Here is a 44596-nt window from a genome sequence, read left to right on the forward strand (position 1 = left end):
ACTTTCCCGCTGCCGCTCGACTTGCATGTGTTAGGCCTGCCGCCAGCGTTCAATCTGAGCCATGATCAAACTCTTCAATTTAAGTTTGGTTGCCAATTAAGGCGGCTCAATGAATTGCTGAATTAACTGCTGCAACTTAAAAGTTGCTTTGGTCACTTCATCAGACATTGAAAATCAAAAATTGTTTTTGATGCTCGATGCTGTGAGTGCCCACACAGATTGCTTGATTCAAATTGTTAAAGAGCGACGCAGCTTTTGGCTGCTGCGGGAGTGGCATTCCACTCAACCGCCGTCTCGAGTCAAGCCTTATTTGCAAAGGCTTTTCGAGGCTACCGACTTGGCTTTCTGCGTTGCCGCTTGCCGTGTCGATGGAGGCGCATTATAGGGATCTGGATCACGCTTGCAAGCGACAATTCGCATTAAATTCGAATAAATCGTTCAACCGCTCAACAATCAATCAAAAAGTCGCTTAATCCAGCAATTTCCTCGCCCGTAGTCAACGCCATCTATCTTCAATCATACAGGGCAAGAGCTGGATCCACAGCAGGATGAAATGGCTGCCACCATCGCCATATCCATGGTGATCGCGCTCACGCCTTCGGGTAACATAGCGCCCCTTTGCGATTCACACACTCTTGGGCTTTGGAGAGTTTAATGCCTTTTGCACTTGGCCAGCGTTGGATTAGTGATACAGAGACGGATCTGGGTTTGGGGACTGTCGTTGCTGTTGAAGGACGCATGGTTACCCTGTTGTTTCCGGCTACCGGTGAAAACCGCATGTATGCCAAAGAAGAGGCGCCGGTCACCCGGGTCAGCTTCAATGTGGGCGATCAGATCGCCAGTCACGAAGACTGGACCATGATTGTCGATGAAGTGCAGGAGAAAGATGGCCTGCTTATATATGTAGGTGTTCGCACCGACAATGATGAGCCGGTTGCCCTCAAGGAAGTGTTTCTCAACAACTTCATCAAGTTCAACAAGCCACAGGATCGCCTGTTCGCCGGCCAGATCGACCGGATGTCCCGCTTTACCCTGCGCTACGAAGCGCTGGTCAACCAGCACAAACGTCGTCGCAATCCGACCCGCGGTCTGGCCGGTGGCCGGGTCAGCCTGATCCCGCACCAACTCTATATCGCCCATGAAGTAGGTCACCGTTATGCCCCGCGCGTACTGCTGGCCGACGAGGTGGGCCTCGGCAAGACCATTGAAGCGGGCATGATCATTCATCAGCAACTGCTCTCCGGCCGCGCCCATCGCGTGTTGATCCTGCTGCCCGAAACGCTCCAGCACCAGTGGCTGGTCGAAATGCTGCGCCGTTTCAACCTGCACTTCTCCCTGTTTGACGAGGAGCGCTGCATCGAGGCCTTTGCCGATGCGGAAAACCCCTTCGAAACCGAACAGCTGGTGATCTGCAGCCTCGATTTCCTGCGCAAGAAGCGCCGCCGCTTCGAACAGTTGCTGGAAGCCGAATGGGATCTGCTGGTCGTCGACGAGGCACATCACCTGGAGTGGAGCGAAGAGGCGCCGAGCCGTGCCTATGAAATGGTGGAAGCGCTGGCCGAACAGGTGCCGGGTGTGCTGCTGCTGACCGCGACCCCGGATCAGCTGGGCCACCAGAGCCACTTTGCCCGTCTGCGCCTGCTCGACCCCGAGCGCTTCTACGACTACGAGGCCTTCCTCGCCGAGGAGCAAGCCTATGGCCAAGTCGCCAGTGCCGCCCAGGAGTTACTGGATGGTGAGGCCCTGAGCGAAGCCGCCAAACAGACCCTAGCAGGCCAGCTGGATGGGCTGGATCTCACTGATGCGGCCGCCCGTCAGCAGGCAGTTGCCAAGCTGCTGGATCAGCACGGCACCGGCCGCGTGCTGTTTCGCAACAGTCGCGCCAACATTCAGGGCTTCCCCGAGCGTCATCTCAACGTCTACCCCATGCCGTTGCCGGAGCAGTACAAGACCGCCATCAAGGTGATGGGCATGATGGGTGGCAACGGCGGCGATCTGCAGACCCGTGCCCTGCGCTACCTCTACCCCGAGAAGATCTTCCAGCAGTTTGAAGGCGACAACGCCAGCTGGACCCAGTTTGACCCGCGCGTCGACTGGCTGCTTGAGTTGCTGATCTCTGCCCGTCAGCAGAAGATACTGGTGATCTGCTCCGAAGCGGCCACCGCCATCGCGCTGGAAGAGGCCGTGCGTACCCGCGAGGGGATCCGCGCAGCCGTCTTCCACGAGGGGATGTCGATCCTCGAGCGGGACAAGGCGTCCGCCTATTTCGCTCAAGCTGAGGGGGGCGCCCAGGTGCTGCTCTGCTCCGAGATCGGCTCCGAGGGTCGCAACTTCCAGTTTGCCAGCCATCTAGTGCTGTTCGACCTGCCCCTCAACCCGGATCTACTGGAGCAGCGAATCGGCCGTCTCGATCGCATCGGCCAGCAGAACACCGTCGAGATCCACGTTCCCTATCTGGAGGGCACTTCCCAGCGCGCCCTGCAACTCTGGTATCACGATGGCCTCGATGCGTTCGAGCAGACCTGCCCGACCGCCCGCCCGGTGTTTGAAGCGGTGCGTGACGAGCTGTTCGAGCTGCTGGCCGCCAACACCGGTGAGCAGGCGACCCTCGAAGCACTGCTGACCCGCACCCGCGAGTTGCACGAGCCCCTCAAGGCCAAACTGGAACAGGGCCGCGATCGTCTGCTTGAGATCCACTCCAGCGGTGGCGAAGCCGCCCAGCAGCTGGTCGAGAAGCTGGCCGCCGAAGATGACGACACCGGCATGATCTCCTTCGCCCTCAAGATGTTCGACGAGATCGGCGTCAATCAGGATGATCGCGGTGAGAACGCACTGGTGCTGATGCCGGGCGACCACATGCTGGTGCCGAGCTTCCCGGGACTGCCGCAAGACGGCATGACCATCACCTTTGATCGCACCACCGCCCTGTCGCGGGACGACATGTCGTTCCTCTCCTGGGATCACCCCATGATGCGCGGCGGTATCGACCTGATCCTCGGCTCCGAGATCGGTGCCACCTCGGTAGCTCTGCTCAAAAACAAGGCGCTGCCGGTCGGCTCCATCCTGTTGGAGCTGATTTTCGTCGCCGAGTCTGCGGCCCATCCCCAGCTCTACCGCTTCATGCCACCGACGCCGATCCGGCTGCTGATGGACAAGAACGGCAACAACCTAGGTGAGAAGGTGGCCTTCGATGCCTTCAACCGCCAGCTGACGCCAGTCAACCGCCACCTGGGCAGCAAGCTGGTCACCGCTTCCCAGCCAGTGATCCACGGTCTGATTGGCCAGGGCCAGGCGATTGCCGAAGGACTGAAGGCGAATATTGTCGACCAGGCCCGTACTCAGATGGCGCAAACTCTGCAGCATGATCTCGATCGTCTGGAGGCGCTCAAGGCAGTCAACCCGAACGTGCGCGACAGCGAACTGGATTATCTGCGCAATCTGCAGGCAGAATTGCACCACCTGATCGACCAGACCCAACTCAAGCTGGATGCCATCCGCTTTATCGTGGTTACCCATAACTGATAAAACTGTGAAAGCATCGTCTGGTTGATAACGACCAGACCCAACGCGAGTTGGCTGCCATGCACTTTTATCGTGGTAATCCATAACTGATGGGGGCTTGCCCCCGCTTTGACCAAAGATGCGAGACGCTATGTTTGTATACTCACCGCCCCTGGAACCCTGGCTCGATATCCTGTTCAAGGACAAGGACATCATGGTGGTCAACAAGCCCACTGGCCTGCTGAGCGTCCCCGGGCGCGGCCCCGAGAATGAAGACAGCGTGCTCCATCGGGTGAAGCAACAGCACCCCAAGGCGGCGGCAGCCCATCGTCTCGACATGGCGACCACAGGCGTGCTGGTGATCCCCCTCAATCCCAACTCTCACCGGGAGCTGAGCCGGCAATTCCGCGAGCGGGAAACCGAGAAGCACTATCTGGCCTGGGTGTGGGGCGAGCCGGAACTGGATGCGGGTGAAGTGGATCTGCCGCTCTGCGTCGACTGGCCCAACCGCCCGAAGCAGAAGGTGGACTTTGAGGAGGGGCGTCACGCCCTGACCTTGTGGCAGAAGCTGAAGGTGGAAAATGGCAACAGCCTGATCAAGCTGACCCCCATTACCGGTCGCTCCCATCAGCTACGGGTTCATATGCTGGAGCTGGGGCACCCCATTCTGGGGGATAACCTCTACGCCAATCCGGAGGCACTGGCGGCGGCACCGCACCTCTATCTGCATGCAGCAAGCCTGACCATCAGCCACCCGCGCAGCGGCGAGCGGATGACCTTCGAGGCACCAGCCCCTTTTCCGGTCTGAGCCAAGAGAGACATCGCGATATCGCAGACATAAAAAAGCCCCCATCGACGAGATGGGGGCTTTTTCGTTAGGGTCAGACGCGAATATCGATTTTACTTCCCAGAGAAGCGTTGGCCGATGTCGGTGCAACCGGTGCTGATTGAGCTGCTGTTTGCAGCAGTTTCAATGCAGATTCACCTTCTTGGGTCTGCTGTTTCTTGGCCAGGCTGGCCGTCATCAATGCAGAACCAAATGACGCAGATGCAGAACTAGATATATCCATGGTGTACCTCCTGCCCTAAGACTATCGGCCATCTTAGGCCAGACATGAGCACTTTGGCTAAATTAAATACGCCTTGTCGGGCTGACGCCGCTCCAGCCACTCCTCTTCCATCTCCAGCAGGGTCTGATAGACCTTCTCCGCCTGCTCGGGACGGCTGAACAGATAACCCTGACCATAGAGATGGATGTCGGTCAAAGTGCGCAGCACGTCGAGCTGGGCCTGGGTTTCGATCCCTTCGCACACCAGACTCTTGCCCAGCATGGAGCCCATCCGGCAGATGTTGGCGACCAGCTCGGACGCTTCGATGGAGGTATCGATCCCCTGAATGAAGGAGCGATCGATCTTCACCTTGCTGACCGGCAGTTTCTGCAGATAACTGAGGGACGAGTAGCCCGTCCCAAAGTCATCCAGCGCCAGCTGTACCCCTTGCTGGTTGAGATCCTGCATCAGCTGCAGGGAGTTTTTCACCTCGCGCATGGTGGTGTCTTCCGTCACTTCCAGCACCAGACTGGCAGCCGGGATATGGTGGTCCATCAGTGCCTTGGCCACCAGTTTCAACAGGTTGCGCTGATACATGCCGGGAGAGATGTTCACGCACATCTGCAAATCCACCAGGCCCAGCTGCTGCCATTGATAGAGCTGCTCACAGGCGGTGTTCAGCACCCAGCTACCCAGCTTTTCGGCCAGCTGAAACTCTTCGGCGACCTGGATCACCTCGTTGGGCGGGATGAAACCAAGCTCAGGGTGACGCCAGCGCAGCAGGGCCTCGACCGCCTCGCAACGGCCGCTTTCCAGGTTGACGATGGGCTGATAGTAGAGCTCGAGCGCATTGTGCTCCAGCGCCATGATCATGTCGCTGGCCAGATGCTTGCGACGCGCCGTCTCATTGAGCAGCGAGCTGTCGTAGATGACGTATGGCACATGGGTCTTGCGGCTGTGGAACAGTGCCTGCTCGGCCCGGCTGAGCAGTTCCTGGGCCTGTTTGCTGTCCATCGGGAAGAAGGCGATGCCGATGCCCACCTCCAGCCGGAATGGATAGTTGTCGATGATGATGTCCTGCTTGAGCGCGTGCAGCAGACGGGCTACCAGCTCCCTCACCTGACGCAGATCACTGCTCTCGCGCTGGATCATGGCGAACTGGTCACCGCCAAGCCTGGCCACCCACTCACCGTTTTCACACAGGCCGCGCATCCGTTTCGCCAGCTCCTGCAACAGGAAGTCACCGGTGTTGTAACCGAACTTGCTGTTGATGTCGCGAAAGTCATTGATGTCCACCAGCACCAGACCAAACGGCGTCTCCTTGCTGGCGTAGGATTCCATCTTCTCAAGCAGGGCCAGACGATTGGAGAGCCCGGTCAGGGGATCTATCCGTGCCACTCTGAAATGGCGGCGCGCCTCGCGGATCAGCAGACCGCTCAGCAGCATCACCGACAACACCAGCCCGGATACCATGAACAGCAGGGCATTGCGCAACTGGCCGAAGCGCTTGTCATTGCCCGAATAGACATTGATGTTCTTCTGCATCACGGAGGCGAGGGAATAGGAGAGTGGTTCCTGCAGAGGCGACAGTCGCATCATGATCTGCTGATAATCCGGCGTTCCCGACTTCAGGTTGGTGATGTTGGGCTCCATCTCGCGGATATTGCTTTCGATCAACTGCACAAGCCGCAGAGTCTTCTGCTTGTCCTTCATGCTCTGACGCAGCTGGCCGCTGAGCAGGATGGGGGTGCGGCTCCAGAGGATGTCGTAGCGCAACATCAGGGTATCGTGATCGATGCCGCCATAATGGTAAATCTCGACGGAGTTGAGGAAGCGCCCCAACTCCAGTTGCAACTGCATCAGGGCCCAGGAGACGTCATAGGTATACTTTTCCATCACCCGGGTCGCATTCTGTATTTGTGCAAGGCAATACAGAGTGCTCCCGGTGAACAGCAGGATGGATAGATAAAGAACGATGAGTAAAGGCCACGCCTTGGTCTTTGCTTTCACTCGTGCTCCCAGAAGCAACTACATCAATGCTGAATATCAATGGCATTCAATTGCCAAATCATCATGTCGGTAAACTCCGAGCGTTTCAGCTCGGGATATTGATCCAGCGGTAGGATAAACCAAAGCGGTCCCTTATTCCGTACCCGCATGGTGACCCCATCATCTTGCCAGGCCAGAATAGGGTCGTATTGCTTGACCTTATCCCAGTTGATCCTGATCTGAAAACTGTTCAATGCGGTCAGGGTGATCGCCTTGCCATCCGCACCGACAGCGGCCAGCACATCGGCCAGCTTGGGGCCCACATATTTGTGCGGTTTGTCGACCCAGGGGTTGGCGGTCACTATCTCGTGCTGCGGCAATGCCTTGAGCATCGCCAGATCGAAGGAGACCACCCCTTCGGTCGCTTCCGCCGGTTGTACATTGCCGGTCACCTTCAGGATGACGGGACCTTGCGGCGTTTCCAGCGCCATTGCCGGCATGGCCAGAGAAAACAGTAATGAAATCAAACCCAGTACACGCATGTTCACCTCGGATAAAGTCACTGACAATAGACTCAGTCTAGTCGCCACAAAAAAAAACGGCCCGCAAAAGCGAGCCGTTTGGTAACACTGGCCGAATTACATCATGCCCATGCCACCCATGCCACCCATGTCAGGCATGGCAGGGGTATCTTTCTTCGGCAGCTCGGAGACCATGCACTCGGTGGTGATCATCAGACCGGCAACGGAAGAGGCAAACTGCAGGGCAGAACGAGTCACCTTGGTCGGATCCAGGATGCCCATGGCCAGCATGTCGCCGTACTGTTCGGTGTAGGCGTTGTAGCCATAGTTGCCTTCGCCGTTCTTCACCGCGTTGGCGATGACGGAGGCCTCTTCACCGGCGTTGATGACGATTTGACGCAGCGGAGCTTCCATGGCGCGCAGGGCAACCTTGATACCCACGTTCTGGTCTTCGTTGTCGCCACGCAGACCGGTCAGTTTGGCAGCAACACGCACCAGCGCCACACCACCACCGGCAACCACGCCTTCTTCCACTGCAGCGCGAGTCGCGTGCAGGGCATCGTCGACGCGTGCTTTCTTCTCTTTCATCTCGACTTCAGTGGCAGCACCCACCTTGATCACCGCAACGCCGCCAGCCAGTTTGGCTACGCGCTCTTGCAGCTTCTCACGGTCGTAGTCGGAAGAGGTCTCTTCGATCTGCTGACGGATCTGGGCTACACGGCTCTCGATCAGGCCTGCATCACCCACGCCATCGATGATGGTGGTGTTCTCTTTGGTGATGACGATGCGCTTGGCACGGCCCAGGTCTTCCAGGGTCGCTTTTTCCAGCTCCATGCCCACTTCTTCGGAGATCACGGTACCGCCAGTCAGGATGGCGATATCCTGCAGCATGGCCTTGCGACGGTCACCGAAGCCCGGCGCCTTGACGGCAGCCACTTTCACGATGCCACGCATGGTGTTGACCACCAGAGTCGCCAGCGCTTCACCTTCAACGTCTTCGGCGACGATGATCAGCGGCTTGCCAGCCTTGGCCACGCCTTCCAGCACCGGCAGCATTTCGCGGATGTTGGAGATTTTCTTGTCGACCAGCAGGATGAAGGGGTCGTCCAGCTCGACGGCACCGGTTTCCGGCTTGTTGACGAAGTACGGGGAGAGGTAGCCACGGTCGAACTGCATACCTTCAACCACTGCCAGCTCGTCTTCCAGACCCTGACCGTCTTCTACAGTGATGACGCCGTCACGGCCCACTTTGTCCATGGCTTCGGCAATCAGCTTGCCGACTTTCTCGTCGGAGTTGGCGGAGATGGTGCCAACCTGAGCGATGGCGTTGTTGTCTGCGCAGGGCTGAGACAGCGCTTGCAGTTCGGCAACGGCGGCCACCACGGCCTTGTCGATACCGCGCTTCAGATCCATCGGGTTCATGCCGGCGGCAACGGCCTTCAGGCCTTCGTTGACGATGGCCTGGGCCAGTACGGTCGCGGTGGTGGTACCATCACCGGCAGCGTCGTTGGCCTTGGAAGCAACTTCCTTGACCATCTGGGCGCCCATGTTCTGGAACTTGTCTTCCAGTTCGATTTCGCGAGCGACGGAGACGCCATCCTTGGTGATGGTCGGAGCGCCGAAAGATTTGTCCAGCACCACGTTGCGGCCTTTCGGGCCCAGGGTCACCTTGACTGCATCGGCCAGGATGTTGACGCCTTCCAGCATCTTGATGCGGGCTTCGTTGCCAAACTTGACTTCTTTAGCTGCCATTTTGTTCAGTCCTTCAATCAATTCTTGGGGGAAAGGGGTGGATTACTCTTCGACAATCGCCAAGATGTCGGTTTCAGACAGGATCAGCACGTCCTGACCATCCAGCTTCTCGGTCTTCACACCGTAGCCTTCGTTGAAGATCACCTTGTCACCAACCTTGACGGCGAGGGCTTTGACGTCGCCATTATCCAGAATTCGGCCAGTCCCCACGGCAAGAACTTCACCACGGGTGGACTTCTGGGCCGCCGTACCAGTCAAGACAATGCCGCCAGCGGATTTGGCTTCAGCTTCGATGCGCTTGATGATGACGCGGTCGTGCAGTGGACGAATTTTCATCGATAACTCTCCCAAAATGAGTCTCTGTGTTGCTTTGAGGAATGGCCATTCCTGGCCAAATTAGATATGTCTCCGATGTGGGGTACGTTTGTTAACCCTTCAAGGGCAAATACAAAAAAAATATTTTCACGTACTATGAAGGTCTTCGATGGATCGCCCGAGTCCCGGTCAGGAAACCGGTTTGTGCTGCCAGCAGCCAGAACTCCGCCAGATGTACAGAGACCAGCCCGTGACCCGACCCAATCCCCTGCTGACAGCCCCCATGACGTCCGTACTGCTGCGCATGACGGGTCCCATGATCCTCGGCATCGTCGCCATCCTCGCCTTCAACCTGGTCGATACCTTCTTCATCGGCATGTTGGGCACCCAGGCACTGGCCGCCATCAGCTTCACCTTTCCGGTCACCTTCGTGGTCACCTCGCTGGCCATGGGGCTGGGGGCCGGCCTCTCCGCCGTGATGGGTCATGCCCTCGGCCAGGGCAAGCATGAAGAGGCCGCCCGCATCACCACCGACAACCTGTTCCTGGCGGTGCTGCTGGTCACCCTCATCGCCGTGGCGGGGGCGCTCACCATACACCCGCTGTTCCGGCTGCTCGGTGCCAGCGATGCGCTGATCGCCCTCATCTACGACTACATGCTGATCTGGTATCTGACCGTCCCCATGCTGGTGCTGCCCATGGTGGGCAATGCCGCCATCCGGGCCACCGGCGATACCAAGACCCCGAGCCTGGTGATGACGGTGGCCGGACTGGTCAACGGTGTGCTGGATCCCCTGCTCATCTTCGGCATAGGCCCCTTTCCCGAGTGGGGGATCCGCGGCGCCGCCATCGCCACCTCCCTCTCCTGGTTGATGGCCATGCTGGTCAGCCTCTATATATTGCGCCACCGCGAGGGCCTGCTGCGCTGGCGCCTCTCCCCGCGCCCGCAGCTGCTGGCCCACTGGCGCGCCCTGCTGCACGTGGCCGTGCCCGCCTCCTTCACCAACATGCTCAACCCGCTGGCCAATGCGGTGCTGATGACCATCTTCGCCGGACTGGGCACCGAAGTGGTGGCCGCCTACGGTGCCGCCTCGAGAGTCGAGGCCCTATTGCTCATCGTGATGATGGCGCTCTCCTCGGTGCTGGCTCCCTTCATCTCGCAGAACTGTGGCGCCGGCAACCCGGCCCGCGCCAAAGCGGCGCTGCAGCTCTGTATGCGCTTCGCCCTGCGGTTCCAGCTGGCGGTCTACGCGCTGACCTGGCTGCTGGCCCCCTTCATCGCCGATCTGTTCAGCGATCACCCGCAGGTGGTGCGCCTCATCGTGCTCTATCTGCACCTGGTGCCCATCGGTTACGGCTTTCAGGGCATGGTGATGCTGCTGGCATCCGCCTTGAATGGCGTGAGGGCATCCAGCATCTCTTTTCTGTTCAACGGCTTGCGATTGTTTGTCTTCTTGCTGCCAGGAGCCTGGCTGGGGGCAAAACTGGGGGGAGAACAGGGGATTTATCTGGGGATCCTGCTGGCGAACCTGGCGGCGGGCACTCTGGCCTGGTGGTATGCCCGCCACCGCTTCGAGCAGTTGTGCCATCAGGGCAAGCCCTGATGGCTGGGGATTGAGCGCAGCACTTACTCCTTGCGCTCGAACTCCCCTTCGATGGTGGTACCGGCGCGCGGGGATTGACCCGGCTGGTCACTGCCAGGCACCTCGTCGAACGGCTGCTGACGGCCCTGAAAACCGCCCATCTGCATTCTGAACTGGTTGCTGCCGATCAGCTTGTCGGCCAGCTTGTTGCGCAGCCAGGGTTGCAGCAGCAGGATGCCGAAGAAGTCGGTCACGAAGCCCGGAATGATCAGCAACAGACCGGCCAGCGCCAGCATCATGCCCCCCATCACCTCACGTCCCGGCATCTCCCCCTGCTGCATCTTCTGCTGCGCATTGAACAGGGTCTTGATCCCTTCGCTGCGCACCAGAGAGGAGCCCAGTACCGCCGTCAGAATGAGCAGGCCGACAGTCGGCAAGGCGCCGATCACGGAGCCCACCTCGATCATCACGGTGAGCTCGAGCACCACCAGACCGACCAACAACAGAAACAACTTGCCCATAACAACCTCAGTGCGGGTGAATGTGAATGAACCGCCGGCGAGACCAGACAGCCGTCGATGCCGCTGCCAACCCGCCATGATATTGGTTCCTGTTGATTAAAATGGGGGTCAGCGCGCACTTTTCAAGTGCGGAGGGTGACGCAGCGCCGGATCCGCAGAAAAACCGGCTTTCCGGACTGTGATTGAAGTCATTGTTCTGTCAAAGTTAATCGGTCGATTGCAATATCTGTTTAATGACCACAAGTTATTTGAGGTTGTCTCAAATTTAGTGATCCAGGTCTAATATCAGATACCTCAATTGGGGTAATATCGACGCCAGTAATGAAGGAGGCAAAAAAGGCCTCCAACCGCCCCACTCGATGTGTGGTGCTTCAGGATGAACCGTGCGTAAGGAACTCGCGACCACTCGGTGAGGATCGTTTCCATTTATCTGATTTCTGAGGCATTACAATGAGCGACATCAAGAACGTCCGCATTGAAGAAGACCTGCTGGGCACCAAAGAAGTTTCCAACGACATGTACTACGGCGTACACACCCTGCGCGCCGTCGAGAACTTCAAGATCAGCTCTCAGAAGATTTCTGACGTTCCGGAATTCGTCCGCGGCATGGTGCTGACCAAAAAGGCCGCCGCGCTGGCAAACGGCGAGCTGGGCACCATCCGTCCTGAAATTGCAGACAAGATCGTGGAAGCCTGCGACCTGATGCTGAACACCGGCAAATGCTTCGACCAGTTCCCGGTCGACGTTTACCAGGGCGGTGCCGGCACCTCCGTCAACATGAACACCAACGAAGTACTGGCCAACATCGCCCTCGAGCTGATGGGTCTGGAAAAAGGCCGCTACGACGTCATCAACCCCAATGACCATGTCAACAAGTGCCAGTCCACCAACGACGCCTACCCCACCGGTTTCCGCGTTGCCGTGGTGAACAGCACCGACACCACCCTGTTTGCCCTGGAAGCGCTGATCGCCGCCTTCGATGCCAAGGCAGCCGAGTTCAAAAACATCCTGAAGATGGGTCGTACCCAGCTGCAGGACGCGGTACCCATGACCCTGGGTCAGGAGTTCCACGCCTTCGCCGTCACCCTGCGTGAAGAGATCAAGTCCATCAAGCGTTGCCAGGAGCTGCTGCTGGAAGTGAACCTGGGCGCCACCGCCATCGGTACCGGCCTCAACACCCCGCCCGAGTACTCCGCCCTGGCCATCAAGCGCCTGGCCGAGATCACCGGTCGCGCCTATGTGCCAGCTGAAGATCTGATCGAAGCGACCTCCGACTGCGGCGCCTATGTGATGCTGCACGGCGCCATCAAGCGCATGGCGATGAAGCTCTCCAAGATCTGTAACGACCTGCGTCTGCTCTCCTCCGGCCCGCGCACCGCACTCAAAGAGATCAACCTGCCGGAAATGCAGGCTGGCTCCTCCATCATGCCGGCCAAGGTCAACCCGGTCATTCCGGAAGTGGTCAACCAATCCTGCTTCAAGGTCTTTGGCAACGACGTCACCATCACCTTCGCCGCCGAAGCCGGTCAGCTGCAGCTGAACGTCATGGAGCCGGTGATCGGTCAGGCGATGTTCGAATCCCTGAGCCTGATGGAAAAGGCCTGTATCTCCCTGCGCGAGAAGTGCGTGGAAGGCATCACCGCCAACCCGGAAATCTGCATGAACCACGTGCTGAACTCCATCGGTATCGTGACCTACCTGAACCCCTTCATCGGCCACCACGAGGGCGACATCGTCGGCAAGATCTGTGCACAGACCGGCAAGAACGTCCGTGAAGTCGTGCTGGAACGCGGCCTGCTGACCGCCGAACAGCTGGACGAAATCCTCTCCATCGAGAACCTGATGAACCCGCAATACAAAGCCAAGCGTTACACCCGCGAAGCTACCGTATAAGCGAGCAAATGGGCCGGGATCATCCCGGCCCATAGAGTCAGTTCCCGATAGGTCTTGCCCAGCCCCATCGGGAATTGGCTTTTCTGCCAAATAAAACCTAAAAAAACTGGAAAATGGAGTGTTCACTATGATTGGAATCGAGTTGCTCGTCGTGCTCGCCGCTATCTATCTGGGGGCCCGGATAGGCAGCATCGGCATCGGCTTTGCCGGTGGTTTGGGGGTACTGGTGCTGACCTGGGGCCTCGGGGTGCAGATCCCGAGTGATCAGCTGGTCACCTACATCCCCTGGGACGTGATCATGATCATCGCGTCCGTCATCTGCGCCATCGCCTGCATGCAGCTGGCCGGCGGGATGGACTACCTGGTGCACCTGGCCGAAAAAGCCCTGCGCAAGAACCCCAAATACATCACCTTCGCCGCCCCGGTCGTCACCTACCTGATGACCATGCTGGCCGGTACCGGTCACACCGCCTTCTCCACCCTGCCGGTGATCGCCGAAGTGGCCAAGGAGCAGGGAATCCGCCCCTCCCGTCCGCTCTCCATCGCGGTCGTCGCCTCCCAGATCGCCATCACCGCCTCGCCCATCTCCGCAGCCGTGGTCGCCTTCTCCGGCATGCTGGAGCCGTTCGGTGTTGACTACCTGACCCTGCTGGCCATCTGCATCCCGTCCACCTTCATCGCCTGCATCCTCGGTGCCTTCGTCGCCAACATGCTGGGCAAGCCGCTGGACCAGGACGAAGTCTACCTGGAGCGCAAGGCCAAGGGGCAGATCAAGCTGCGTGGTACCACCCAGCTCGAGATCAAACCCTACGCCAAGCTGTCGGTCTGGATCTTCATCGCCGCCATCGTGGCCGTGATGGCCTATGCCACCGCCATCTCCGGTAAAGTGGGCCTCATCACCAACCCGCCGATCCCCCGTGACGGCGCCATCATGGGCATCATGCTGGCCGCGGCCACCATCATGACTCTGGTGTGCAAACTGGACGTGACCCAGGTCACCAACATGCCGACCTTCAAGTCCGGTATGTCCGCCTGTATCTGCGTACTGGGTGTGGCCTGGCTCGGCAACGTCTTCGTGAAGGGCAACATGGATACCATCCAGCTCATCGCCGGCGACCTGCTGAACCAGTACTCCTGGCTGCTGGCCGTGGTGCTGTTCTTCGCCGCCATGCTGCTCTACTCACAAGGCGCCACCACCAAGGCCCTGATGCCGGCCGCCCTGGCACTGGGTGTCAGCCCGCTGACCGCCATCGCCTCCTTCGCCGCCGTGAGCGCCCTGTTCGTGCTGCCCACCTACCCGACCCTGCTGGCCGCGGTCGAGATGGACGACACCGGTTCCACCCGCATCGGCAAGGCGGTGTTCAACCACCCCTTCTTCGTACCGGGTGTGGCCACCATCGCCATCGCCGTGGCGCTCGGCTTCTTCTTCGGTGGCATGATGCTCTAAACAGCATTTAATTCCACAAATGTTCAAACGGCCCTCTCTGGGCCGTTTTTTATGCCTGCCTTTCTGGTCAAACCATTAATTAATCCTTGTCCGCTTCAGTTTCTATCAAGGTTCGCAGGGCTACTCTGGGCTATCGGAACAGAAACCGATCAACAGGGCCGAGCACAGGTCCGACAGTGTTTACACCAGAGGAACGAACAATGAAAAAAACAGCATTGACCATGGCCATCTCCAGCCTGCTGCTGGCCGGTGGTGCGCAAGCCGCGACCGTTTACAACCAGAACGACACCAAGCTCGACATCGGTGGTCGCGCCCAGGGCATGTACTACGGCACTGATGACAACGGTTCTGAAGGCGACGCCAGCTACCTGCGTCTGCACATCGCCGGCGAAACCAAGATTGCCCCCGAGATGCAGGCCTTCGGCTTTGCCGAGTACAACCTGCCGACCTCCGGCTCCGACAATGACGAGCTGCGTTATGCCTACGCCGGCATCAAGCACGATCGCTTCGGTGCCTTCAGCTACGGTCGTCAGGACGGCCTGTTCACCAAAGCCGTGAACAACTACACCGACGTGCTGCCCGAGTGGGGCGGTGACGGCCTGGGCAAGGACACCGAAGTGTTCGGCACCGGTCGTACCAATGGCCTGGCTCAGTACATCTACACCTATCAGGGCCTGACCCTGGGTGCCCAGTTCACCGGCAACAACGATCCGCAGAACGCCGATCGCTCCAACCTGACTGGCACCAACAGCACCTGGAATCCGAAGGGTTCCGCCGAAGGCTTCGCCGTGTCCGCCAACTATGACTTCGACATGGGCCTGAGCCTGGGTGCCGCCTACAACCAGGCCGGCAAGACCGACGAGCAGGCTGCCAACGCCTCCTTCGGTGGCGACAGCAACGCCAAACTGTACGGCGTGGGCGCCAAGTACGCCGTCGGCGACCTCTACCTGGCGGCCACCTACTCCCACGGTGAAGACCACATGTACGTCAGCACCTTCAACGGTTACGCCGAGAAGATGGATGGCTACGAAGCAGTGGCCCAGTATGCCTTCGGCAAGTTCAAGCCGTCCGTGGCCTACCTGCGTACCGACGTGAAGGACAACGCTCGCGGCATCGATGATACCGCCACCGAATACGTCTCCATCGGTGCCTGGTACAACTTCACCGACAACTTCAACGCCTACGTTGACTACAAGATCAACCTGCTGGACAACGTCAACGGCACCCACACCAACTCGCTGGGCAAGAACACCGACGACGTGGTCGCCGTGGCCCTGCAGTACAACTTCTAAGTCTTCCTGTAGCCTACTGTATTTTTTACCGGCCGCTTGCGGCCGGTTTTTTTATGCCCGTTCAGACGTTGACCCGCGCCAGACTCGACTCTCGATGAAAGCAGTTGGCCAGCAGCAGCAAGGTGGTCACACCCACTGTGCCCAGCACCAGCCAGGGCAACCAGGGCTGCCCCTGAGCCATGGCGTAGTCATGCAGGGCACCTCCCCCCACATACCCCGTCATGCCCCCCAGTGCCAGCCCCAGCCGGCTGAAGCCCATGTAGCTGCCGCGCGCCCCCGGCTGCGCCAGCTTGGTCATCAGGGTCTCCCGCGCCGGCTCGGCGATGACGATCCCCAGATAGAAGCAGGCCAGCAGCATGAACACCGCAGGCAGGGTGTTGGCAAAGGCCACCAGCCCGATGCCGGTGGTCATCAGCAGCACCCCGGCCATCAGCCGGCTCTCCAGCTTGAAGCGCCGCTCGCCATAGCGTGCCAGCGGATAGAGCAGCGCCAGCGAGATGGCGGTCTCCAGGGTATACATCCAGCCCACCGCCGTGGTACTGCCCGCCATCTGCTTGACCAGGATGGGGAAGATCAGCATCACCTGCACCCAGAGTGCGTAGTAGCCGCTCAGGATCAGTACCAGCCGGCAGAATGCCTTGTCGGCCAGCACCTGGCCGAGACCGGCGCGGATCGGGGTCGGTCGCACCGAGAGTTTGTAGGCAGGCAGGATCAGCAGGTTGCACAGGGCGGCGCAGACAAACAGGCCGGCCCCCAGCAGACAGACGTATTCGAAATCGAAGTTGAGCAGCCAGCTGCCGAGCAGGGCCCCCACCACGGCGCCGGCGCTCTCCAGCATCATCAGCAACGAGATGTAGCGACCCCGCTCCCGCGGCCGGGTGAACTTGATCACCAGCGCCGCCCGGGGCGGGTCGAACAGGCAGCCGCCGAGCCCCGAGATGATGCAGGAGAGGATCAGCTCAAGGCCGCTCTGGGCATAGGCCAGGCTGGCAAAACCCGCCGCCCGCAGCAGCATGCCGCCCACGATGAGCGGGCGCGCCCCGAACTTGTCCGCCAGCGAGCCCCCCAGAATGCCCAGCCCCTGCTGGGTCAGCTGACGCAACCCCAGCGCCAGCCCGACCACACCGGCCGCCCAGCCGAGCTGATCCACGAAGCGCAGGCTGATCATGGGCATCACCACGAAGAACCCCAGGATCACCAACAGGGAATCCAACGCCAAAAACCACCGCCCCAACCGCCTCGCCCGATCCACCATGACTACCCGTCCCCTGCTGCTCTGATGACATTCATATCGATTGCTGCTCGTCGCCCGAATGACGCCGTCACCAAACGGACTCAAGGTGCTGCAAACCCCTGAGCCGGTGTGGCAATATGCCAAAACACAACGATTGATACTGCTATTCTGGGAGGACGCCAGATATAGTGGTAGCCGACAACTGGCTATATTTCATATTGGATTATCTTATGGCTATGACCCTCGACGATCTGCAGTTGCTGCTGGATGTGGTCAATCGCGGCAGTTTCAGCAAGGCGGCGGCCGTGCGCGGCTGGTCGCAACCCATGGTGAGCCAGCGGATCGCCGTGCTGGAACAGGATCTGGGCCAGCCCCTGTTTCGCCGCCACCGGCGCGGCGCCACCCCCACCCCGGCCTGCGAGCAGTTCCTGCCCGCGGCAAGCGCGGCCCTCACCGCATTGGAAGGGGGCCGGCTGGCCATGCAGGGGGCACCAGCGCTGCCGCGCATCCGGCTCGCCTGCCTGCCCTCCCTGACGACAGTTGTGTTCGGCCCCCTGCTGCTGGCACTGGTCGACGAGACCTTCGAGATCCGCTGCAACACGGATCACTCCGGCATCATCATGCAGGAGCTGCTGACCGGCGAGACCGACGTCGGCTTCATCCTCAAGTGTCCGGCCATCGCCGGCATCCAGCTCGAGCTGCTCTACCGCTCCCCCATCATAGCGGTGGCCTGCGCCACCCATCCGCTGGCCGGGCGGCAGGGCCTGACCCTGCAGGACATCGCCAACGAGCGACTGGCGCCCCAACAGTGGGGCACCGGCTGCGACGAGCTGATCCTGCAGTTGCGTCTGCTGCGCCAGGTGGCGAGCCCGCTGCACGCCATCCAGCCCGCCAGCGCGGCGCGGGAGCTGGCGCTGGAACACGGCTTCATCACCCTGATGCCGGCGCTCGCCATCGCCAGGGATCTGGAATTTGGCCGGCTGGTGCAGCTGGACGTGGTGGATCTGCCGCCGGATCACTGGGACGTGATGATGGCCTGGCGCAGCGGCAAGCGCCCCAACCCCGCCAAGGAGCGGGTGCTGGAGGCAGCCCGCACCCTGGCCGCCCGCTGGGCGGGCAAACCCGCATAAAAAAAGCGCCGGACAAGTCCGGCGCTTCACTGTTGTCAACGGCCACTGATGATCAGTAGCTGGCCTTGAGGGTCACCCCGGAGAAGGCGCTGAAGGCGCTCAGCTGCACGTTCCAGGTCCCCGCCTTGGGCGAGTTCAGGGTGCAGGTCTCGGCGTTGCCGCTCTTGTAGGGGCGGCAGTCATAGCTGCTGCTGGTCGGCACGCTGCCGAACTTCACATAGAGGTCCGCATCGCCGGTACCGCCGCTGCTGGCGATCACCAGCTGGCTCTTGCCGGCCGGCACGTCGATGGTGAAGTTCAGCTTGCCACCCTTGGCGGCGGAGAGACCGGTCACCGGTACCCCGTTTTGCAGCACGCTGCCAGTGGGCGGAGTGGTGCCACCACAGGTGGCATTGACCCCGACCGTGGTAAAGGCGGCCGCCACGTCGGTCACGCTGTAACCGAGATCGGTCGCCGCCTTGGTCACGCCGCAGGCGCCCTGATCGAAGGTGGTGTTGGCGCCCCAGTAGAGACGGTTGGCCAGCACGAACACTTCGAAGGCCTTGCGGGTATTCCAGCCGCTGGTGTTGGCCAGCAGGTAGAAGGCGCGGTTGTAGACACCCGAGCTGTGGTGCACGTCAATGCCGTCATAGTAGTCGCTGGCGTGGCCGATGGAGCGGCCATCCCGGGTCGGATCCTCGAAGTAGCGCAGGGAGCCATTGCCCTTGAAGATCTGGGCGCCCACCAGCCAGTCATTGCTGCCCTTCATGTAGTTCTCGGCCGCTTCCCCCGCCATGTCGGAGAAGGCCTCGTTGATACCGCCCGACTGACCGGAGTAAACCAGCCCCGAGTTCTGCTCGGTAAAGCCGTGGCTCACCTCGTGGGCTGCCACGTCCAAGCTCACCAGCGGATAGAAGGTGGTGGCACCGTCACCGAAGGTCATCTGGCTGCCGTCCCAGAAGGCGTTCTCGTAGTTGCGGCTGTAGTGCACCCGCATCTTCAGCTTGAAGGTCAGCGGCGCCGTGTTGTACCAGTTGCGGTACATGTCGAACACCACGTTGCCGAAGTAGTGGGCATCGTTGAGGGGCGAGTAGGCACCGTTGATCTCCTTGACCGTGTTCTCCGGGCAGGTGAACTGGTGGATGGTGCCGCCCGTGGTGGCGTGATTCATGTTGAGGGTGTCGACGTTGGCACTGGTCATGCGGCAGTTGTCATCCACCTGCAGCGGGCCGAAGTCGGAGCCGTAGAAATATTTGCCGGTCTTGATGTTGCCGCCCGGGCCGGTGGCATCCTTGTGGTTGATCCCTTCCCAGCGCTTGAGCTCGTTGCCGGTCTGGGCATCGATCATCACGAAGGGACGGCTCGGCTCTTCGCTCGCAGCCAGCCAGGAGACCAGATAGACCAGCTTGGCCTGACCCGCGTCATCCTGCATCACGAACAGCTTGACCCGCTCGTTGCTGCCCTTGGCCCCGGCCCGCGCCTTGCTGGCGGCATCGGCCGGCGACAGGGCCGCGGTCGGGCTGGCCAGATCGGCATCGATCTGGCGCAGGATCTGGCCGGAGACCTGGCTGATCTGGCCACCGAGGGACTGCTCGGCCACCAGCACCTGACCCCAGACCGGGATACCGTGCCAGGTCTGCTCATAGCGCACCCGCTGCTGGCCGTTTGGCAGCTTGACTGCCCGCACCTGGCGGAACTCGCCATCCCCGGCCAGCGCGCTGACGCCGGCGGCACCGCTCGGTGCTCCCTGAATGCCGGCAACCTGATGTACGTCAACCTGTTCTGCAGCCAAGGCTGCGCTTCCCCAGCAGGCCAATACCACGGCCAAATAGACTTTGTTCATCCGTCTTTTCCTTAAGTCGATGAAGATTACACGCCGGGTCCGTTGCCCAGCGCTCCTACACTAGTTGGCGCGATCGGAATTGCTGCCTGTCATATGTGACAGCCCAGCATGAATCCATAGCAGAATCTGCTGTTGCCTGTTTTTGATAGCGTAAAGAGCCGAAAAAATGGCGAATAACACCAGGAAAGGCCGAACAATGACAAGGCGCCCCAATGGCGGTCGGAGCCGCCCCTCCATATGGGGATAGCGCAGCCTTGATAACGGCTGAAAGTCCTTGGCTAACAAGGGGTTGATTGGCTACATTGGCGGTTCGACGGCCCATTGCGGGCCCCTGCGGCAACGGGAGGTGCGGATGTTTTCATGGCAACTGGATGACGAGCTGGCGCTGCTGTTCCTGCAGCCCGACATGGCCAGCGAACTCTTTGCCCTCTGTCGGGAGAATCGCGACTACCTGACCCAGTGGCTGCCCTGGCCCCCCTACATTCAGCAACCCGCCGACAGCGCCACCTTCATCCGCCACGCCATCGAGAAGTTTGCCCGCGGCGAGGGGCTGACCACCGCCATCGAGTATCAGGGGGAGGTGGTCGGCGTCATCGGTTACAACCAGATCGACAAGGCACTGGCCAAGGTCAGCATCGGCTACTGGCTGGCCGAGCGCTGGCAGGGCAACGGCATCATCACCCGCGCCTGCCAGGCCCTGATCCATCACGCCTTCGAAGAGATGGGGATGGAGAAGGTGGAGATCAGCGCCGCCATCGACAACGAGCCCAGCCGGGCCGTCTGCGAGCGCCTCGGCATGCAGCAGGAGGGGATCACCCGCCGTGCCGAGCGGCTGGCCGACAGAGTCGTGGATCACGTTCACTACAGTCTGCTGCGCGACGAGTGGCTTGGGCAGAGGGATCACTGATGGCACTGCCACACCTGTGCACGCCCCGCAGCCGGCTCACCGTACTGCCCCCCGAGCGGGCCGATCTGATGCTGGATTTCTATCTGCGCAACCGCGCTCACCTCACCCCCTGGGAGCCCAGCCGGGACGAGAGCTTCTATACCCTGAGCCACTGGCACGGCCGACTGCGCGACAGCTACGGCCAGTTCTTCAACGGCAGCGGGGTGCACCTGGTGGCGCTCGAGCCGAATGGCGAGCAGGTGATCGCCACCTGCAACTTCACCAACATCCTGATGGGTGCCTTCAAGGCCTGCCACCTGGGCTACGCCATCGATCAGGCCCACCAGGGACAGGGGCTGATGCAGGAAATCGTCGGGGCCGGCATCGACTATCTGTTCAGGGAGCACGGCCTGCACCGCATCATGGCCAGCTACATGCCGGCCAATCAGCGCAGCGGCGCCCTGCTCGAGCGGCTCGGCTTCGAGCGGGAGGGGTACGCCAAAGACTACCTGATGATCAACGGCCGCTGGGAGGATCACATCCTCACCTCCCGCCTCAATCCGGCGTGCTAGCCGGCGAGTGTCCAGCCCAAGGCGGGGAGCTGGCCCGAGCGGACATAAAAAACGGGCCCGAAGTCACCTTCGGGCCCGTTCTTCAGATGAGGTGCAGGCTTAGTTGGCCTTGGCATCGCTCACTGCGGCTTCTGCCTTGGTGGCTACGTCAGCGGCAGCCTTCTCAACGGTTGCAGTCGCTTCGGAAGCAGCCTTCTCTACGGTAGAGGTGGCTTCGCTAGCGGCTTTCTCAACAGTTGCAGCAACGTCGGCGGCCGGAGTAGCGGCCGGTGCGGCGGCTTCTTCTTTCTGACCACAAGCGGTCAACATCAGACCCAGGATACCGGCTACCAGTACTTTGTTCATGTGCATACCCTCAGAAAAATATGGAGAGATGGTCGGTACAACCATCACAGTGCGTCCTTTCACCCGGCGAAAAAACCATATGCCGGGAGCCAAGAGGCGCGCGAAATATATCCCCATACGCGCCCAATGAAAACGAGTATCACAATGATATTTTCTCGTTGGTTGGATGAAAAGAACTACTACAGCGACAAACATTAATACAAAACACTGTAAACGGCGCAGTTTTGTACAATAAAACGCCGCTGGCCCCGTGATGGCTGGCAATAAACGGTTATTGCATGGTGCCGGCCATCACGCACATAGACCGCCTCAGTCAGACAGGATCTGACAAGCCAGGCGCTTACCCTCGCGAGCGCTGTCGCGGGCCAGGTCCAGCAGCGCCATCACCGCCAGCGCCTCGCCGGCCGGCACCGGGTTGTCGCCTTCCCCACGGATGGCGGCACAGACGCCGCGATAGTAGGCGCCGTAATCCCCCGCCTCGCCGGCCACGCTCTGCTGCTGCAGCTGACCATCGCGGATCCGGCTGAGCTGGCCGGGTTCGTTGTCCACCCCCCAGTCTGCCGCCGGCGGCCGCTTGCCGAGCTTGAGCTGCTCCTCCTGCACATCCATGCCGAACTTGATGAAGGAGCCCTCGCTGCCGTGGATGACGAAACGCGGCATGGTGGCCGACACCAGGCAGCTGCCGTGCAGCACGACCCGCATCTCGCCATAGCCGAGCACCACGTGGAAGTAGTCATCCGCCAGCGCGCCGGGGCGCTGCTGGGCCAGATCCGCCTGCAGCCAGTCCGGCTGACCGAACAGCTGCAGCGACTGATCGAGGATATGGGGGCCGAGATCAAACCAGAGGCCGGAGCCCGGGCCACCCGCCTCGCGCCAGCGCTGACGCACCTCGGGACGATAGCGATCAAAGTGGGACTCGAACTGGGCAACTTGCCCCAGCGCCCCCTCTGCCAGCAGGCGGCGCACGGTGAGAAAGTCACCGTCCCAGCGCCGGTTGTGGAAGATGCTGAGCAGGCGCTGCTGCTTCTGCGCCAGCTCCACCAGCGCCTTCGCCTCGGCCAGATCCAGGGCGAACGGCTTGTCGATCACCACGTGCTTGCCCGCCAACAGCGCCTCGCGGGCAATGGGGGCATGGGTGTCGTTGGGAGTGGCGATCACCACCAGATCGACCGAGGGATCAGCCAGCACCTCGGCCAGCGAACCGACCCGGCAGCCTGGCAGATCGCTCTGCACCCTGGCGGCATCGCGGCTCACCACCCAGCCGAGGGAGAGCCCGGGCGTGCTGGTCAGAAACGGGGCGTGAAAGGTTTGGCCTGCAAAGCCGTAGCCCACCAGGGCGGCATTGATTATGTGGCTCATCCGGTTTTCTCCACGGGTAGCTGTGTCATGAGATGCAGGCGAACCTTTGGCCTGCCAAAAGAGAAGGGGGCCCAAGGCCCCCTGAGTGTGCCCATCAGAGCACAGGATTTATTGCAAACACAAGCGCCGGCCCTGGCGGGTCATCAGCACCAGCAGCGGGGGCAGCAACAGCCACATGTGCAGCGCCAGCTGGTTCAGCGGGTCATGCATCAGCGCGCCGATAAAGCCCACCAGCGCACCGGAGCCACTCATCTGGAACAGGCCGAGCAGGGCGGCGGCGGTACCGGCGCAGTGACCGAATGGTGCCAGCGCCATGCCGGCGGCAGCGCCCAGGATCATGGCAAAGCCGATGCTGGAGAGGAACACCGGGCCCATCATGGCCAGCGGATGCGCGATGTGCATCGACAGGCTCAGGGAGATGGCGGAGAGCAGCAGCACCAGCAGACCGATGCGCAGGGTGCGTCTTGGCCCCACTCTGGCGATGAAACGGGGCGCCAGGAAGCAGGCCAGGATGTTGAGCGCCGCGTTGGCCGCAAACCAGTAGCTGAAGCCGCTCATGTCCAGCCCCAGCCTCACCATCAACTGCACCGGCGCCGCGGTGACATAGGCCAGGATCACCGCCATCGCCAGCATGCAGAGGGAGGCGTTGAACAGGAAGCTCGGGGAGCGCAGCACCGGGCTGTAGCGCGACCAGCTGATGAGCGGGCCGCCGCTGCGGGTCTCTTCCGGACGGGTTTCCGGCATCCGCCACAGCAGCCAGCTGCCAACCACGACGGCGTATCCGGCCATAAACCAGAAGTTGGCCGACCAGCCCGCCTTGGCGGTGAGCCAGCCACCGAGCAGGGGGGCCAGCGCCGGAATGAAACAGATGGCACCGTTCAGGTAGGAGATCATCTGACCGCTCTTCTTGGGGCCGTAGCTGTCACGTACCACCGAGAAGGCGGCCACCGAGGTGGCACAGGCGCCGAGGCCCTGCAGCACCCGCGCCAGCATCAGCTCGCCGAGGCTGGCGGCAAAACCGGCACCCAGGGCGCTCAGACCGTAGAGCAGCACGCCGCCGAGGGCGATGGGCTTGCGGCCGTAGCGGTCGGCCAGCGGCCCCACCAACAGTTGCCCCAGTCCCATGCTGAACAGGAACCAGGTAATGGTGCCCTGCATCAGGGTCACCTCGGCGCCCAGCTGCTCGGCCATCTGCGGAATGGCGGGCAGGTAGATGTCGATGGCCAGCGGACTGAACAGCACCAGGAGTACAAGCAGAAGAATCAATGGCATCAGTCACCTCGTGGCATGGGGAAATGGATTGGGGCGCGAGTCTACTGACTCACAGTAATGAATTGAAATGGTATTTAATCACTTCTGTTATTCCATTCAGGAAACATTCATTTTATCCACATCTTGCCATGACCCCGGCGAGGGTGATCCAGGGCAATTGGCGCTTTTCCTGGGCGCCAGCCCCGCATAGAATGCGCAGATTATTTTTGCGGAGGTGCTCGATGAACAAGCTTGTCCTGGCAACAGGGAACCAGAAAAAGGTGAAAGAATTGGCCGCCATGCTGGCCGATATGAAGATCCAGGTGATCCCACAGAGCGAGTTTGCGGTCTCCGATGCCGACGAGACCGGCACCACCTTCGTCGAGAATGCCATCATCAAGGCCCGCCACGCCGCCCGCGTCACCGGCCTGCCGGCGGTTGCCGACGACTCCGGCCTGGAAGTGGATCTGCTGCACGGCCGCCCCGGCGTCTACTCCGCCCGTTTTGCCGGCGCCGGTGCCAGCGACAAGGAGAACATCGACAAGCTGCTGGGCGAGCTGAAAGGGGCCCCCGAGTATCTCAAGAGCGCCCGCTTCTGGTGCGTGCTGGTCTACATGCGCCACGCCGACGATCCTACCCCCATCATCTGCCAGGCCAGCTGGGAGGGGATGATCATCGACGAGCCGCGCGGTCAGCACGGCTTTGGTTATGACCCTGTGTTCTTCGTGCCCGATCACGACTGCACCTCGGCCCAGATGCCGGCCGAGCTCAAGAACCAGCTCAGCCATCGCGGCCAGGCGCTGGCCAAGCTGAAAGCGGCCCTGGCGGCGGTCAACTAAAGCGCTGTCTCCCGCCGCGTTGTCATCTACAATGGGGGCCGTCGGCCCCCGTTTCGTTCGCGGCGCCCCGGCCCGTTGTCATCGACGACAAGGGCAACCCGACCCCTTTTGATTGTTGAATACTGGAAACCCCATGCTGCAACTGCCGCCCCTCTCCCTCTATATCCACGTGCCCTGGTGTGTCCAGAAGTGCCCCTACTGCGACTTCAACTCCCACGCCCAGAAGGGGGAGCTGCCCCACCTCGAGTATGTGGCCGCCCTGCTGGAGGATCTGGAGCAAGACCTGCACTGGGCTCAGGGGCGCTCCCTCTCCTCCATCTTTATCGGCGGCGGCACGCCGAGTCTGCTCTCCGTGGAAGCCATGCAAGCGCTGCTGGACGGGGTGCGCGCACGTATCGAACTCACTGCGGACTGCGAGATCACCATGGAGGCCAACCCGGGCACGGTGGAGGCGGACAAGTTCGCCGGCTTCCAGCGGGCCGGCATCAACCGCATCTCCATCGGGGTGCAGAGCTTCCAGCAGGAGAAGCTGACCCGCCTCGGCCGCATCCATGGCCCGGAAGAGGCGCGCAAGGCCGCCGAACTGGCTCACGCCATCAAGCTGCCCACCTTCAACCTGGATCTGATGCACGGCCTGCCGGATCAGAGCCTGGAGGACGCACTCTACGACCTGCAGCAGGCTATCGACTGCGCGCCACCGCACCTCTCCTGGTATCAGCTCACCATAGAGCCGAACACGGCGTTTGCCTCCAAGCCGCCCAAACTGCCGGAAGATGACACCCTGTGGGAGATCTACGAGCAGGGCCACGCCATGCTCACCGCCAAGGGCTATCAGCAGTACGAGATCTCGGCCTATGCCAAGGCGGGCTACCAGTGCCGCCACAATCTCAACTACTGGCGTTTCGGCGACTATCTGGGGATCGGCTGCGGCGCCCACGGCAAGGTGACGGATCTCGCCAACCAGCAGATCCTGCGCACCGCCAAGGTGAAGCATCCCAAGGGATATCTGGACCCGAGCCGCCCCTATCTGGACGAGCAGTGGCAAGTGAACGCGGACGATCTGCCGCTCGAGTACTTCATGAACCGGTTCAGATTGTTTGAACCGGCCCCCAAGGCGGAGTTCGAGGCCTACACCGGCCTTGAATTGGAGCGGGTAGAAACCATGCTGACCATCGCCCAGAGCAAGGAGCTTATCGAGGATCTCGGCGACAGCTGGCAGCTCACTCCCCTCGGCCATCGCTATCTCAACGTGCTGCTAGAGCTCTTTATGGACGAGTGAATACGGGTTCACTCTCTTGCGGCAAAAGAGTGAATCAGCACCAACGAATAGAAAAACAATCAGGGCGCCATTGGCGCCCTGATTGTTTTGGTTCCAAGAACCTGTTCACGGTCTGTCACGAGAGGCTGTCAGCAAGGTGAAGAGCAGCGCAGGAACCGGAGTGTGTAAGTACACATGAGGATTGCGAGCAGCACATGAGCCTTGATCACGGCCTCGCAGCAAGATCGTGGACAGGTGCCAAAGCAGAAACCCGGTCAACAGCAGACGCTTAGCATCTGCTGTTGACCGGGCTCCCACCGCTTTCCGTGCTTGGCCTTGCGCTGATAGCTGCCCTTGCCCTTCTTGCTCGGTTCGACCCGGGCCTGGAACAGGGGGGAGGTCACCAGTGCCTTGAGGTGGTTGTCCTGAATGATGCCGCGCTGATGTTCGCAGGCGGGTTCGGCGGTGACGGAAGTCACCTTCTTCTTGGCCATATCGGCTCCTTTGCGATGACTGACTCTAGTAAGCGATTGTTCAACGCCTGGCCGAAGTGGATCCCCCGGTGGCGAAAAACGCGCCGATTGTGCGCCTCCCCGAAGCCGAGTGCAAGCTGAGGGTGGTGCAAGGATTCACGCGGCGGGCGGCAAGGGTTCGGGCCGATAGACGACCCGCACCAGACCACTCGGCAGCAGAGTGCTGGAGACGGGGTTGAGGCCGCCGGGCAGGGCCCCGGCAAACAGCGGCACGCCGGCCCCCAGGGTGACCGGCACCCAGAACAGGGTCAGCTCGTCGACGACCCCGGCCTGCAACCCCTGGCGCACCAGATCGCCGCCGTCCAGGTAGAGGTGGCAGCTCCCCACCTGCCAAAGATCCCTGAGCACCTGCGCCAGCGCTCCCTGCCGAAAGGAGACATGCTCACGGGGAGCGGCGGGTCTGTGGGTCAATACCACCACCGGCTTGTCACCATAGAACCATTCGGGAAAGGCGTTCACAATGTCATAGGTGTTGCGCCCCATCAGCAGGGTATCAACACTCGCCATCAGCGCGCCGTAGCCGGTCTCTTCCTAGGAGTCGCCGTTGTAGGGTTCAAGCCAGGCCAGATCGCCCCCCTCTCCCGCAATGAAGCCATCGAGGGAGAGGGCGAGAAAGGCGGATACCCTGGGCCGGCGCAACTCAGTGCTCATGGTCGTGATGCTCGTGGCGGGAGGGAGCACCGGATTCCAGCGTCTCCAGGATGGCGCAGTGCTCCGCCGAGCGCGGGCCACCGCAGCAGATGTTGGAGAGCTCCCGCAGGTTGTCGCGAAAACGGGTCAGTTCGACGATCTTCTGCTCCACCTGTTCGAGCTTGGTGTCAGCCACCGCCTTCACCTCCTGGCAGGTGACCTTGGCCTTGTTGGTGTCGAGATCCAGCAGCTCGCCGATGTCGGCCAGCGAGAACCCTACCGACTTGGCGCGGATGATGAACTCCAGCCGCCGCTTGTCCTGCTCGCCATAGAGGCGATAGCCGGACTCGTTGCGAATGCCCGGCGAGATGAGACCGTTTTTCTCGTAAAAGCGCAGAGTATCCGCCTTCACCCCGCACGCCTTGGCCAGCTCCCCGATCCGATACATGCCTTTCTCCCTCCCAAATGAGTCAAGAACCACAACCGGCACCCACTATCGCCCCTTTGCCCGGCGATTGCCAGTCGGCAGCGGGAAAGAGGATGCGACCCCCCTTTTGCCATCAAGACACTGAAAAGACAAACGTTTCACAAAAAACCACCAGAAAACGTTTAACACCGCACCAGACAAGGCTTTGTCACTTTAAAAAATCCACCACGGGTCACATTTTTTGTGTAGAATACGCGCCCACAAGAGAGCGACGCGTCAAGCGGGTATTTCCTAAAACGCTTTTGCCTGGCGGCGGGTTTCAGGCGAGAGCGGTTTGCGAAATCCCCCACTTCCATTTATTTGGGGACTCTCTGTGTTGAGCCTCGCCTCCCATGGAACGGTCCCCGTTATGCTGAGGACGATAGTGTGATGGAACAAGCTCGACCCATTCGCCGTGCACTGCTGAGTGTGTCTGACAAGACTGGCATCGTGGAATTTGCCAAGGCACTCAACGAGCGCGGCGTGGCCCTGCTCTCCACCGGTGGTACCGCCAAGCTGCTGGCCGAGGCGGGTCTGCCGGTGACCGAGGTCTCCGACTACACCGGATTCCCCGAGATGATGGACGGCCGGGTCAAGACCCTGCATCCCAAGGTCCACGGCGGCATTCTCGGCCGTCGCGAGCAAGACGACGCCATCATGGCTCAGCACGCCATCTCCCCCATCGACATGGTCGTGGTCAACCTCTATCCCTTCGCCGCCACCGTCGCCAAACCCGATTGCACCCTGGCCGATGCGGTCGAGAACATCGACATCGGCGGCCCGACCATGGTTCGCTCCGCCGCCAAGAACCACAAAGATGTGGCCATCGTGGTCAAGGCTGCCGACTACGACCGCGTCATTCGCGAAATGGATGGCAACGGCAACAGCCTGAAACTGGCTACCCGCTTCGATCTGGCCATCGCCGCCTTCGAACACACCGCCGCCTACGACGGCATGATCGCCAACTACTTCGGCACCCTGGTTCCCTCTTACGGTGACAACAAGGAAGGTGACGAGGAGTCCCGCTTCCCGCGCACCTTCAACAGCCAGTTCATCAAGAAGCAAGACATGCGCTACGGCGAGAACAGCCACCAGGCCGCCGCCTTCTATGCCGAGGAGCAGACCGCACCGGGCTCGGTGGCGAGCGCCATCCAGCTGCAGGGCAAGGCCCTCTCCTACAACAACATCGCCGACACCGACGCGGCGCTGGAGTGCGTCAAAGAGTTCGACCAGCCGGCCTGCGTCATCGTCAAGCACGCCAATCCGTGCGGCGTGGCCATCGGCAGCGACCTGCTGAGTGCCTACGAGCACGCCTGGCAGACCGACCCCACCTCCGCCTTTGGCGGCATCATCGCCTTCAACCGTGAACTGGATGGCGCCACCGCCAAGGCCATCGTCGAGCGTCAGTTCGTCGAGGTGATCATCGCCCCCACCGTGAGCCAGGAGGCTCGCGACGCGGTCGCCGCCAAGCAGAACGTGCGGCTGCTCGAGTGCGGCCAATGGACCGCGCCGGCACAAGGCTTTGACTTCAAGCGCGTCAACGGCGGCCTGCTGGTGCAGGAGCGCGACCTTGGCATGGTGACCCTGGGGGATCTGACCGTGGTCAGCAAGCGCCAGCCCACCGAAGCTGAGCTAAGCGACCTGCTGTTCTGCTGGAAAGTGGCCAAGTTCGTCAAATCCAACGCCATCGTCTACGCCAAAGACGGCCAGACCATCGGTGTGGGCGCCGGCCAGATGAGCCGCGTCTACTCGGCCAAGATTGCCGGCATCAAGGCCGAGGATGAAGGGCTGACCGTGGCGGGCTCCGTCATGGCCTCCGACGCCTTCTTCCCGTTCCGCGACGGCATCGACGCCGCGGCCGCCGCCGGTATCTCCTGCGTCATCCAGCCCGGTGGCTCGATGCGCGATCAGGAGGTGATCGACGCCGCCGACGAACACGGCATGTGCATGCTGTTCACCAACATGCGCCACTTCCGTCACTGATGGATCAGGGCCGCCGCCGGCGGCCCTTTTGTTGTCTCTTTTCACCTGGCTATTTTCACCGGCGCAGGCCCCAGGCCCGCCCGTGACCACGAATAGAAGCGAGCGATACGATGAAAGTACTGATCATTGGCAACGGCGGCCGTGAACACGCCCTGGCCTGGAAGGCCAAGCAATCTCCCCTGGTGACCCGGGTCTTCGTCGCCCCCGGCAATGCCGGCACCGCCCACGAAGGGAGCATCGAGAACGTGGCCATCTCGGCTACCGACATCCCGGCCCTGCTGGCGTTTGCCAAGGAGCAGCGCATCGGTCTGACCATCGTCGGGCCGGAAGCACCGCTGGTGAAAGGGGTGGTCGATGCGTTCCGCGCCGAGGGGCTGGCCATCTTCGGCCCGACTGCCGCCGCCGCCCAGCTGGAGGGCTCCAAGGCCTTTGCCAAGGATTTTCTGGCCCGTCACGCCATCCCGACCGCCGAGTACCAGAACTTCACCGAGGTGGAGCCGGCCCTGGCCTACCTGCGCGAGAAGGGCGCGCCCATCGTCATCAAGGCTGACGGCCTGGCCGCCGGCAAGGGGGTCATCGTTGCCATGACCCTGAGCGAGGCCGAAGAGGCGGTGCGCGACATGCTCTCCGGCAACGCCTTTGGTGACGCCGGGGCCCGGGTGGTGATCGAGGAGTTCCTCGAGGGGGAAGAAGCTAGCTTCATCGTCATGGTGGACGGCGAGCACGTGCTGCCGATGGCCACCAGTCAGGACCACAAGCGGGTCGGCGATGGCGATACCGGCCTCAACACCGGCGGCATGGGGGCTTACTCCCCCGCCCCCGTGGTCACCGACGAGGTGCATCGCAAGGTGATGGAGCGGGTGATCATGCCGACGGTGCGTGGCATGGCAGCCGAAGGCAACGTCTATACCGGCTTCCTCTACGCCGGTCTGATGATCGATGGCCAGGGCAACCCCAAGGTGATCGAGTTCAACTGCCGCTTCGGCGATCCCGAGACCCAGCCCATCATGCTGCGCATGCGCTCCGATCTGGTGGAGCTCTGCCTGGCGGCCTGTGCCGGCAAGCTGGATCAGGTCGAGGCCATCTATGACACCCGCGTCGCCATCGGCGTGGTGCTGGCCGCCGGCGGTTATCCCGGCGACTACCAGCAGGGTAAGCCCATCAGCGGCCTACCGGTGGAAGAGGCGAGCGGCGAGAAGGTATTCCACGCCGGCTCCCGCATGGAAGGCGACACCGTGGTCACCGCCGGGGGGCGCGTACTGTGCGCCACGGCCCTCGGCCACACGGTCGCCGAGGCGCAGCAGCGGGCCTATCAGCTGGCCGGGCGCATCAAATGGGACGGCGTCTTCTACCGCAACGACATCGGCTGGCGCGCCATCGAGCGTGAACAGCAGCAGTAATGAACAGGGCCCGCAAGGGCCCTCTCTTTAGCTTGCCCTCGGCCAGCCTGGCAGCATGGATCATATGGCATGGTTCGATCGACTCAACATCCTCCTTGCATCTCCCCTCTCCCTGTTACCCTTTGTGACAAAAAACAGCAATATTCACAAACAGTTCACGTACTGTCATGGCATCATGCCTGTGATGAATCCAGATAAGGGTTCATAAGAAGCCACATAGAATCTATAAGCATGTCGTCTAAATAAGGAAATCCCATGTTGAAAACTGTTCGCCCCCTGTTGCTGCCCCTGATGTTTGGCCTGATGACCCTGCCCGCCATGGCCGGTGAGCTGGAGCAGCCGATGAAGAAGATCGGCTTCAACTACAAGCAGGCGGTCAAGGCCGAGGATGCCGCCACCATGGAGAAGTACATCAACGAGATGAAGGCACAGTTCGACATCGCCAAGCAGAAGAACATGCCGGCCGCCAAGAAAGAGAAGTTCCTGGAAGGCATGAACGAAGTGCAGACCGAACTGGACGCCAGCCTGGCGGCTCTCAAGGCGGGTGACGAAGCCAAGGCCCGCGAGCACCTGACCAAGGTCAACGACCTGAAGAAGGAGTACCACAAATATGCCAAACAAAAAGGCTGATCCCTTCCACTGGGATAGTCTGGTCCGCCTCACCCACTGGGGTGTGGCGGCCATCTGTGTCGGCAACCTCTGGCTCAACGAGGCGGGCGAGGAGTGGCACGAGCGGCTGGGTTACCTGGCCATCGCCCTGATCAGCCTGCGCCTGGCGTGGGGGCTCTCGTTTGCCAAGGGTCATGCCCGGTTGCGAGCCCTCATCCCAAGCCGGGAAGATTTTCGCCAGCAAGCGGTGGAGCTGCGCGAGCGCACGCCACCGGCCCCCGGCCACCACGGCAGTGGCAAGCTGGCGGTATGGACGCTCTGGCTGCTGATCCTCGCCACCGCCGGCACCGGCTGGTTCCAGAATACCGAGATGGGGTTCGAACTGGGGGCTGACGACTGGCACGTCTGGTGCACCTGGGCCCTGCAGGGGATGATAGCGCTGCACCTGCTGGCCATCCTGTTCACCTCCTGGCGCCAGCGCAGCAATCTGGTAAGGCGCATGTTGCCCGCTCGGCGACGCCCAAGCGCCCCCGAGCAGGCCCCCATCCAGCAGGATCAGGGCTCCTGACCCAGTTTGAGGCGAAACGCCAGAAAGCAAAAAGGCCGCTCATGATGAGCGGCCTTTTTAGGAAATTTGGTGGCCCCTGCCCGACTTGAACGGGCGACCAATCGATTATGAGTCGACTGCTCTAACCAACTGAGCTAAGGGGCCGAAATGTGCTTTTGCGGCGTGGATTATAGGGGATGTCCGTTAACCAGTCCATAGGCATATCAACCACTTGGCGAGATTTCATCCATATTCAAGCGGTTCCGTGGTTCATCGTCAGCGCCCCATCGCCACGAATAAAACAAAGCCCCGCATGGCGGGGCTTTTGGGCTGCGGTTCCGGGTTGGAACGTCCGGGATTATTCGTCCAGGAAGCTGCGCAGTACTTCAGAGCGGCTCGGATGGCGCAGCTTGCGCAGCGCCTTGGCTTCGATCTGGCGGATACGCTCACGGGTCACGTCGAACTGCTTGCCCACTTCCTCGAGGGTGTGGTCGGTGTTCATGTCGATACCGAAACGCATGCGCAGTACCTTGGCTTCACGAGCGGTCAGGCCGGCCAGCACTTCACGGGTCGCGTTGCGCAGGCTCTCGCTGGTGGCCGCATCGGCCGGCAGGGCGAGGGTGGTATCCTCGATGAAGTCACCCAAGTGGGAGTCTTCGTCATCACCGATGGGGGTCTCCATGGAGATGGGCTCTTTGGCGATCTTCAATACCTTGCGGATCTTGTCTTCCGGCATGCCCATGCGCATGGCCAGCTCTTCCGGGTTCGGTTCACGACCCATCTCCTGCAGCATCTGACGGGAGATACGGTTGAGCTTGTTGATGGTCTCGATCATGTGCACCGGGATACGGATGGTACGGGCCTGATCCGCGATGGAGCGGGTGATGGCCTGACGGATCCACCAGGTGGCATAGGTCGAGAACTTGTAGCCGCGACGGTATTCGAACTTGTCGACCGCCTTCATCAGGCCGATGTTGCCCTCCTGGATCAGATCCAGGAACTGCAGGCCACGGTTGGTGTACTTCTTGGCGATGGAGATAACCAGACGCAGGTTGGCCTCCACCATCTCTTTCTTGGCACGGCGAGCCTTGGCTTCACCGATACTCATGCGACGGTTGATGTCCTTGATCTGGGCGATGGACAGACCGGTCTCTTCCTCGATCTGCTGCAGCTTGCCGATGGCGCGCAGCACGTCTTCGTCCATCTCCACCAGACGCGGTGACCATGCCTTGCCGGCCTGCTTCTGGTATTCGAACCAGGCAGTTTCGCACTCGTTGTTGGTGAAGGCCGCGACGAAGGTCTTCTTCGGCATCTTGGCCTGCTCAACGCAGAGTTTCATGATGATGCGTTCCTGCACGCGGACCCGCTCCATCATCTCGCGCATGTTGTTGACCAAGCGATCGAACTGCTTGGGCATCAGGCGGAATTGACGGAACACATCGGCCAGCTGGGCGATGGCATTCTGGGTATCTTCGTGCGCGCGGCCATTCTGCTGAATGGAGAGGCGGGTTACCTCATACTGGGCGCGCAGCTCACCGAACTTCTCGCGAGCAACTTCCGGATCCGGACCACCGTCGCCATCATCGTCGGAGTCATCACCATCACCGTCTTCGTCTTCGTCTTCGTCTTCATCCTCGTCAGCCAGATCTTCCTCGCTGAGCTCGGAGCCGATGTGGGTGGCGGTCGGAGCGACGTCGTCGCTCTCGTTGGGATCGATGAAGCCGGAGATGATGTCGGACAGGCGCAGCTGTTCGGCTTCATACTTGTCGTACTGTTCAAGCAGATAGGTAATCGCTTCCGGGTACTCGGCAACGGAACTTTGTACCTGGTTGATACCGTCTTCGATCCGCTTGGCGATATCGATTTCGCCTTCGCGGGTCAGCAGTTCGACGGTACCCATTTCCCGCATGTACATGCGGACGGGATCGGTCGTGCGACCAATCTCGGATTCAACAGATGCCAGAGCCTGGGCCGCTGCTTCGGCAGCGTCCTCATCGGCGGTACCACCTTCAGCCATGATAAGATCATCGGCATCCGGGGCGTTCTCCACCACCTGGATACCCATGTCGTTGATCATCTGGATGATGTCTTCGATCTGGTCAGAGTCGACAATGTCTTGCGGGAGGTGATCGTTCACCTCGGCATAGGTCAGGTAGCCCTGTTCTTTACCTTTGGCAACGAGGAGTTTAAGCTGAGACTGCGGGGTTTGCTCCATAGAACTCATCCGGTTGGTGTTGCTAGGTTGCGCGTACAGTGCGCTGCTGCGCAAATAGCCAATTCTAATAGAAAACCGCCAGACATGCTATGTCTGGTTGCGGCGTCGGTCATGAGAAACCCCTGCCCGCAGTATTGTCGGGGCCAGGCGGTTATAAAATGTTTGCTTTTAATCCCGTCCATTCGGGCAACGGTATTCATATTGGGGTTAATCACTCAAATATCAAGCCCCACTCTCATTTCTTTTCTCAATCTGCACCTCTCTGATCAGCATCATCAGCTCCTGAGTTTCCTCAGAGCTTAGCCCTTCCTGCGCCACCTTGGCCTGCAATTCCTCGATGCGCTGCTTCAGGAACAGGTTGATGAAACCGACGAAAGTATCCTGCAATTCTCCCAGAATATCGGGCTCCTGGTCGAGCTTTACCTCTTCAAACAGATCGTGCATCGCCAGCTGGGCCAGGATCTCTCCCTCTTTGGTACCGCGCCAGTGTTCCAGCAGGATACCCGTTGTCACCCCGGGCTGAGTCAGGATCTGCTGATGCAGTTGCAGCAGGAACTGGATCCCCTGCAGACGCAGACCAGCCAGCTCAGGCATGGCCGGCAGCTCGGCGGTGATCGCCGGATATTGCACCATCAATGCCAACGCACGGCGCAGTGGTGTCAGCTTGGCCGCCTTGGGCTTGCTCACCTCGGCCTTCGGCTGGCTGTTGCGGGCAAACAGTTCGGCGATCCGCTGCTTGTTTTCGCCCCAGCGCATCATGCTGGAGAGCCGGGTGATCAACCCCTCGCGGGTAAAACCTTCCGGCACCCGGCGGATCAGCTCGGCGGCCTTGTTGGCCACTTCGAACTTGCCGGCCTCACCGGAAAGAGCCGCATCGCGCCCGAGACGTTCGAACATGAAATCGGCAAACGGCTGAGCCTGGTCGAGCAGCGCTTCGAACCCATCCTTGCCGATCTGGCGCACCAGGGAATCGGGATCCTCCCCATCCGGCAGAAACACGAACTTGAGTTCACGGCCATCCTGCAGATGGGACAGCGCGTTATCCAATGCCCGCCAGGCCGCCTCACGGCCGGCATTGTCGCCGTCGTAACAGCAGACCACCTCGGCCGTGGTGCGAAACAGGGTATGGATATGGTCGCTGGTGGTCGCGGTTCCCAGCGCCGCCACCGCATAATCGATGTCGTACTGGCCGAGTGCCACCACATCCATATAGCCCTCCACCACCAGGATCCGACGCGGATCCTTGTGCGCCTGCTTGACCTCGTAGAGACCGAACAGCTCCCTTCCCTTGTGGAAGATGGGCGTTTCGGGAGAGTTAAGATACTTGGGCGTGCCATCCCCCAACACCCGGCCACCGAAGCCGATGACCCGGCCGCGTTTGTCGCGGATCGGGAACATGATGCGATCGCGGAAGCGATCATAGCTGCCCGGGCCGCTGTCACGGGGGATCAGCATGCCGCCCGAGATGAGCAACTGCTCGTGTTCCCGGCTGGATCCAAAGCGGCGACGCACCTGATCCCAGTCTCCGGGGGCATACCCGATGTTGAAGCGCTTGACCACCTCGCCAGTCAGGCCCCGACCCTTCAGATACTCCACCGCCTGCGGCGCGCTCTTGAGATTGCTCTCGTAGAAGCGCGCAATCTGGTTCATCAGCTCGAACAGATCCTTGCTGACAGCCGGTTGGCTATTGCTGGCTCCCCCCGCCGTTTGCTCACGGGGGACCTGCATGCCATGCAGGCTGGCCAGCTCTTCGATGGCATCGGGAAACTCGAGCCCGTCGTACTCCATCACAAAGCCGATGGCATTGCCGTGGGCACCGCAGCCGAAACAGTGATAGAACTGCTTCTCCTGACTGACGGTAAACGAGGGGCTTTTTTCGTTATGAAAAGGGCAGCAAGCCTGGTAGTTCTTACCGGCTTTCTTCAGTCGCACACGGGAGTCGATCAACTCGACAATGTCTGTGCGTACCAGCAGATCATCGATAAAGGATTGTGGGATCCTGCCTGCCATAACCGTCCTGTTTCATTGCGTAGAAAATAAAAAAGCCGCGCATTCCTAGGGAAGCACGGCTTCTTTGACCAAACAAGAGAGTTGCCTGTTACGCCAAGCGGGTTTTCACCTGCGCACTGACGGCGCCGACATCGGCACGCCCCTGAATGTTCGGCTTCAAGACAGCCATGACTTTGCCCATGTCAGCCATGACGGCAGCACCACTTTCAGCGATGGCTTGCTCAATCAGTGCTGCAATCTCGGCTGCGGTCAGCTGTTGCGGCAGGAATTCCTGCAGCACAGCGATCTCGGCGGACTCTTTGTCGGCGAGATCCTGGCGACCGGCGGCCTCGAATTGACTGATGGAATCACGGCGCTGTTTGACCATCTTGGTCACGACAGCGAGGATATCCTGATCATTGAGCTCGACACGGGTGTCAACTTCACGCTGCTTGATTTCAGCCATCAACAGACGGATCGCGCCCAACCGCTGCTTGTCTTTGGCAAGCATGGCGAGCTTTTGCTGATCCTTGAGTTGATCCTTCAGAGACACGGCATGATCCCTTGATTAGTACAGGCGGATACGACGTGCGTTTTCGCGGGACAGCTTCTTGGCGTGACGCTTAACGGCGGACGCTTTGGCACGCTTGCGAATGGTAGTCGGCTTCTCGTAGAACTCACGGCTACGAACTTCGGACAGGATACCGGCTTTTTCGCAAGAACGCTTGAAGCGACGCAGAGCAACGTCAAACGGCTCATTTTCACGGACTTTGATTACTGGCATGTGCCTTTCACCTCAGTGATAAATTGTTAGCTGACCTTCAATCGATCAGCATGTCTTAAAATGGTGCGAAATTATACTCTGGACAGGGAATGAAAGTAAACCCGCAGAGATCGCTCTGGTTTAAAAAACCCGCGAAGGTTACCATAGCCGTCTCATTTTAGCAGTGAAATTTTTTAGCAATGCGTGTATTGGGCATAGAGACATCCTGTGACGAAACCGGGATCGCGATCTTCGACGATCAAAAAGGGATCCTTTCCCACCAGTTATATAGCCAGGTCAAGCTGCATGCGGACTACGGCGGCGTCGTTCCCGAGCTGGCCAGCCGGGACCATGTGCGCAAGACGATCCCCTTGATCCAGGCGGCGTTGCAAGAGGCCGGACTGGGCAAGGATGACATCGACGGCATCGCCTATACCGCGGGCCCGGGTCTGGTTGGCGCCATCCTGGTGGGGGCCACCATAGGCCGCTCGCTGGCGATGGCATGGAACAAGCCGGCCATCGCCGTGCACCACATGGAAGGCCACCTGCTGGCGCCCATGCTGGAAGAGAAGGTTCCCGAGTTCCCCTTTGTGGCGCTCTTGGTCTCCGGCGGCCACTCCATGCTGGTGCGGGTCGACGGTATCGGCAGCTATCAGCTGCTGGGCGAGTCTATCGACGATGCCGCCGGCGAGGCGTTCGACAAGACCGCCAAGCTGATGGGTCTGGACTATCCCGGTGGTCCGCTGCTCTCCCGCTTGGCTGAGAAAGGCCTCAAGGGCCGCTTCACCTTCCCGCGTCCCATGACCGACCGCCCCGGGCTCGACATGAGCTTCTCCGGCCTCAAGACCTTTGCCGCCAACACCATCGCAGCCAATGGCGACGACGAGCAGACCCGTGCCGATATCGCCAGAGCGTTTGAAGACGCGGTGGTCGATACGCTGGCCATCAAGTGTCGCCGCGCCCTGAAGGAGACCGGTCTCAATCGCCTGGTGGTGGCCGGCGGCGTCAGCGCCAACCGTCACCTGCGCGCCCAGCTGGCCGAGCTGATGGAGAGCCTCAAGGGGGAAGTGTTCTACCCACGTACCGAATATTGCACCGACAATGGCGCCATGATCGCCTATGCCGGCATGCAGCGCCTGAAAGCGGGCGTGTTCGAGCCGCTGGCCGTGAAGGCCGTGCCGCGCTGGCCGCTGGATACGCTGGATCCGGTTTGATCCTGAGGATCCTGCCGACATGAAAAAGGGGCCTTGGGCCCCTTTTTGTTTTGCCTGGTAAGCATCTTCGCTCACTCGCAGCAATTAGTTGGTACGGAACAGCGCCTCGATGGAGAGCCCCTGCCCCAGCAGGATCTCCCGCAGACGGCGCAGTCCCTCCACCTGGATCTGGCGCACCCGCTCCCGGGTCAGGCCAATCTCGGCCCCCACGTCTTCCAGGGTCGCCGGCTCATAGCCGAGCAGACCGAAGCGACGGGCCAGCACCTCACGCTGCTTGGGATTCAGCTCTTCCAGCCAGTGCACTATGCTGGCGCGCATGTCGTCATCCTGCGACTCCAGCTCAGGGCCCATGCCACGCTCATCAGAGAGCACATCCAGCAGCGCCTTGTCGCGATCGCCACCAATCGGGGTATCGACCGAGGTGATCTTCTCGTTGAGCTTGAGCATGCGGTTCACATCGTCCACCGAGCGATCGAGCGCCTGGGCAATGTCCTCAGCGGTCGGTTCATGATCGAGGCGATGAGAGAGTTCGCGCGCGGTGCGTAGGTAAACGTTTAACTCCTTGACCACATGAATGGGCAGACGAATGGTACGGGTCTGGTTCATGATGGCCCGCTCTATGGTCTGGCGGATCCACCAGGTGGCATAGGTGGAGAAGCGGAAGCCGCGCTCCGGATCGAATTTTTCGACCGCGCGGATGAGACCGAGGTTGCCCTCTTCGATGAGATCCAGCAGCACCAAGCCGCGGTTGTTATAACGACGGGCGATCTTGACTACCAGTCGCAGGTTGGACTCGATCATGCGCTTGCGGGCGGCTTTGTCGCCCCGCAAGGCACGGCGAGCATAATAGACTTCCTCTTCAGCCGTGAGCAGGGGGGAGAAACCAATCTCCCCGAGATAGAGCTGGGTGGCATCCATCACCTTGTTCAGTTCAGGTGCCATCAGCTCATCGGAAATCGTCTCTTCGGCCTCGGCCGCAACTTCCTGTATCTCTTCTTCTTCCTGACTCTCCAGCTCTTCGTCGAACTCTAACTCTGCATCCTGCATTACCAGTTGTTCTTGGCTCATGGCGTGTCTCCCTGACCTGCACCAGAGTAAGACTTAACTCTCTGGGTCTAACGCTTTGGCAAATGGCTCATCGGGTTGATCGACTTGCCTCTGTACCGGATTTCAAAGTGCAATCGCACATCCGGCGCGTCCGTGCTACCCATGTTGGCAATGACAGATCCGCCCTGCACCGAATCCCCTTCCTTGACCCGCAGCTCATCGTTGTGAGCGTAGGCTGAAAGGTAGTCATCATCGTGCTTGAGGATGATCAGCTTGCCATAACCCCTTAGTGCGCTACCCGCATAGACGACCTTGCCGCCGCTCGCCGCGTAGATGGGTTGCCCCTTCTGGCCGGCGATATCTATGCCCTTGTTCCCCTGTTCTGCAACAGAGAAACCCTCGACGATCCGGCCTTTGGTCGGCCAGTGCCAAGAAAGTCTCGACTGAGGCTTGTTGTCGTTTTTTTGTTCTTTTGCCTGAGCGTATTCTTTTGAAGATGGCTGAGCAACGGTTTTTTGTTTGATGAACGGAGTGGTCGTACCTGACGTTGCCGGAGCCAGGGGTTTGGGACCACTGCTCTGGCTGACCACCGGAGCAGTCACCGGCGAAGTCGCCGCCACCATCTGGCCACTGGTCGTCCCGGAGGACTGCACGTTCAGCACCTGTCCCACCTGAAGGGCAAAGGGGGCCCTCAGATTGTTGTTCTGGGCCAGGGTCTGATTCGACATGCCGAACTGGCGACCAATGCTGCTCAGGGTATCACCGGGTCGAACCTGATAGGTGCCCGCGCTGCGTGCCACCGCCATGGTACTGCCGGAGGCGTCGAGCCGGATCTGCTGACCCGGATAGATGTTGTAGGGAGGGCTGATGCCATTGAGGCTGGCCAGCGAGGGCACGTCATTGCCCGAGTTGAAGGCGATGGAGTAGAGCGTATCCCCTTTCTTCACCGTGTAGCTGTTGCCCTGAATGGTGGGCTGGGCTGCCATCTGGCGCGCCGGAATGGTGGAAACAAGACCGTCATTGCCCAGTCCCTGGACGGGGGCGGCGGTCTTGCTGGAAGCGCAAGCAAGCAACAGCCATGACAACACGACGACACTGCTTCCTTGCCAAATACGCGAACGCATAGTGGATCCTCAACGACTAAACCAGAAATAGGCCACGACGGCCAAACCAATACAGAGCCAACCCAGCACATCCACATAGTGCATCAGCTTGCGCTCCATCTTTTCGCCACCCCAGCGCATCAGACCCGCCACCAGGAAAAAGCGCATGCCACGCCCGATCAGCGAGGTCACGATGAAGGGCAGCAGTGCCATTTGCAGCAGACCGGCCGTGACGGTAAACACCTTGTAGGGGATCGGCGTGAAGCTGGCAATAAAAATCACCCAGATACCCCACTGCTGAAACCACTGTTCGGCCACGGCAATCTTCTCCTCATAGCCGACCGACGCAACCAGCGGCTGGACGACAGGCTCCCACAGGGCATAGCCGAGCAGGTAACCCACCAGGGCCCCCAGTACCGAAAACAGGGTGGCGAGCGCGGCATAGTGCCAGGCCCGCCGGGGTTTGCCGAGCGCCATGGGGGCCAGCATCACATCCACCGGGATGGGCCAGAACACCGACTCGATGAAGGCGGTGATCGCCAGATACCAGGGGGCATACTTGTGGCGCGCCCACTGCATCACCAGCACATAGAGGCGGGAAAACAACTTCACTCGACATCTCCGTCAATCAGGGGAACAAAACGAACCGGCTCCAGGATCCGGCTGGTGAGCTGGGAGCCCGACCGCTCGATCAGCTGCAGGGTCTGCTGACTATCCCCCACCGGCAACACCAGCCTGCCACCGTCGGCCAGCTGGTCGGTGAGGGCCGTCGGCACCTCGCTGGCGGCCGCCGTGACCAGAATGGCGTCAAACGGTCCTTTATTGGGCCAGCCCAGCCAGCCATTGCCGTGCTTGGCGGAGACATTGTGCAGATCGAGCTGGCGCAGCCGGCGCCGGGCCTGGAACTGCAGCGACTTGATCCGCTCCACCGTGTAGACGTGCTCCACCAGATGAGCCAGCACCGCCGTCTGATAACCCGATCCTGTGCCAATCTCCAGCACGTGGGCCGGATTGTTCTGGATCAGCAGCTCGGTCATGCGCGCCACCATGTAGGGTTGCGAGATGGTCTGGCCGTGACCGATGGGCAGGGCCGTATTGTCCCAGGCCTTGTGGGCCATGGCTTCATCCACGAACAGCTGGCGCGGCACCTTGGCAATCGCCGCGAGTACACGGAAATCGCGAATGTCCTGCGCGATCAGCTGGTTTAACAGGCGCTGTACTATCACACCTTCATCCCTGCAGGTCCAACCAAGCCCCCAGCCCCGCCAGACTGCTGTAGGCAGTCATATCGATGGTCAGGGGGGTGATCGAGACGTAGCCCTGCTCGATGGCGGCGAAATCCGTGCCTTCTCCCGCATCTTGCTGGCTGCCTGGGGGGCCGATCCAGTAGATGGGCTGACCGCGAGGATCCTCGGTGCAGATCACCGACTCCGCCCGGTGGCGGTTGCCAAGGCGCGTCACCCTGATCCCCTTGATCTGGTCGAGGGGCAGGTCGGGCACATTGACGTTGAGGATCTGATCGGCAGGCAACGGGTGCACCATCATGCCTTTCACCAGCAGGGCCGCGTAGTGGGCCGCCGTGGAGAAATGGGTCTTGCCTACCAGCGAGATGGCCAGCGAGGGGAATCCAAGGTGGCGCCCCTCGGTCGCAGCCGCCACCGTGCCCGAGTAGATGACGTCATCCCCCAGGTTGGCACCGTGGTTGATACCGGCCACCACCATGTCGGGTTCCGGACGCACCAGCTCGTTGACGGCCAGGTGCACGCAATCGGTCGGCGTTCCCTTCACCGCATGATATCCGGTTTCGGCGATGCGGGTGACCCGCAGCGGTACTTCCAGCGTCAGGGAGTGACTCGCCCCGCTGCGATTGCGATCCGGCGCCACCACGATGACCTCGCCACAGGCGGCCAGCGCCTCGCTGAGGGCACGGATCCCCTCGGCATGCACACCGTCGTCATTACTGACCAGAATTCTCATCGGACTGATTCCTGAAACCATGATCGGCCTCTTCGGCCTGCATTAACTCGCGCACCACGCTGGTGGCAAACGCCCCGGCCGGCAGGAAGAACGACAGAGTGAGCACGGCCCCTTCCAGCTGCCAGCTCATGGCCTGCGGCTTGAGCAGCAAGGGACGGCGATCCTGATCCAGCCCCGCCTTCTCCAGCCCCTCGCACCACTCGTGATAAGGCGCCAGCACCGCCTGCTCGAACTCGGCGGCGGCGCCCTGGCTGGCAGAGCGACCACGTCCCCACTGGGGCGCGGTGAGCTGCACGTCGCCGGAGGCGAGACGCGCCTCCAGCTCGGGCGTCACGCTCTCTTCGCTGAAGATGGAGTGGCTGCCTTTGAGCATCACGCAGTCGCCAGCCAGCAGCTGATGGGCCAGCCCCTGCTCGATGCGGGCGCTGACGATGGCGTTGAACAGCATGCTGCGAGCGGCGGAAAGGTAGAGGGAGCGCTTGTTGCGATCCTTGATCCGCTTGCCGGCGAACATCGCCTTGGCCGCCTCCAGGTTGTTGCCACCGCGGCCGAAACGCTGCTCGCCGTAGTAGTTGGGCACGCCCTGATCGGCGATGGCCTGCAGGCGGGATTCCAGCCCGTCGGCCTGCTCCAGCGCGGTGAGGTGCAGGGTGAAGTGGTTGCCCTTGAGATAGCCGACCCGCAGCTTCTTGTTGTGGCGCTTCACCTGCAGGATCCGGATGCTGTCGCTCTCGATGACCGAGAGGTCCGGCTCTGCCTTGCCAGGCAGGTGGATACCGAACCACTGTTCGGTCACCGCGTGGCGATCTTTCAGCCCGGCCCAGGTCACCGCATTGCGGGCAACCCCGGCCGCATCGGCCAGCAGGCCCGCCACCCAGGCGGTGTTCTCGCCGGTTTTGCGCACCTGGACGAAGATGTGCTCACCCTCGCCGCAGGGTTCAAACCCGAGATCTTCATTGACCACGAAGTCGGCGGCTTGCGCCTTGAGGATGCCGCGGGCAGTGGGCGCCCCGTGCAGGTAGGCCAGTTGTTCGAGCATTATTGTTTCACCAGTAAGACGACGGCTTCGGTGGCGATCCCTTCCTTGCGCCCCGTGAATCCAAGCTGTTCGGTGGTCGTCGCCTTGACGTTCACCCGGTTCAAATCACATTGCAGATCGGCGGCCAGCACGGCACACATGGCGTCGATGTGGGGCGCCATCTTGGGCGCCTGGGCGATGATGGTCACATCCAGATTGCCGATGGCATAACCCGCCTTCTGCACCCGCGCAAACACGTCACGCAACAGGATGCGGCTGTCGATGCCCTTGAATGCGGCCGCGGTATCGGGGAAATGGCGGCCGATGTCGCCGGCGCCGATAGCCCCCAGCAGGGCATCGCTCACCGCATGCAGCACCACGTCACCATCGGAGTGAGCCAGCAGGCCCTGTTCATACGGCACCGCTACCCCGCCCAGCATGCAGGGGCCAACCCCGCCAAACTTGTGTACATCAAAACCATGTCCAATCCGGATCATGCCAGCTCCTCTGTGGGTGAATCGGGTCGCGCCGGCCGGCGCGCGTC

At 60.9% G+C, this 44596-nt stretch carries 40 protein-coding genes, 1 tRNA gene, 1 rRNA gene and 1 pseudogene; 16 read left to right on the forward strand and 27 right to left on the reverse strand.

All coding sequences use genetic code 11. The features are described from left to right. Positions 1-81 (reverse strand): 16S ribosomal RNA (locus AB5Y94_RS16445); the annotation flags it as partial. A 573-nt stretch (positions 82-654) separates the two neighbouring features. Here AB5Y94_RS16445 and rapA point away from each other — a divergent pair. Both rapA and rluA read left to right on the forward strand, forming a co-directional pair. Next, entirely contained in the window at positions 655-3522 is a 2868-nt protein-coding gene (rapA, locus tag AB5Y94_RS16450) for an RNA polymerase-associated protein RapA (RefSeq protein WP_368206185.1), read from the forward strand. A 130-nt stretch (positions 3523-3652) separates the two neighbouring features. Next, a complete protein-coding gene (gene rluA / locus AB5Y94_RS16455) occupies positions 3653-4309 on the forward strand; it encodes a bifunctional tRNA pseudouridine(32) synthase/23S rRNA pseudouridine(746) synthase RluA (protein ID WP_005309526.1) in 657 nt (218 codons plus the stop codon). Positions 4310-4382: 73 nt separating this feature from the next. On the opposite strand, the gene AB5Y94_RS16460 is transcribed toward rluA, so the two are convergent. The 5 genes from AB5Y94_RS16460 to AB5Y94_RS16480 all read right to left on the reverse strand — a co-directional run bounded on the left by AB5Y94_RS16460 (position 4383) and on the right by AB5Y94_RS16480 (position 9148). Then, complete coding sequence (locus AB5Y94_RS16460; protein WP_080628999.1) at positions 4383-4571, reverse strand: hypothetical protein; 189 nt, start codon at positions 4569-4571, stop codon at positions 4383-4385. A gap of 57 nt (positions 4572-4628) precedes the next feature. Then, positions 4629-6560: a bifunctional diguanylate cyclase/phosphodiesterase gene (locus AB5Y94_RS16465; RefSeq protein WP_017785684.1), complete on the reverse strand. Its 1932-nt coding sequence runs from the start codon at positions 6558-6560 to the stop codon at positions 4629-4631. Between the two features lie 23 nt (positions 6561-6583). Then, entirely contained in the window at positions 6584-7081 is a 498-nt protein-coding gene (locus AB5Y94_RS16470) for a molybdopterin-binding oxidoreductase (RefSeq protein ID WP_368206186.1), read from the reverse strand. Between the two features lie 96 nt (positions 7082-7177). Next, positions 7178-8812: a chaperonin GroEL gene (groL, locus tag AB5Y94_RS16475; RefSeq protein ID WP_005309517.1), complete on the reverse strand. Its 1635-nt coding sequence runs from the start codon at positions 8810-8812 to the stop codon at positions 7178-7180. A 42-nt stretch (positions 8813-8854) separates the two neighbouring features. Further along, the gene (locus AB5Y94_RS16480; protein ID WP_005309514.1) at positions 8855-9148 is read right to left on the reverse strand and encodes a co-chaperone GroES; all 294 of its coding nucleotides are present in this window, start codon (positions 9146-9148) and stop codon (positions 8855-8857) included. A 181-nt stretch (positions 9149-9329) separates the two neighbouring features. On the opposite strand from AB5Y94_RS16480, the gene AB5Y94_RS16485 reads away from it, so the two are divergent. Further along, complete coding sequence (locus AB5Y94_RS16485) at positions 9330-10730, forward strand: MATE family efflux transporter (RefSeq protein WP_368206197.1); 1401 nt, start codon at positions 9330-9332, stop codon at positions 10728-10730. Positions 10731-10753: 23 nt separating this feature from the next. On the opposite strand, the gene AB5Y94_RS16490 is transcribed toward AB5Y94_RS16485, so the two are convergent. Next, positions 10754-11230 (reverse strand): FxsA family protein, encoded by a 477-nt coding sequence (locus AB5Y94_RS16490; RefSeq protein ID WP_019839814.1) that lies wholly within the window; start codon positions 11228-11230, stop codon positions 10754-10756. A gap of 450 nt (positions 11231-11680) precedes the next feature. On the opposite strand from AB5Y94_RS16490, the gene aspA reads away from it, so the two are divergent. From aspA to AB5Y94_RS16505, 3 genes are all read left to right on the forward strand, one after another. Next, complete coding sequence (aspA, locus tag AB5Y94_RS16495; RefSeq protein ID WP_005309505.1) at positions 11681-13123, forward strand: aspartate ammonia-lyase; 1443 nt, start codon at positions 11681-11683, stop codon at positions 13121-13123. Between the two features lie 127 nt (positions 13124-13250). Further along, positions 13251-14570 (forward strand): anaerobic C4-dicarboxylate transporter, encoded by a 1320-nt coding sequence (locus tag AB5Y94_RS16500; RefSeq protein WP_005309503.1) that lies wholly within the window; start codon positions 13251-13253, stop codon positions 14568-14570. A 200-nt stretch (positions 14571-14770) separates the two neighbouring features. Next, entirely contained in the window at positions 14771-15862 is a 1092-nt protein-coding gene (locus AB5Y94_RS16505; protein WP_368206187.1) for a porin, read from the forward strand. Between the two features lie 61 nt (positions 15863-15923). Here the strand turns inward: AB5Y94_RS16505 and mdtH are convergent, their stop codons facing one another. Further along, entirely contained in the window at positions 15924-17117 is a 1194-nt protein-coding gene (gene mdtH / locus AB5Y94_RS16510; protein ID WP_017785680.1) for a multidrug efflux MFS transporter MdtH, read from the reverse strand. Between the two features lie 209 nt (positions 17118-17326). Between mdtH and AB5Y94_RS16515 the strand changes: the two genes are divergently transcribed. Further along, positions 17327-18226: a LysR family transcriptional regulator gene (locus AB5Y94_RS16515; RefSeq protein ID WP_181969334.1), complete on the forward strand. Its 900-nt coding sequence runs from the start codon at positions 17327-17329 to the stop codon at positions 18224-18226. Positions 18227-18278: 52 nt separating this feature from the next. Here the strand turns inward: AB5Y94_RS16515 and AB5Y94_RS16520 are convergent, their stop codons facing one another. Further along, positions 18279-20048 (reverse strand): M4 family metallopeptidase, encoded by a 1770-nt coding sequence (locus tag AB5Y94_RS16520; RefSeq protein ID WP_005309492.1) that lies wholly within the window; start codon positions 20046-20048, stop codon positions 18279-18281. A gap of 352 nt (positions 20049-20400) precedes the next feature. Between AB5Y94_RS16520 and AB5Y94_RS16525 the strand changes: the two genes are divergently transcribed. Together AB5Y94_RS16525 and rimJ are read left to right on the forward strand one after the other, a co-directional pair. Further along, positions 20401-20955: a GNAT family N-acetyltransferase gene (locus AB5Y94_RS16525; protein ID WP_017764725.1), complete on the forward strand. Its 555-nt coding sequence runs from the start codon at positions 20401-20403 to the stop codon at positions 20953-20955. Next, positions 20955-21506: a ribosomal protein S5-alanine N-acetyltransferase gene (rimJ, locus tag AB5Y94_RS16530; protein WP_095592094.1), complete on the forward strand. Its 552-nt coding sequence runs from the start codon at positions 20955-20957 to the stop codon at positions 21504-21506. Before AB5Y94_RS16525 ends, rimJ begins: the two co-directional genes overlap by 1 nt. A 99-nt stretch (positions 21507-21605) precedes the next feature. Here the strand turns inward: rimJ and AB5Y94_RS16535 are convergent, their stop codons facing one another. From AB5Y94_RS16535 to AB5Y94_RS16545, 3 genes are all read right to left on the reverse strand, one after another. After that, positions 21606-21851: a hypothetical protein gene (locus AB5Y94_RS16535; protein ID WP_005309486.1), complete on the reverse strand. Its 246-nt coding sequence runs from the start codon at positions 21849-21851 to the stop codon at positions 21606-21608. Positions 21852-22160: 309 nt separating this feature from the next. After that, positions 22161-23210: an oxidoreductase gene (locus tag AB5Y94_RS16540; RefSeq protein ID WP_368206188.1), complete on the reverse strand. Its 1050-nt coding sequence runs from the start codon at positions 23208-23210 to the stop codon at positions 22161-22163. A 108-nt stretch (positions 23211-23318) separates the two neighbouring features. After that, positions 23319-24482, reverse strand: a complete 1164-nt coding sequence (locus tag AB5Y94_RS16545; RefSeq protein WP_368206189.1) for a multidrug effflux MFS transporter — start codon at positions 24480-24482, stop codon at positions 23319-23321. Positions 24483-24703: 221 nt separating this feature from the next. Here AB5Y94_RS16545 and rdgB point away from each other — a divergent pair, with 221 nt between their 5' ends. Both rdgB and hemW read left to right on the forward strand, forming a co-directional pair. After that, positions 24704-25300, forward strand: a complete 597-nt coding sequence (rdgB, locus tag AB5Y94_RS16550; RefSeq protein ID WP_005309479.1) for an RdgB/HAM1 family non-canonical purine NTP pyrophosphatase — start codon at positions 24704-24706, stop codon at positions 25298-25300. Positions 25301-25433: 133 nt separating this feature from the next. Continuing rightward, positions 25434-26579: a radical SAM family heme chaperone HemW gene (hemW, locus tag AB5Y94_RS16555; protein ID WP_368206190.1), complete on the forward strand. Its 1146-nt coding sequence runs from the start codon at positions 25434-25436 to the stop codon at positions 26577-26579. 254 nt (positions 26580-26833) lie between these two features. On the opposite strand, the gene AB5Y94_RS16560 is transcribed toward hemW, so the two are convergent. From AB5Y94_RS16560 to zntR, 3 genes and pseudogenes are all read right to left on the reverse strand, one after another. Continuing rightward, the gene (locus AB5Y94_RS16560) at positions 26834-27052 is read right to left on the reverse strand and encodes an alternative ribosome-rescue factor A (protein WP_054544161.1); all 219 of its coding nucleotides are present in this window, start codon (positions 27050-27052) and stop codon (positions 26834-26836) included. Between the two features lie 135 nt (positions 27053-27187). Next, positions 27188-27742 (reverse strand): annotated as a pseudogene (locus AB5Y94_RS16565) (dihydrofolate reductase family protein). Further along, a complete protein-coding gene (zntR, locus tag AB5Y94_RS16570) occupies positions 27732-28169 on the reverse strand; it encodes a Zn(2+)-responsive transcriptional regulator (RefSeq protein ID WP_005309469.1) in 438 nt (145 codons plus the stop codon). The pseudogene AB5Y94_RS16565 and the gene zntR overlap by 11 nt, the downstream one beginning before the upstream one ends. Positions 28170-28577: 408 nt before the next feature. Between zntR and purH the strand changes: the two genes are divergently transcribed. From purH to AB5Y94_RS16590, 4 genes are all read left to right on the forward strand, one after another. After that, positions 28578-30170 (forward strand): bifunctional phosphoribosylaminoimidazolecarboxamide formyltransferase/IMP cyclohydrolase, encoded by a 1593-nt coding sequence (gene purH, locus AB5Y94_RS16575; protein WP_368206191.1) that lies wholly within the window; start codon positions 28578-28580, stop codon positions 30168-30170. Between the two features lie 110 nt (positions 30171-30280). Further along, positions 30281-31570 (forward strand): phosphoribosylamine--glycine ligase, encoded by a 1290-nt coding sequence (gene purD, locus AB5Y94_RS16580; RefSeq protein ID WP_024941404.1) that lies wholly within the window; start codon positions 30281-30283, stop codon positions 31568-31570. A gap of 255 nt (positions 31571-31825) precedes the next feature. Further along, positions 31826-32200 carry a cytochrome b562 gene (locus AB5Y94_RS16585; protein ID WP_368206192.1) on the forward strand — a complete coding sequence of 125 codons (375 nt, stop codon included), beginning with the start codon at positions 31826-31828 and terminating at the stop codon, positions 32198-32200. Continuing rightward, the gene (locus tag AB5Y94_RS16590) at positions 32181-32747 is read left to right on the forward strand and encodes a cytochrome b/b6 domain-containing protein (protein ID WP_368206193.1); all 567 of its coding nucleotides are present in this window, start codon (positions 32181-32183) and stop codon (positions 32745-32747) included. Before AB5Y94_RS16585 ends, AB5Y94_RS16590 begins: the two co-directional genes overlap by 20 nt. A gap of 67 nt (positions 32748-32814) precedes the next feature. Here the strand turns inward: AB5Y94_RS16590 and AB5Y94_RS16595 are convergent. From AB5Y94_RS16595 to rpsU, 5 genes are all read right to left on the reverse strand, one after another. After that, positions 32815-32891 (reverse strand) — tRNA-Ile (locus AB5Y94_RS16595). A 193-nt stretch (positions 32892-33084) separates the two neighbouring features. Further along, the gene (rpoD, locus tag AB5Y94_RS16600) at positions 33085-34980 is read right to left on the reverse strand and encodes an RNA polymerase sigma factor RpoD (protein WP_368206198.1); all 1896 of its coding nucleotides are present in this window, start codon (positions 34978-34980) and stop codon (positions 33085-33087) included. 183 nt (positions 34981-35163) lie between these two features. Further along, positions 35164-36951: a DNA primase gene (gene dnaG / locus AB5Y94_RS16605; protein ID WP_368206194.1), complete on the reverse strand. Its 1788-nt coding sequence runs from the start codon at positions 36949-36951 to the stop codon at positions 35164-35166. A gap of 88 nt (positions 36952-37039) precedes the next feature. Beyond that, the gene (locus tag AB5Y94_RS16610; RefSeq protein ID WP_368206195.1) at positions 37040-37483 is read right to left on the reverse strand and encodes a GatB/YqeY domain-containing protein; all 444 of its coding nucleotides are present in this window, start codon (positions 37481-37483) and stop codon (positions 37040-37042) included. Between the two features lie 15 nt (positions 37484-37498). Continuing rightward, positions 37499-37714: a 30S ribosomal protein S21 gene (gene rpsU / locus AB5Y94_RS16615; RefSeq protein ID WP_005309452.1), complete on the reverse strand. Its 216-nt coding sequence runs from the start codon at positions 37712-37714 to the stop codon at positions 37499-37501. Positions 37715-37893: 179 nt separating this feature from the next. On the opposite strand from rpsU, the gene tsaD reads away from it, so the two are divergent. Continuing rightward, on the forward strand, positions 37894-38907 hold the full coding sequence (gene tsaD / locus AB5Y94_RS16620) for a tRNA (adenosine(37)-N6)-threonylcarbamoyltransferase complex transferase subunit TsaD (protein ID WP_017764738.1): 1014 nt from the start codon (positions 37894-37896) through the stop codon (positions 38905-38907). Between the two features lie 84 nt (positions 38908-38991). Here the strand turns inward: tsaD and rpoS are convergent, their stop codons facing one another. From rpoS to ispF, 7 genes are read right to left on the reverse strand one after another with little or no spacing between them, the layout of a single operon-like run. Continuing rightward, positions 38992-39975: an RNA polymerase sigma factor RpoS gene (rpoS, locus tag AB5Y94_RS16625; RefSeq protein WP_005309444.1), complete on the reverse strand. Its 984-nt coding sequence runs from the start codon at positions 39973-39975 to the stop codon at positions 38992-38994. 47 nt (positions 39976-40022) lie between these two features. Next, the gene (locus tag AB5Y94_RS16630) at positions 40023-41078 is read right to left on the reverse strand and encodes a peptidoglycan DD-metalloendopeptidase family protein (protein ID WP_099360084.1); all 1056 of its coding nucleotides are present in this window, start codon (positions 41076-41078) and stop codon (positions 40023-40025) included. A 9-nt stretch (positions 41079-41087) separates the two neighbouring features. Next, on the reverse strand, positions 41088-41669 hold the full coding sequence (locus AB5Y94_RS16635; protein ID WP_026141142.1) for a YqaA family protein: 582 nt from the start codon (positions 41667-41669) through the stop codon (positions 41088-41090). Next, positions 41666-42283 (reverse strand): protein-L-isoaspartate(D-aspartate) O-methyltransferase, encoded by a 618-nt coding sequence (locus AB5Y94_RS16640; RefSeq protein WP_005309437.1) that lies wholly within the window; start codon positions 42281-42283, stop codon positions 41666-41668. The genes AB5Y94_RS16635 and AB5Y94_RS16640 overlap by 4 nt, the downstream gene beginning before the upstream one ends. Positions 42284-42287: 4 nt before the next feature. Beyond that, positions 42288-43034 carry a 5'/3'-nucleotidase SurE gene (gene surE / locus AB5Y94_RS16645; protein ID WP_043170413.1) on the reverse strand — a complete coding sequence of 249 codons (747 nt, stop codon included), beginning with the start codon at positions 43032-43034 and terminating at the stop codon, positions 42288-42290. Further along, positions 43015-44073 carry a tRNA pseudouridine(13) synthase TruD gene (truD, locus tag AB5Y94_RS16650; protein ID WP_368206196.1) on the reverse strand — a complete coding sequence of 353 codons (1059 nt, stop codon included), beginning with the start codon at positions 44071-44073 and terminating at the stop codon, positions 43015-43017. Before truD ends, surE begins: the two co-directional genes overlap by 20 nt. After that, positions 44073-44549, reverse strand: a complete 477-nt coding sequence (gene ispF, locus AB5Y94_RS16655) for a 2-C-methyl-D-erythritol 2,4-cyclodiphosphate synthase (RefSeq protein WP_017783454.1) — start codon at positions 44547-44549, stop codon at positions 44073-44075. The genes truD and ispF overlap by 1 nt, the downstream gene beginning before the upstream one ends. Positions 44550-44596 lie beyond the last annotated feature (47 nt).

The organism is Aeromonas sp. s5 (assembly GCF_040907865.1).
Classification (GTDB): domain Bacteria; phylum Pseudomonadota; class Gammaproteobacteria; order Enterobacterales; family Aeromonadaceae; genus Aeromonas; species Aeromonas dhakensis.

Excerpts from the sequence above, each read along its gene's own strand:
- zntR (WP_005309469.1), bottom strand. The coding sequence starts at position 28,169 with ATGTATCGGATCGGGGAGCTGGCCAAGGCGTGCGGGGTGAAGGCGGAT.
- rapA (WP_368206185.1), top strand. The coding sequence starts at position 655 with ATGCCTTTTGCACTTGGCCAGCGTTGGATTAGTGATACAGAGACGGAT.
- mdtH (WP_017785680.1), bottom strand. The coding sequence starts at position 17,117 with ATGGTGGATCGGGCGAGGCGGTTGGGGCGGTGGTTTTTGGCGTTGGAT.
- AB5Y94_RS16515 (WP_181969334.1), top strand. The coding sequence starts at position 17,327 with ATGGCTATGACCCTCGACGATCTGCAGTTGCTGCTGGATGTGGTCAAT.
- AB5Y94_RS16535 (WP_005309486.1), bottom strand. The coding sequence starts at position 21,851 with ATGAACAAAGTACTGGTAGCCGGTATCCTGGGTCTGATGTTGACCGCT.
- tsaD (WP_017764738.1), top strand. The coding sequence starts at position 37,894 with ATGCGTGTATTGGGCATAGAGACATCCTGTGACGAAACCGGGATCGCG.
- AB5Y94_RS16630 (WP_099360084.1), bottom strand. The coding sequence starts at position 41,078 with ATGCGTTCGCGTATTTGGCAAGGAAGCAGTGTCGTCGTGTTGTCATGG.
- rpoS (WP_005309444.1), bottom strand. The coding sequence starts at position 39,975 with ATGAGCCAAGAACAACTGGTAATGCAGGATGCAGAGTTAGAGTTCGAC.
- rdgB (WP_005309479.1), top strand. The coding sequence starts at position 24,704 with ATGAACAAGCTTGTCCTGGCAACAGGGAACCAGAAAAAGGTGAAAGAA.
- AB5Y94_RS16460 (WP_080628999.1), bottom strand. The coding sequence starts at position 4,571 with ATGGATATATCTAGTTCTGCATCTGCGTCATTTGGTTCTGCATTGATG.
- AB5Y94_RS16480 (WP_005309514.1), bottom strand. The coding sequence starts at position 9,148 with ATGAAAATTCGTCCACTGCACGACCGCGTCATCATCAAGCGCATCGAA.
- AB5Y94_RS16560 (WP_054544161.1), bottom strand. The coding sequence starts at position 27,052 with ATGGCCAAGAAGAAGGTGACTTCCGTCACCGCCGAACCCGCCTGCGAA.
- purH (WP_368206191.1), top strand. The coding sequence starts at position 28,578 with ATGGAACAAGCTCGACCCATTCGCCGTGCACTGCTGAGTGTGTCTGAC.
- dnaG (WP_368206194.1), bottom strand. The coding sequence starts at position 36,951 with ATGGCAGGCAGGATCCCACAATCCTTTATCGATGATCTGCTGGTACGC.
- rpsU (WP_005309452.1), bottom strand. The coding sequence starts at position 37,714 with ATGCCAGTAATCAAAGTCCGTGAAAATGAGCCGTTTGACGTTGCTCTG.
- surE (WP_043170413.1), bottom strand. The coding sequence starts at position 43,034 with ATGAGAATTCTGGTCAGTAATGACGACGGTGTGCATGCCGAGGGGATC.
- AB5Y94_RS16525 (WP_017764725.1), top strand. The coding sequence starts at position 20,401 with ATGTTTTCATGGCAACTGGATGACGAGCTGGCGCTGCTGTTCCTGCAG.
- aspA (WP_005309505.1), top strand. The coding sequence starts at position 11,681 with ATGAGCGACATCAAGAACGTCCGCATTGAAGAAGACCTGCTGGGCACC.
- hemW (WP_368206190.1), top strand. The coding sequence starts at position 25,434 with ATGCTGCAACTGCCGCCCCTCTCCCTCTATATCCACGTGCCCTGGTGT.
- purD (WP_024941404.1), top strand. The coding sequence starts at position 30,281 with ATGAAAGTACTGATCATTGGCAACGGCGGCCGTGAACACGCCCTGGCC.
- groL (WP_005309517.1), bottom strand. The coding sequence starts at position 8,812 with ATGGCAGCTAAAGAAGTCAAGTTTGGCAACGAAGCCCGCATCAAGATG.
- AB5Y94_RS16470 (WP_368206186.1), bottom strand. The coding sequence starts at position 7,081 with ATGCGTGTACTGGGTTTGATTTCATTACTGTTTTCTCTGGCCATGCCG.
- AB5Y94_RS16520 (WP_005309492.1), bottom strand. The coding sequence starts at position 20,048 with ATGAACAAAGTCTATTTGGCCGTGGTATTGGCCTGCTGGGGAAGCGCA.
- rimJ (WP_095592094.1), top strand. The coding sequence starts at position 20,955 with ATGGCACTGCCACACCTGTGCACGCCCCGCAGCCGGCTCACCGTACTG.
- rluA (WP_005309526.1), top strand. The coding sequence starts at position 3,653 with ATGTTTGTATACTCACCGCCCCTGGAACCCTGGCTCGATATCCTGTTC.
- AB5Y94_RS16540 (WP_368206188.1), bottom strand. The coding sequence starts at position 23,210 with ATGAGCCACATAATCAATGCCGCCCTGGTGGGCTACGGCTTTGCAGGC.
- AB5Y94_RS16500 (WP_005309503.1), top strand. The coding sequence starts at position 13,251 with ATGATTGGAATCGAGTTGCTCGTCGTGCTCGCCGCTATCTATCTGGGG.
- AB5Y94_RS16505 (WP_368206187.1), top strand. The coding sequence starts at position 14,771 with ATGAAAAAAACAGCATTGACCATGGCCATCTCCAGCCTGCTGCTGGCC.
- AB5Y94_RS16590 (WP_368206193.1), top strand. The coding sequence starts at position 32,181 with ATGCCAAACAAAAAGGCTGATCCCTTCCACTGGGATAGTCTGGTCCGC.
- AB5Y94_RS16545 (WP_368206189.1), bottom strand. The coding sequence starts at position 24,482 with ATGCCATTGATTCTTCTGCTTGTACTCCTGGTGCTGTTCAGTCCGCTG.
- AB5Y94_RS16490 (WP_019839814.1), bottom strand. The coding sequence starts at position 11,230 with ATGGGCAAGTTGTTTCTGTTGTTGGTCGGTCTGGTGGTGCTCGAGCTC.
- truD (WP_368206196.1), bottom strand. The coding sequence starts at position 44,073 with ATGCTCGAACAACTGGCCTACCTGCACGGGGCGCCCACTGCCCGCGGC.
- AB5Y94_RS16585 (WP_368206192.1), top strand. The coding sequence starts at position 31,826 with ATGTTGAAAACTGTTCGCCCCCTGTTGCTGCCCCTGATGTTTGGCCTG.
- ispF (WP_017783454.1), bottom strand. The coding sequence starts at position 44,549 with ATGATCCGGATTGGACATGGTTTTGATGTACACAAGTTTGGCGGGGTT.